We start from the raw sequence: 56,665 nt of genomic DNA on the forward strand, positions 1-56,665 counted from the left end.
GCCCTGGTTCCCGGACACCAACGACGGCATCGGTGAGCCGGTCGGCCCGCGCGTGATGACCGGGGCGAGCGGTGGCGGCCGCGACTACCTGTGGGTGGGCGGCGAGTTCACCACCGTCAACGGCAAGCCGCAGCAGGGACTGACCCGGTTCGCGGACGGTCCCGACACGGGCGCCCCCTGGGTGCCCAACGTCAGCCTGTCCACGCTGACTCCGGGGCGGATCGAGGTCAACTGGCAGACCAGCTTCGACACCGACGACGGTGAGCTGACCTACCGGATCTACAAGGACGGCTCCAACACCCCGGTCCACACGACGACCGGCTACTCGGTCTTCTGGGACCGGCCCCAGCTGACCTGGACGGACACCGACGTCGCGCCGGGCGAGACCCACTCGTACCGGATCACCGCGAGCGACGGCGTCAACACCAGCGCGAAGTCCCCGGCCCAGTCCGCCACCGTGGCCGGATCGACGGAGGCGTACCCGGCCCGGGTCAAGGCCGACGGGGCGAGCCTGTACTGGCGCTACGACGAGGGCGCGTCCACGTTCGCGCACGACAGCAGCGGCAACCTGAACAACGGCTTCCTGCGCAACGGCCCCGCCTACCGGCAGACCCCGGCGGCGATCGCCGGACCGTCCACGGCGATCGGCTTCAACGGCTCCAGCGAGTACGCGTACAGCAACCGGCTGCACGCCGCGCCGTCCCGGTTCTCGCTGGAGACCTGGATCAAGACGACGAGCGACCGGGGCGGGAAGATCATCGGCTTCTCCAACCTCACCCAGCAGAACAGCACCCGCTACGACAAGCACGTCTACATGCGCGACGACGGCCGGCTCGTCTTCGGCGTCCAGAGCGGTGGGTCGCGCACCGTCACCACCTCGGGCGCCTACAACGACGGCAAGTGGCACCACGTCGTCGCCACCCAGGGCCCGCTCGGCCAGGGCATGACGCTGTACGTCGACGGACAGGCGCGGGCGTCGAACATCCTGGTCTCCGGCAACGAGAACTACCCCGGCTACTGGCGGGTCGGCGGGGACAACCTCTCCGGCTGGCCGAACCGTCCGACCAGCAACTTCTTCGAGGGCCAGATCGACGAGACCGCCGTCTACCCGACCACGCTGAGCTCTTCCCAGGTCAGCGCGCACTACGCACTGAGGAACGGCTGATCTCATGAGGAATCCGTTCCTGGCCTGCGCCGCCGTCGTCCTGACGGCGGCGGCGCTGGCCGCCTGCGGCTCGTCCGCGGACGGGAACGACCCGGAGGCCGCGGGCGCCCAGCGCCCCGCGGCCTCCGGGCCCGCCGTCCCGGGCTCCACCGCCGGCGCACCGACCGCATCCACCCCGCCCGCCGCCGACGCCACCGAAGGCGACGGCGGTGACGGCGCGAAGCCGGGGGCCCAGGGGCCGATCGCCAGCGCCGAAGGGCCGAAGACCCCGTCCGACGCGATCACCCCGGCCACCGGGACCTTCACGAAACAGCAGAAGAAGTACCTGGAGGACCGGGTGCCCGAGGGCATGGACCCGGCCGCCGTGCTCCAGACCGGCCAGGAGACCTGCGACAGGCTCCGCTACCTGGTCAAGGCCGACCGCGACACCGCGGTCGGCGCCGTCGCCACCGAGGAGATCCCGGACGCGGCCGCCGCGGTCACCGGGCTCTGCCCCCAGCACCAGGACCTGGTGGACGAGGCGGCGTACGCCTACCCGGACGGCACGCACACCGGGAAGGCGCTCCGCCCGGGCGACTACCGCTCCGTCTCCCCCACCCAGAACTGCTCCTGGGAGATCACCGGGGCCGGGGGCAAGCAGGTGTCGGCCGACACCTCCACCACCGGGAAGTCCCGGACGATCACGATCCCGAAGTCCGCCCGCACGTTCACCTCCACAGGCTGCTACGCCTGGCTGCCCGAAGGAGACCGGGGATGACCGCAGGTACGCCGAAACTGCCCATAGCCGTCGCGATCCCCACGAAGAACGAGGGGCTGAACATCGCGGAGGCGGTGAAGTCGGTGCTCGGCCATTTCGAGGCGGTCGTCGTGGTGGACTCCCACAGCACCGACGACACCGTGAAGATCGCCGAGGAGTGCGGGGCCGAGGTGATCACGTACACCTGGGACGGGGGCCACCCGCGCAAGAAGCAGTGGTGCCTGGAGAACGTCCGCACCGATCTGGACTGGATCCTGCTCCTGGACGGCGACGAGCGGCTCAGCCCCGGGCTGCTGGCCGAGCTGCGGCAGGCGTTTTGCGATCCGGCGGCCCCGAAGCCGGCCGCGTACGACATCCCGCTCGGCTACTGGTTCTCCGGGAAGCGGCTGCGGCACGGATACACCATCCGCAAACGGTCGTTGACCGACCGGACCCGCTGCCACTACCCGGAGGTCGGGGACCTGGAAGCGCCGGGCATCGGGGAGGTGGAGGGCCACTACCAGCCGGTCGCGGCGAGCGTGGGCACGTTCACCCACCCCATCGAGCACCAGGATCTCGACCCGGTGACCGCCTGGTTCGAGCGGCACAACCGCTACTCGGACTGGGAGGCGTGGCTGGAGCACCACCCCCGGGTGAAGGAGCAGGTGCGCCAGGTCAAGTCCCGCCAGGGGCAGTTGTTCCACAAGGCGCCGTTCAAGCCGGTGGTGTCCTTCGCCTACATGTACCTCTACAAGCGGGGCTTCCTGGACGGCCGGGCGGGCTTCGACTTCGCGCTGGCGATGAGCTTCTACCGCTGGCAGATCGCCCTCAAGTCGCGGGAGAAGCCCGCCCGCTGAGCTGGAGAGGCCCGGCCGCCGCGGTCACCCTCGCCTCCGGCGGACCACGTCCTCGTAGGTCTGCCGGAGGGTGGCGGTGACGGCCTCGATGGTGAACTGCTCGTTCACCAGCTCCCAGGCGGCCTTGCCCGCCTGCTCGGCGGCCTCCGGCTCCAGCAGCTCCAGGATCGCGTCGGCGACCTTGCGGGCGTTGGCCGCGTCCTCGCCGACCCGGCTGTCGATGACCCGGCCCGCCCCGGCCCCGGCGACGTCGGGGGCCTGTCCGCAGGTGCGGGTGATGACGACCGGGGTCCCGACCGACATCGCCTCCAGCACCGAGACCGGGAAGGGTTCCTCGATGGCGGGCAGCACGTACACGTCGGCCTCGCGCCCGGCGGCGAGCACCTCCTCGTGCTCCAGCGGCCCCACGTGGTCCAGTGAGCCGGTGACGCCCAGCTTCCGGGCGAGCGCGAGGGTCTCGTCCAGTGCGCCGGTGTCGGGCCCGGCCAGGACGAAGCGGGCCTCGGGGTGACGGGCGAGGACGTGCGGCATCGCGGCGATGAAGTCCTCGGGCCGCTTGCGCGCCTGGACCCGGGCGAGGTAGAGCACCGTGGGCGGGCGGCCGGGGTCGCGGGCCGGCTTGCGCTCCTGCGGGCGGACGCCGTTGACCAGGCGTACGGTGCGGGTGAGCTGGACGGGGGCGGCGACGGCGTTCACGTCGACGCGCTCCATCTCGGTGAGGTGCAGGACCGCGTCGGCCTCACGCAGCACCTTGCGGACCCCGAGCACGTCGGTGAGCTGGGCGGCCTTCTTCTCGGTCGGGTCGATCATGCCGTGGGTCTGTACGACCAGCGGCGTACGGGTCGCGAGCGCGAGGAGCGCGGCGGGGAGGGTCACCAGATCGCGCATCAGGTGGACGTGGACGAGGTCGGCGCCGCGCATCATGCGGTACGCGGTGCGCAGCAGGGAAGCGGAGGTGATGCCGCTGACCTCGAACATCGGGAGCAGGTGGCGCGCCTGGAAGAGGTGGACCGGAACTCCCTCCACGCTGCTGGGCAGTTCGCCGTCGGGGAAGTCGTCGCCGAGCGCCATGACGCGGGCGTCGTCACCGTTGGCACGCTGGACCTTGGAGAGGTTGAACGCCACCCGGGTCGGACCGCCGAAGGCGTGGTCCGGGGTGTGGAGCGTGACAACGTGCAGGATTTTCACCAGAGTTCCCCTCGACTATGGCCGTGTGTTCACAGCGTAGCCATCGGCCCTCCCCAAGTGGGCTGATTCGTTAGAGTGTTCAGCGGTTCACTGATCCCCGGGGGGACGCATGACGTCGGTGCACACGTCGGCGCCCGCGCCGGCACGCGGGAGGGCGGCGGGGCGCGCGCCCGGGACGGTCGACGGGCCGGCGGAGCGGCCGATCGTCTGGTCGATGCTGTCGCGCGCGGTGGCGGTGCCGCTCATCCTCGGGCTGGTCTGCTTCCTGCCCGCCGTGATCGCCGCGCAGCCCGGCACCGGGGTGCGGGACACCGCGTACTGGCTCCAGTTGGTGCTGACGTGCTACGCGGGGGCCCGTCTCGCGACGATGATCCTCTCGACCCGGCGGCGGCTGCTCCAGGGCGTCTTCTGGATGTTCGTCTACATCGCGATGGGCGTGGCTCCGTTCGCCCAGGTGGTGATCGGGCAGACGCCGACGCCCGTCGTGGGACCGCGCCAGGACCTGATCACGGCCATCTCGATGGTCCTGGTGGGGTGCGCCGCCTACGACCTGGGGGCGCTGCTGGCCTCCCGGCGCCCGCTGCGGCGCCGCAAGCCGTCGTCCCGGAGCTGGGGCCCGGCCCTGGCGCATCCCGTGCGGCTGCGGCTGCTGGTGCTGCTGGCGTTCACGGCGAGCGCGTTCTACGTCATGAAGGTGGGCGGCCCCGCGGTCTTCTTCACCAGCCGGCAGGAGATCAACGAGACCGTCGCGGCGAGCGGGGTCGCGGCGGAGGGGTCCAACGTCGGCTCGGCGTTCCTCAAGGGGTTCGGCCAGGTCCCGGCGCTGCTGGCGCTGCTCTTCTACACCCGCCGCCTGGCGACCTCCCGCCGGGCCCGGCGCTCCCCGTCCACGGTGCTCGTGTGGGTGGCGCTGGGAGCGCTGAACCTGGTGGTGAACAACCCGATCTCCAACGCCCGTTACTGGTTCCTGACGGTGCTGCTGGCCTTCGTGTTCACCGCCCTGCCGAGCAGCGCGGCGGTCTACCGCACGGTGCTGACGACGGGGGTGGTGGGGGCGCTGGTGATCTTCCCGTACGCGGACAGGTTCCGGTACGACGACGGGGCGCAGCGGCCCGCGGAGGCGGCCTCGGTCTTCGAACCGCTGGTGACCAAGGACTACGACCAGATGGTGATGTTCGCGAACACCATCTCGTGGGTCGACACCCGGGGCCACACGTACGGCCGCCAGCTCACGGGTTCGGCGCTCTTCTTCGTACCGCGTGCGCTCTGGAGCGGGAAGCCGGAGGACACCGGGGTCCGGGTCGGGCAGTGGATGGGGCTGCGGATGACCAACCTCTCGGCCCCGCTCTGGACCGAGTTCTGGGTCGACGCGGGCGCGAGCGGGATGATCGGCGGCATGGCGCTGATCGGCTACGCGGCGGCCCGCACGGACCGCCGCTACGCCCTCGCCGTCACCCGCGCGGGCCCCGGACCGGCGAGCGTGCTGGCCATCGCGGCGCCGCTGATCGCCGGGTACACCTTCATCCTGCTGCGCGGCCCCCTGCTCCAGGCGGCGGGGAAGCTGGCCATCGCCGCGCTGTGTCTGCTGCTGCTCAGTACGTTCCGGGAGCAGCGGAGGGTGCGGCGTCGGCGGTGACGCCGTCCGCCGCGCCGGTACGCCGACGCAGCCGGGCCACTCGGATCCAGGTGGCGGTGGCCTTGCAGAGCGAGCCCAGGAAGAGGCCCCAGGCGGCGCCCGGCACGCCCCCGACGGCGTAGCCGCCCGCGAGGAACGCCACGGAGGTGAGCGAGAAGACGACCTGGATGGCGAGCGTGGTGCGCGGGTCGAGCATGCGCAGGGCGAGCAGGCCGCAGGTTCCGGCGGCCATCGCGGCGTACTGGCTGCCGGTGGCGGGGAGCAGGGCGGCGGCCGTGGGCCAGGTGTCGCCGAGGAGGTGGCGGCCGGCGCCGGCGGGCAGCAGGGCGAGTGCGGTGGCCCAGAGTGCGGCGGTCGCCGCGAGGACGGCGGCGAGGGCGGCGGTGGCGCGGACCCGGCGGCGTTCGTCGGCGATGCGGCCGAGCAGCGGGGGCCCGAAGGACGTGGCCGAGGTGTAGAGGACGTTGAGCGGCCCGAACAGGGTGGTCGCTCCGCGCAGTGCGCCGACCAGGAGCGGGTTGCCGACCGCGCCGAGGCCGAGGACGGAGAGTTGGCCCGTCGCGTTGCCCACGCCGAACTCGACGGTGAAGCGCTGCCCGAGGTGGCCGCGGCGCAGCAACGGGCGCAGCCGTACCGGGGCTCTGGCGGTGGCCCGGTGGAGCAGGACCGCGGACAGCAGGAGGGCGGGCAGGGCGGACAGCCCCCAGACGGTGACGAGGCGCGCCGGGGAGGACCCGTAGGTCTGCGCGGAGAGCGCGGTGAGGACTCCGGCGAGCCGCAACAGGTCCGAGGCCAGCGCGAGATGGGGTTTGTGGAGGGTGGAGAAGGCGTAGCGCACGGCGTCCTGTCCCAGCACCACGGGGAGGACGAGGCCGAGCATCGCCAGGGCGCCGGCCGTGTCGCCGGGAAGGAGGGCGCAGACCGCGGCGAGGGGCGCGCCGACGGCGGCCGAGACGAGGACGGTGAACACGACGGCGGACCGGCACGCGCCCCGGGTCTCCTCCCCCGCCCCGCGCAGCAGCACCAGCGGCTGCCCGGTGTACGCGCCCGAGACGCCGAGGAGCACCGTGAAGACCAGGTAGACGGCGGAGAACCGGGCGAAGTCGGAGACGGTGGTGAGGCGGGCGGCGGCCACCAGCACCAGGATGTTGGTGAGCGCCGCCACCCCCTGGTCGGCGACCGAGCAGAGGACGGCGGTGCGGGCTCTCACCGGCGTGCGGCCGGCTGGGTGAAGGTGCGCAGGCCGAGGGTTTCGGTGGGGTCGCCGGTCAGTTCGGGCCCGTCCGCCTCGGCCGGGGTTCCGCCGCCCTTCCCGCCGGAGCGGCGGGTGGCGGTGGCGCGGCGCTCGGCCCGGCGCAGGCGGCCCCGGCTGGGGTGGAGGAGGGCGCCGAGGACGGACCCGCCGGAGGCGCCGATGATCTCGCGGATGCGTTCCAGGTCGCTGCGGTGCACCTCGCGCGGGTCGCAGACGATCATGACGCCCTCCACCCGGTCGACCAGGGCGACCGCGTCCGCGTAGGAGAGGACGGGCGGGGCGAGGACGATGACGACGTTGCCGGGCCGGTCCGCCTCGGCGACGATGCGGCCGACCGGCGGGGAGGTCAGGGCACGCGGGACGTTGTCGGCGGTGGTGCCGGGGATCAGGGCGAAGGCGCCGGAGCCGGGGACGTCCACGTTGGTGCGGCCGGCGGCGGGCCAGGTGCCCTCGCCCTCCTCGGCGGCCCAGCGCGGTGGACGCACCTCGTGGGCGGCCCGGCCGAGGTCGCGGGCGAGCGAGGGGGTGCGCAGGTCGGCCTCGACGAGCAGGACGTCGCGGCCCATCTCGGCGAAGGCGGCGGCCAGGTTGGCGGCTGCGGCGGCGGCCGCCGCGTTGTCGCCGCGCGGTGCGGTGACCAGGAGCCGCCGGCTCGCGGCGAAGTCGGGGTCGTAGGCGAGCCGGAAGGCGACGGCGCGGTACTCCTCGGCCAGCCGGGAACCGCTGCGGCCGATGGCCAGCAGGGCCCCGTTGGCCGTGCGTTCGCGCGGCAGGGTGCCGAGCAGGGGCGCCCCGAGGGAGTGGACGAGCTCGCGGGGGGAGCGTACGGCGGGGTCGAAGACGAGCCGCACCCAGGACAGCAGCAGGCCCAGCGCGAGGCCGACGACCCCGCCGAGGCCGAGGAGCAGGAGCAGCCCGGGGCCGGTGGGCGACGTGGGGGCGACGGGCTTCTTGTTGAGATAACCGGGGGTGGTGTCCAGGGCCTTGAGCTCGGAGATCTTCCGGCTCAGCTCGGAGATGGCGACGATGATGTTGGCGCGGGCGCTGGTGACGTCCTCGGCGGAGCCTGCCCCGGCCTGCTCCTCCAGCAGGTCGCGTTTCTCCTCCAGCGGCTTGAGCTGGGCCCGGTAGCCGTCGGACATGTTCTGGATGCTCTCCTCGGTGCGCGCCCTGCGGTGGGTCAGGTAGGCGCCCGCGAGGGCTTCGGCGCGGGCGCGGGCCTGCTCCGGGTCGGTGGCGGTGTAGGAGAAGCGGAGGGTGAGGGTGTTCGGCGGGTTGGTGACCTGGAGGCCGGTGAGGAGCTTCTGGGCGGTGACGTCGTCGCCCGCCTTGAGGAGGGTGCCGGCGGCGAGGGTGCCGACGGTGTCGCTGACGGCGGTCTGCCGCTCGGAGCCGATGTTGATGCCCTTGTCGGCGGTGGCCCCCGCGGCGAACGGGTCGGAGATCGCGGAGCGTACGAGCACCTCGCCGGTGGCCGTGTAGGTGTCCTCGCCGCCGAGGGCGAGGTAGCCGCCGCCGAGCAGCCCGATGACGACGCCGGTGGCCAGCAGGGAGCGGTAGCGCAGGAGTTGGCGGAACTGGTCGCGCAGGAGCGCCGGTTCGTCCTGATCGTCGGGGGCACGGTGCTGCGGTGTCATCGGCGGTGGCTCCCTCGGGTGTCCGGCAGGACCTCGGCGAGCAGGGCGTCGAAGCGGGCGAGGCCCGCCTCCCTGCTCAGGTGGCGGGCGACGTAGCGGGGGCCTTCGGCCCCGAGCGCGTCGGCGGCCGCCGGGTCGGCGGCCAGCTTGCGTACGGCTTCGAGCAGGGCGGCCGGGTCCTCGGGGGCGACGAGCACGCCCGCGCCCGAGCGGCGGACCTCGTCGGCGGTGCCGCCCTCGTCGGCGACGGAGGCGATCACGGGGCGTGCGGAGGTGAAGTAGGAGGTGAGCTTGGAGGGGACGCTCATGTCGAGGACCGAGGCCCGCTGGGTGACGGCGAGGACGTCGGCGGCGGCGAGGACGTCGGTGAACTCCTCAGCCCCCGCGGGCTGGAGGAAGTCCACGTTGGGCAGTCCTTCGGCACGGGCGCGCAGGGCGTCGCGCTGGTTGCCGCCGCCCATGAGGACGACGCGGACGTCGGGGGCGAGGCGGGCGGTGTCGACCAGCACCTCCAGGCCCTGCTTGAGGCCCATGTTGCCGGAGTGCAGGATCACCGGGGTGTCCGCGGGCCAGCCGAGCCGGGCCCGGGTCGCGGCCCGGTCGGCGGTGGGGCCCTGCACATGGGTCCAGTTGGGGACGATCCTGATGCGGCCGGGGTCGACGCCGAGCGCCCGGACGCCGGGGACGAAGCTCTCGTGGATGACGCCGACGAGGGCGGCCCCGCGCAGGGCGTACCGCTCGGCGGCGGCGGCGACGGCGGCGGCCCTGCCGCCGCCCCGGATGCCGCTCTGCGCCGCCGCCGCGCCCATGAGGTCCTGGACGACGGGTATGTGGGGGACGCGGTGCCTGCGGGCGATACGGGCCCCGAGGACGCCGCCGGCGAGGCTCGGCATCTGGGAGACCACGGCGTCGGGGCGGCCGGGCGGCGGGGCGAGGAGGCCGGTCGCGAGGACGCTGGCCTCGAACGCCGCGCGCTTCAGAGCGGTCTGACGGGGCGGCACGTAGTGCCGGCGTCGGTGCACGCCGACGCCGCCGCGTATCTCGACCGTCCGCCAGACGCCCCGGTACTCTTCCTCCACCTGCCAGGAGGGATAGTGGGGCAGACCGGTCAGCGCCCGGACGCGGGCGCCGGACGCGGCCCAGTGCTCGGCGAGTTGGGTCGCGTACGGACCTATGCCGGTCAGTTCCGGCGCGTAGTTGGTCGACACCACCAGAAGCCGGCGGCCTCCGAGCGGACTGGTCCCTGACGCTTCGGACATCGGACGATCGCCTTCCCCCACGGCAGCCGCCGTCCCCGGGCGGGGAGCGGCCCGTGCCGAGCTTAGCCGTTCACGGGTTGCACAAGTGTTCTTCACAGTAAGGTCGTTGGACATCGTCGGATCACGTTCACCATGGGGGGAGAGACGGATGGTGCAGCACAGGGTGGGTTACGCACCCGGGGTGTACGACCTGTTCCACGTCGGGCACCTCAACATCCTGCGGCATGCCCGCAGCCAGTGCGACTACCTCGTCGCGGGGGTCGTGTCGGACGAGATGGCCGCCCTCGCCAAGGGGCACACACCGGTCATCCCGCTCCGCGAACGACTGGAGATCGTCCGCAGCGTGCGCTTCGTGGACGCCGCGTTCGTGGAGACCGTGCCGGACAAGGTCGAGACCTGGCAGCAGGTCCGCTTCGACGTGATCTTCAAGGGTGACGACTGGCGGGGCACGGAGAAGGGTCTGAAGCTGGAGCGCGACTTCGCCGAAGTCGGCGTGGAGGTCGTCTACTTCCCGTACACCGTGCACACGTCCAGCACCCAGCTCCGCCGGGCGCTGGACGTCCTCGTCAGCCGGCCCGGAGCGCTTTCAGCTCCCTGAACCACTTGGCGAGGAAGGCCGCCAGGAACAGCGTGTGCACCGCCGCGAGCACGGCGTACCCGGTGCGGAAGGCCCCGGGTACGCCGAGCAGCAGGAACACCAGGCAGAAGACCCCGTAGTCGGCGGGCAGCAGCGCCACCGCCCGGACCGGGGAGGCCGGCGCCGCCGGGACCGCCCAGGAGGGCCCCCGGGCGCTCGCGGCGGCCTTGCCGAGCTGTTCCCGCAGCAGCCCCGCGCAGAAGGTGACCACGGCGGCCAGCTGGAAGCCCAGCGGGAGCAACAGCCAGGCGTCCGACGGAAGTTCACCGAAGCGGTAGAAGGAGATCAGGACGGCGGTGTGGACGAGCACCATCTTCCCGCAGTCCACCACGTGGTCCAGCCACTCCCCGTCGGGCCCGCCCCGCCCGGTGAGCCGGGCGAGCTGCCCGTCCGCCGAGTCGAAGGCGAAGCCGGTCACGAGGGCCGCGTAGACCAGAACGGCGAGCGTCCACGACGGTTCGACGAGTGCGACAGCCGCCAGCGCACCGAAGGTGAACAGCGCGCTGGTCAGCGTGACGTGGTTGGGCGTCATACCCGCCCGGTAGGCCCCGGCCGCGAGTACGCGCCCGGCGGGCCGGTTCACGTACCGCGAGTAGAGCGAGACGCCCTTGGCGCTCTTCTGTGCACCGCGCAGTTCGCGCAGCACCGTGCCCGTGCTTCCCATACGCCCCCCAGCGTCCGGCATGGTCCGACCGCATCATGGCACGTGGACACCGGTCCGGGGGCGTTTTGGCGCGACAGAGGGGACGCTCGGTTCGCGTGCCGGGCGGCCGGGCCGCCCGGCACGCGTTCCGGGGGCGTGAACTCCCCCGGCGGCGGGGTCACTTCTCGTCGGTGAGCTGCTCGTCGAGCTCGTCGAAGAGCAGGTCCTCGTGGTCGACCTGCCCCGTGCGGTACGCCGAGCGGGCCACCAGGTGCGAGGCCACCGGGCCGGTGAGCATCTGGAAGAACGCGATGAGGGCGAGCGTGGCGAGGTCCATGCCGCTGCGCAGCCGCAGCGCCACCCCGGCCAGCACCAGGATGATGCCGAGCGTCTGCGGCTTGGTCGCCGCGTGGCTGCGGGAGAGGACGTCGGGCAGCCGGAGCATGCCGATCACGCCGAGCAGGCAGATCGCCGCGCCGAGGAAGAGCAGCACGGCGCCGGCCGTGTCGACGACCTGGAGCCAGACGGTCATCGCGGGTCCTCCTCGGGCGCGCCGGGGCGCAGGGGGCGGGGCCGGTCGCGTACGGCGATGAAGCGGGCGATGCCCACCGAGCCGGTGAACCCGAGGAACGCCAGCACCAGCATGATCGGGAAGTAGAACGGGTCGCGGGCGAAGGCCGATTTGGCGGCGAGGCCCGCGATGATCAGGGCGGCGCAGACGTCCAGCGAGATCGCCCGGTCCAGCATGGAGGGCCCGCGCCAGATGCGGGCCAGCAGCAGGGCCCCGGCGACGAGGATCAGGACCACGGCGGCGGTCAGCAGGATCCGGTCGACCTGTTCGGGTGCGGTCATGGTGCGGGCCTCCCGGCGGCGAGCTGGGGCGGTGGAGGGGGTTCGGCGACGCGGGCGATCTCGTCGGGGGTGCCGAAGGCCCGTACGGTGAGCTCCTCCATCCGCCACACCTGGCGGCGGGCTGCTTCCAGTTCCTCGGGCCGGTCGGCGTCCAGGACGTGCAGGAAGAGGGTGGCGGTGGCCCGGCGGACCTCGATGATGGAGCCGCCGGGGACGTTGGAGACGGCGACGGCGGTGGCGGCGAGCATCAGGTCGCTGCGGCACCGCAGGGGGACGCCGATGACGGCGGCCCGGTGGGGCAGGCCGAAGAAGATCTGCCGGGTGACCTTCACCCCCGAGGTGTACATGTCGTGGAGGAGGTAGCAGGCCAGCCGGAGGATGCCCCAGAAGTGCAGCCGCAGCCCGAGGTCCACCCGGGGCAGCGGGAAGGCCAGGCAGACCGCGACCGCCACGACCAGGCCGGTGATCACGTTCGCCCAGGTCAGCGTGGACCAGAGCAGAAGCCAGATGACGGTGAGCCAGGCGATCAGCGGAAGGTCCAGCACCCGACGGCGGCGGGTGCCGAACTCGCAGCTGAGCGGCGGCAGATCGGCGTTACGGAACGAGAAGCGCAGCCCGCGTTTCACCGGCCCAGCACCTCCAGGATGTAGGGGGTCCGCTGGATGAGTTCGGCGGCCGCGCGGTCGGTGTAGGCGGTGAGCGGGTCGGCGAACACGGTGAAGGCGAGGGCGAAGAGGATGGTGGCGGCGGTGGCCGCGACCATCGGGTGGGGCAGCCGGCTGGTGGTGGTGACGGCGCGTTCGTGCAGGGTCGCGGCGACCGCCCGGCCTTCCGGGCGGCGGGCGGGCGCGATGCCCTCGTCGCCGGTGCCGGGGATGTCGTCGGGACCGGCGTCGCTGTCGTCGTCGCTGTCGTCGCCGGACTCCAGGACGGTGCCGGTGGCGGCCTGGCCGGGCGGGGCGGCGCGCCAGAAGGCCAGGTTCCAGACCTTGGCGACGACGTACAGGGTGAGCAGGCTGGTGGCGGCCGAGCCGGCTACCAGGACCCAGGCCCAGGCGCTGCCGTCCGCGACGCCGGCCCGCATCAGGCCGAGTTTGCCGATGAAGCCGGAGAGCGGCGGGATCCCGGCGAGGTTCATGGCGGGGACGAAGAAGAGCAGGGCGAGCATCGGGGCGGCCCTGGCGAGGCCGCCGAGCCGGGTCAACTCGGTGGTACCGCCGCGGCGTTCGATGAGCCCGGCGACGAGGAACAGGGTCGTCTGCACGGTGATGTGGTGGGCGACGTAGACGATGGCCCCGCCGTACGCCTCCCGGGTGGCGAGGCCGATCCCGAAGACCATGTAGCCGATGTGGCTGATCAGGGTGAAGGAGAGCAGCCGTTTGAGGTCGGTCTGGGCGACCGCGCCGAGGATGCCGATGACCATCGAGGCGAGCGCGACGGCCATGAGGAGGTCGCCGAGGCGGTTGCCGGGGAAGAGCAGGGTCTCGGTGCGCAGCATGCAGTAGACGCCGACCTTGGTGAGCAGTCCGGCGAAGACGGCGGTGACCGGGGCGGGGGCGGTCGGATAGGAGTCGGGGAGCCAGGCGGCGAGCGGGAAGACGGCGGCCTTGATCGCGAAGACGGTGAGCAGCATCGCCTGGATCAGGGTCTGCACGCCGAGGGGGAGGTCGGCGATGCGGGTGGCCAGCTGGGCGAAGTTGGCGGTGCCGGTGGCCGCGTACGTCATGGCGATGGCGGTGAGGAAGAGCATCGAGGAGAACAGCGAGATGATCACGTACGTGGAGCCCGCCCGCATCCGGGGCCCGGTGCCGCCGAGGGTGAGCAGGACGAAGCTGGCGACGAGCATGATCTCGAAGCCGACGTAGAGGTTGACCAGGTCGCCGGCGAGGAAGGTGCAGGAGACCCCGGAGACGAGGATGAGGTAGGCGGGGTGGAAGACGGCGAGCGGGGTCTCCTTGTCCCGGTCGGTCATGCCCTGGCCGAGGGAGTAGACCAGCACGCAGAGCGTGACCGCCGAGGAGACGGTGAGCATCAGCCCGGACAGCCGGTCGGCGACCAGGGTGATGCCGAGGGGCGGGGCGAAGTCGCCGAGGTGGACGGAGAGCGGGCCCTGCCGGTCGGCGGCGACCATGAGGATCACCGAGAGGGCGAGTACGGCGGTCAGCACGGCGACGCTGATGAAGCGCTGGAAGCGGGCCAGCCGGATGCCGAAGGCGAGGCTGAGGCCGGTGGCGCACAGCGGCAGCAGTACCGGCAGCGGAACGAGCGCGTTCATCCGTCGGCTCCTCGGTCTCGGGGGTAGCGGTCGTCCGCCTTGGCGTCGCCCTCGCGGGCGTAGTCCTCCGGGTCGGCGCCGAGCACGTCGTTCCAGAGGTTTCCGGAGGCGTCGCGGCCGCGGGCCTGGCGGGCCCGGTCGGCGCGGAGCCGGTCGCGGAGCCGGCGGCGCTCCTCGCGGTAGCGTTCGCGCTCGTCCGCGGTGGGCTCGGCGCCCGAGCGGAACTCGTCGCGCAACTGGGCACGTTCGGAGAGGACTTCGGCGCGCAGCACGATGCGCCGGTCCTCCAGGTCGTCGTGGACCTCGTCGGTGCCGGTGATCTGGTGGCTGCGGTAGGCCATGGCCAGCAGGAAGGCGGTGGTGGCGAGGGTGATGACGATCGCGGTCAGCGCGATGGCCTGCGGGAGCGGGTCGGTGACCCGGCTCAGGGAGACCCCGTAGAGCAGGGGGGCGGCGCCGGCGCGGCCGGTGGAGGCGAGGACCAGCAGGTTGATGCCGTTGCCGAGGATGACGGCGCCGAGCAGGATGCGGGTCAGCGGGCGGGTGAGCAGGAGGATGCCGCCGACCGCGCAGAGCACGACGGCCGTGGCGATGAGCGAGGCGCTGACGATCATCGGGGGGACCCTCCCGCTTCGGGGCCGCCTTCGGGGGCGAGGACGCCCGCCGCCCGCTCGATCTGCCGGTCGACCTTGGCGCCGAGGGCCCGCACGATGTCGAGGACGACGCCGAGGACCAGCAGGTAGACGCCGAAGTCGAAGAGGACCGAGGTGCTCAGGTGGTAGTCGCCGAAGACCGGCAGGTGCCCGTGGTAGGTGAAGGCGTGCAGGACGGTGCCGTCCACGAGGCCGAGGAGGCCGACGCCGGTGGAGATGAACAGGCCGAGGCCGGTGAAGAGTCCGGGCTGGAGGGGGGCTGCCTCGGCGAGTTCGAAGCGGCCGCCCGCCAGATAGCGGGTGATCATCGCGAGTCCGGCGACGAGCCCGGCGACGAACCCTCCGCCGGGCAGGCTCTCGGCGCAGAACAGCAGGTAGACCGAGAGCACCAGGATCGGGTGGAACAGCAGCCGGGCCACCACTTCGAAGACGATCGACCGGTGTTCGGGGGCGAGGGTGGATCCGGCGGCCAGCCAGCTGCGTTCGGGGGCCACGTCGTCGCCCTGCGGCAGCCGGGCGGAGTGCTGCGCGGACAGCGACCAGGCGGTACGGCCCTGCAACTCCTCCTGGGCCATGGTGCCTTCGCTGCGGCGGTGCAGGTAGATGAGGCTGGTGACGCCGATCGCGGCGGCGGCGAGCACGGCCGACTCCCCCATCGTGTCCCAGGCCCGCAGGTCGACGAGGATGGTGGCCACGACGTCCTTGAGCCCGTGGTCGGCGACCTCCTCGACCATGGCGGCGCCGGCCGGCTGGGCGGTGCGCGCGGCGGCGGCGACCCAGAGGCCGACGCCGACGGTGGCCGCCGAGGCGAGCGCCACGGGGATGCGGGCGGCCCGCCGCCAGGTGGAGACGGTCTCCTGGAAGTGGACGGGCATGCGGCGCAGCACCAGCACGAAGACGATCATCGATACGGTCTCGACGCAGAACTGGGTGAGCGCCAGGTCGGGAGCGCCCTGGACGACGAAGAGCAGGGCGGCGCCGTAGCCGGTCAGCCCGGCCAGGACGACGGCCTTCATGCGGCGCCGCACGGTGAGGCAGAGCAGGGCGGCCGCGCAGGTCAGGGCGGCGACCGCGCCCTGCAGCGGGTTGTCCCAGAGCCGGGGGCGCACGGCTCCGTCCCAGGGGGTGTCGACCACCAGGACGGCGAGCTGCCCGGCGAGCATCACGAGCAGGGTGGTGGCCAGGTAGACGGACAGGGAGCCGCGCTGGATGAAGCCGGTGACCTGGAGGGCGAGACGTTCCTGCCCGAGCAGCAGATGGCCGAAGACGCTGTCGGCGGTGGGCCAGGCGATCCGCCGGGAGATCCGCGTGACGTGCGTGCGTCCGAGGAAGAGCACGGCGCCCGCCGCCCAGGCGAGGGCGGAGAGCAGCAGGGCGGTCCCGAGCCCGTGCCAGAGGGCGAGGTGGTACGGGTGGGGGTCGGCCGGGAACGTGTCGGCGTACGCGCCGAGCAGCCGGTCCGTCCATCCGACGCCGGGCCCGAGGACCAGGCCGAGGACGGCGAGCAGGGCGGGCGGCGCGAGGAAGGCCCACCCGACGCCGTGCACGGGGGTGTCGGGAAGGCCGGGCTTGCGTGCGAAGGCGCCCCAGACGAACCGCAGGGTGTACGCGGTGGTCAGCGCGGACCCGGCCACGACGACGGCCAGCGCCCACCGTTCGGCGGTGGTGCCGTGCAGCAGCGCCTCGAACGCCGCCTCCTTCGCGGCGAAGCCGAGCAGCGGTGGCAGGGCGGCCATGGAGGCGGCGGCGAGCACGGCGACGGCGGCGACGTACGGCAGGGAGCGGCCGACGCCGGAGAGCCTGCGCAGGTCGCGGGTGCCGGTCGCGTGGTCGACGATGCCGGTGACGAGGAAGAGCGGGGCCTTGAAGAGGGCGTGGCCGAGGATCATCGCGACGGCGGCGAGGGCGGCGTTCCGGTTGCCGGTCCCGGCGAGCAGGGTGAGGAAGCCGAGCTGGCTGACGGTCCCGTAGGCGAGGACGAGCTTGAGGTCGTTCAGGCGCAGCGCCCGCCAGCCGCCGAGCAGCATGGTCGCGCCGCCGAGGACGAGGACGACGGGTTTCCAGACGGGGACGTCGGCGAAGGCGGGGGCGAGCCGGGCGACCAGGTAGACGCCGGCCTTGACCATCGCGGCGGCGTGCAGGTAGGCGCTGACGGGGGTCGGAGCGGCCATGGCGTTCGGCAGCCACATGGAGAACGGCCAGATCGCGGACTTCGACAGGGCCCCGCAGAGCACGAGGACGACGGCGACGGAGACGGCGAGCGTCGCCTCGGGCGGGTCGGCGACGATGGCGGAGATCCGGTACGTCCCGGCGGCGTGGCCGAGGATCAGGAAGCCGACGAGCATGGCGAGCCCGCCGAGGGTGGTGACGACGAGGGCCTGGAGGGCGGAGCGGCGGCTGTGCCGGTGTTCGCTGCCGTGGCCGATCAGCAGGTAGGAGAAGACCGTGGTCAGCTCCCAGAAGACGTAGAGCGTGATCAGGTCGTCGGCGAGGACGAGGGCGAGCATCGCGCCGGCGAAGGCGAGGAGGTTGCCCGCGAAGCGGCCGAGCTGCGGGGTGTCGTCGGTGAAGTAGGAGGCGCAGTAGAGCAGGACGAGCGCGCCGACCCCGGCGGCGAGCAGCACCATCAGCTCGGACAGGGCGTCGAGCCGCAGGTCCACGGCGACGCCGTAGTCCGGGATCCACTGCCAGGACCAGGTGTCCGCGCCGCCGGACGCGGCGGTGTTCCAGCGGGTGAGGGCCCAGACGGTGGCGGCCGCCGGGGGCGTCGCGAGCACGACGAACGCCCGCCGGCCCAGCCGGTGGACCAGCGGGCCCGCGCAGGCCGCCAGGGCGAAGTGGGCGACGATGAGCGCGATCACGGCGAGCGGTCCGGTCGGAACAGTGGGACATCCGGGATAAATTGCACTTAATACAGATATATCTCCCGAGCCGCTTCACCCGTCCGGCGCGCCGCGCGAACCCCGTTCCCTGTCTCCGGTCGCGGGAGTCACGGGGTGGGCGGGCGGGGTTCACCTCACGGCAGCACCGCGATCCCGTCGATCTCGACCATCGCCTGTTCGTCCCAGAGCCGGGCCACCCCGATGACCGCCATCGCCGGGTAGTCGCGTCCGGCGAGCCGGCGCCAGATCCGGCCCAGCTCGGGGGCGTGGGAGCGGTAGTCGTCCACGTCGGTGGCGTACACGGTGACCCGGGTGAGGTCGGCGGGAGCGCCGCCTGCCGCGTGCAGGGCGGTGAGCAGATTGCCCAGCGCGACGGCGAACTGGTCGGGCAGGGTGTCCCCGACGACCTTGCCCTGCGGGTCGAGCGCGGTCTGTCCGGCGAGGAAGACCAGGTGCCCGCCGGTGGCGACGACCGCGTGGCTGAATCCGGTGGGCGGGGAGAGTTCGGCGGGGTTGATCCGGTGCGACGGGCTCATGCGGGCGGCTCCTGGGTCGTCGGGGTGGCCGCGCCCGGCGGTGCGGGGACGGCGGGCCCGGTCGGCGTGGCGGCCGGCTGCGGGGTGCGCGACGCGCGGGCGGTGGGCCGGTCACGTTCGGGCGGGGACGGCTCTGCGGCGGCGTGCGCGTACAGCTCCTTGGCGATGATGGCGCGCTGCACCTCGCTCGCGCCCTCGTAGATGCGCGGCGCGCGGACCTCGCGGTAGAGGTGTTCCAGCAGGTGGCCCCGGCGCAGGGCGCGGGCGCCGTGCAGTTGGACGGCGGTGTCGACCACGTACTGCGCGGTCTCGGTGGCGTACAGCTTGGCCATGGCCGCGCGGCGCGGTACGCCGCCCTCCCCCGCGTCGTACGCCGCTGCCGCCGCGTACACCAGGAGGCGGGCGGCCTCGGTGCGGGTGGCCATCTCGGCGACCTGGTGCGAGACGGCCTGGAGGTCGCTCAGCGGGCCGCCGAACGCGGTCCGGCGGGCGGTGTGGTCCACGGTCGCGTCCAGTGCGGCGCGCGCCATGCCCACGGCGAAGGCGCCGACGCTGGGCCGGAGGAGGTTGAGGGTGTTCATCGCGACGTGGAAGCCCCGGTCGGGCTCGCCCAGGACGTCGTCGGCGGTGACCGGTACGCCGTCGAACTCCAGGGTGCCGATGGGGTGCGGGGAGAGCATGTCGAGGGCGGAGCCGGTGAGTCCGGGCCGGTCGGCGGGGACCAGGAAGGCGGTGATGCCCCGGGAGCCCGCGCCGGGGGTCGTCCGGGCGAAGACCACGGCGAAGTCGGCCTCGGGGGCGTTGGAGATCCAGCACTTCTCGCCGGTGAGCGCCCAGCCGGCCGGGGTGGGCTCGGCGGCCAGGGCCAGGGCCGCCGCGTCGGAGCCCGCGCCCGGCTCGCTCAGCGCGAACGCGGCGACGGCCCGCCCGGCCCGGACCTCGGGCAGCCACCGTTCGCGGTGGGCGGGGGTGCCGGCCTGGACGATCGGAGTGGCGCCGAGCCCCTGGAGGGCGAGGGCGGTCTCGGCCTCGGTGCAGCCCCGGGCCAGGGATTCGCGCAGCAGGCACAGGTCCAGCGCCCCGGAGCCGAGCATCCGGCCGAGGAGGCCGAGGTCCCCGAGGGCGCTCAGCAGCGGGCGGTTGACGCGGCCCGGCCGCCCCTTCTCCGCCAGGGGCCGCAGCTCCCGCTCGGCGAGGGTACGCAGCTCCTCGCACCAGGCGGTTTGTTCCGGTTCGAGGGAGAATGCCGTCATGGCGGCGCCTCTCTGGTCGCGTCCTGTCGCATGTCCGCCCTGTCGCGCCACTGTCCTATCGCGGACCGTTGACTACCGTCACCCAAACGATACGCTCCAGAGGCGACAAGGGGGCGATCCTTCATGGAGCCGAATTCCTCGCAGTCCACGCCCGCACCCGCCGATGCCGCGTCCGCACGCGGCCCCGGTGGACGTCCCGGGGCGCCCGGGCCCGTTCCCGGCGCCCATGTCGACACGTTCGCGCGCGACCACCTCCCGCCGCCGGAGCTGTGGCCCGAGCTGATCCTGGACGACCCCGTGCCGCGCTACCCCGACCGGCTGAACTGCGGCCGGGAGCTGCTGGACCGGACCGTCGAGGAGTACGGCCCCGACCGGCCGGCGCTGCGCTCGGACGACGGGAGCGTGTGGAGCTACGGCGAGCTGCGGGAGACGGTGGACCGGATCGCCCGGGTGCTGACGGAGGACCTGGGCGTGGTGCCGGGCAACCGGGTGCTGCTGCGCGGGCCGACCACCCCCTGGCTGGCCGCCTGCTGGCTCGCCGTCATGAAGGCGGGCGCGGTCGCCGTCACCGTACTGGCGCAGGCGCGCGCCGCCGAGCTGGCCACCGTCTGCTCGCTGGCGCGGATCGGCCACGCCCTGTGCGACGCCCGCTCGGTACGGGATCTGGCGCAGGCGGACGCCGAGGGGCTGCGGATCACGCTGTTCGGCGGGGACGGGCCCGATGACCTGACGCGCCTGGCGGAGCGGCGGAGCGGGCCGTTCCGGGCGGTGGACACGGCCGCCGACGAGGTCGCGCTCATCGCCTTCACCTCGGGGACCACCGGGCGGCCCAAGGGCTGCATGCATCTGCACCGGGACCTTCTGGCGATCGCGGACACCTTCTCCCGCCGGGTGCTGCGCCCCACGCCCGAGGACGTGTTCGCGGGGAGCCCGCCGCTCGGCTTCACCTTCGGGCTCGGCGGGCTGCTGGTCTTCCCCCTGCGGGCGGGGGCGTCGGCGCTGCTGCTGGAGCAGGCGGGACCGGGCCGGCTCCTGCCCGCGCTGGAGCGGCACCGCGTCTCGGTGCTGTTCACCGCGCCGACCGCCTACCGCGCGATGCTCGGCGAGCTCGACGGCCACGACCTGTCGGCGCTGCGGCGGTGCGTGTCGGCCGGGGAGAACCTGCCGGCGGCGACCTGGCACGCCTGGCACGAGGCGACCGGACTGCGCATCATCAACGGCATCGGGGCCACCGAGCTGCTGCACATCTTCATCTCGGCCGCCGACGACGCGATCCGCCCCGGTCTGACAGGGGTGCCGGTGCCGGGCTGGCAGGCCCGGGTGGTGGACGAGCAGGGGGAGGAACTGCCCGACGGCGAACCGGGACTGCTCGCCGTGCGCGGCCCGGTCGGCTGCCGCTATCTGGCCGACCCCCGGCAGACGGAGTACGTGCGGCACGGCTGGAACATGACCGGCGACACCTTCGTCCGCGAACCGGACGGCTACTTCCGCTACGTGGCCCGCGCCGACGACATGATCATCTCCTCCGGCTACAACATCGCGGGTCCCGAGGTGGAGGACGCCCTGCTGCGCCACCCGGAGGTCGCGGAGGCGGCCGTGGTGGGGCGGGCGGACGAGCTGCGCGGCGAGATCGTGGTGGCGCACGTGGTGCTGCGGGAGGGCTCGGAGCTGACGGCGGACTCGCTGCGCGCCCACATGAAGGCCGCCCTCGCCCCGCACAAGTGCCCCCGCGTCTTCGTGTTCGACCGGTCCCTGCCCCGTACCGCGACGGGGAAGCTCCAGCGGTTCCTGCTCCGGGACCAGCCGCTCCAGGTGTACGGACCAGGACCGACTCGATCCCGCCCATGGCCCCCGCACGCGTAGGGAGTCACGGCTAGGGTCGCCCGCATGGTGAAGAGGCTTCCGTTCGACGATGCGCTGCGCTCCTCCGTGGGCGTTCCGAAGCGGAGCAGGCTTCTGGACAGCAGTCCGCGTTCCCGGGTGTGGCGGGTCCGGCTGGCCGACCGGAGTCTGGTGATCGTCAAGCAGATCACCGACGGCGGGGACACGGGCGCCGACGCCGACACGCGCTTCGCGCGGGAGGTCGCCGGGCTGCGTCTGGCGGGGCGGGCGACCGGGCCCGCCGTGGCGCCGGCGGTGATCGCCACGGACGCGCCCGCACGGGTGATGGTCCTCGATCACCTGCACGACCTGGGCAGGACGGACGACTGGATGCCCGGGTACGCCGCGTCGCTCGCCCGGCTGCACGCCCTGACCGGGCCCGGCGACGCGGGCGCGCTCCCGGCCTGGTCGGGGCCGACGGCCGCCGACGTGGACTCCTTCCTCGCCCTCGCCCGGGCGCTCGACGTACCCGTTCCGCCCCGGGCGGTCGAGGAACTCACCGCGCTCCTGGACCGGTTGGACCCCGCCCCTCATCATGCGCTGCTGCACGGCGACCCGTGCCCCGGCAACGACCTGCGCACCGCCGAGGGGGTCCGTTTCGTCGACTTCGAACGGGCCTCGCTCGGCAACGGACTGGTCGAACTCGCGTACTTCCGGATCGGCTTCCCCACCTGTTGGTGCGCGATGTCGGTCACCGCGGCCCCGCTCGCGGAGGTCGAGGACGTCTACCGGACCACCTGGCGCGGCCTCACGGGCAGGGAGGTGCCGGGCGACCTCGCCGACGCGTGCGCCGGCTGGCTGATCCAGGGAGACGCGCTCGTCGAGCGGGCCCACCGCGGGACGGTCGACCAGCTCGCCCGGGTACCCGCCGAGGACTTCGCGTGGGGCCGCGTCTCCGCCCGTGAGCGGCTCGTCCACCGCCTCGGCGTGGTCGCCGGCATGACCCGCGACCACGATCGTCTCCACGCCGTGGGCCGCCTCAGCTCCGCCCTGGCCGTACGGCTGCTGGAACGCTGGCCGAAGCTGCGGCCCCTGCCCACCCACGAGGCCCGCCCATGGTTCTAGGCGTCTTCGAGCTGTCGGCCGGCCCGGACGTCGAGGGTGACCGACATGTCGATCCCCCCGTGCTGCGTTGATCGACGTCTCACCTTCGTCCTAGGGTGATCACGTGGCCGAGTCGCGCACCCCCCGCTCCCTCATCGTCTCGCTCTACGGTGCGTACGGCCGTCCGGCGGACGGCTCGCCGTTCGCGGTGTCGGAGCTGATCCGCCTGCTGCACGCGGTGGGCGTGGACGCCCCGTCCGTACGTTCCTGCGTCTCGCGGCTCAAGCGGCGCGGTCTGCTGGTCGCGGCCCGCGCGGCGGACGGGTCGGCGGGGTACGCGCTGTCGCCGGAGGCCCGGCAGGTGCTGGACGACGGGGACCGGCGGATCTACGGGCGGCCGGTGCCCCTGCTGTCCGACGGCTGGGTCCTCGCGGTGTTCTCCGTGCCCGAGGCGGAGCGCAGCAAGCGCCATCTGCTCCGCTCCCGGCTGGCCAGGCTGGGCTTCGGCACCGCCGCGCCCGGGGTGTGGATCGCGCCGGCCGGACTGTACGAGGAGACCCGGCACACCCTGGAACGCCTCGGACTCGCCCCGTACGTCGACCTGTTCCGCGGCGACCACCTCGGCTTCGCCGCCACCCGCGAGACGGCGGCCCGCTGGTGGGACCTGGACACGGTGGCGCGCCTGCACCGCGACTTCCTGGAGCTGCACGAGCCGGTGCTGTGGGAGTGGGAGGAGTCCGGGGCCGACGGCCCGCCCCGCCCGCAGGCCGCCTACCGGGACTATCTGCTGGCGCTGGACTCCTGGCGGCAACTCCCGTACGCGGACCCGGGCCTGCCCGTCGAGCTGCTGCCGGACGACTGGCCCGGCGGACGGTCGGCGGAGGTCTTCGGCCGCCTGCACGAGCTGCTCCGGGACGCCGGGGAGCGGTACGTACGGGAGTGACCTCCGCGCGACGGAAATCCAGGTGCCCCGACCGCCCGCCCCCGGGCACGATGAGGCATGACCTGGACCCTCAGCGTCGGCATCGACGTGCTCCCCGGCCCGTCGCCCGCCGCGCAGCCCGTCGAGCACGCGGCGGGGCCGCTGTGACGGCGCGGGAGCGGCCGGCCTCGGACGAGCCGGTCCCCGAGCCGATGTGGCTCCCGGCCGCGGACGGTGGGCGGGGGGGGGGGGGCGGGGGGGGGTCGTGAGCACCTACGGGGGCATGGCCCACGAGGATGTGTCCACCATCGGGCGGGGGCGCGGCTCCGGCAGATGGATCACCATCGACACGGGATCACGCCATCTCCACACCTTCCGGGCGCAGTTGGTGTACACGCCCGCGGTGCTGCGGCGGGCGAGAGGGTTCTGCACTCCGCCGCCCGCCCGGGAGGAGGCGGAGGAGCTGGCCGCCCTGCTGGAGCGGCTCGCCCCCGCCTACCGCGACTCCCACTACCGCACGTCCCACCCCACGCCGTGCCTCTGCCACACCTGCCTGGTCACCCCAGAGTGAGCCGGGGCCCCGGGCCGTCGGTGCGGCCGGTGGGCGGGGGCCGACTGCCCGCCGCGTACGGGAGGGGCCAGGGCGCGCCGGGGCCGGTGTACCCCTGTTCGGCCGCCGCGTGCAGGGTCCAGTGCGGGTCGTACAAGTGCGGGCGGGCCAGCGCGCACAGGTCCGCCCGGCCCGCCAGGAGCAGGGAGTTGACGTCGTCCCAGGACGAGATCGCGCCGACCGCGACGACGGGGACGCCGACGGCGTTGCGGATCCGGTCGGCGTACGGGGTCTGGTAGGAGCGGCCGAACTCGGGGCGCTCCTCGGGCACGACCTGGCCGGTGGAGACGTCGATGGCGTCGGCCCCGTGCTCGGCGAAGGCGCGGGCGATCGTGACAGCTTCCTCGGCGTCGGTGCCGCCCTCGGCCCAGTCGGTGGCGGAGATCCGGACGGTCATCGGCCTTTCCCCCGGCCAGACTTCGCGTACGGCGTCGAAGACGTCGAGAGGGAAGCGGAGGCGGTTTCGCAGGGATCCGCCGTGCGCGTCGGTGCGGTGGTTGGTGAGCGGGGAGAGGAAGCCGGAGAGCAGGTAGCCGTGCGCGCAGTGGAGTTCGAGGAGATCGAAGCCGGCGGCGGCGGCACGGCGGGCGGCGGAGACGAACTGCTCGCGTACGGCGTCCAGTCCGGCCCGGTCCAGCTCGGCCGGGACCTGGCTGACGCCCGGCGCGTACGGGAGCGGGGAAGCGGCTGCCAGCGGCCAGTTGCCCCTCTCCAGGGGCTGGTCGATGCCCTCCCACATGAGCTTGGTGGAGCCCTTGCGGCCGGAGTGTCCGAGCTGGACGCCGATGGCGGCGCCGGGGGCGGAGGTGTGGACGAAGTCGGTGATCCGCCGCCAGCCCAGGGCCTGTTCGTCGTTCCACAGGCCCGTGCAACCGGGGGTGATGCGGCCCTCCGGGCTGACGCAGACCATCTCGGTCATGGTCAGTGCGGCGCCGCCGAGCGCGCGCGCCCCGAGGTGGACGAGGTGGAAGTCGCCGGGGAGCCCGTCGACGGCGGAGTACATGTCCATGGGTGAGACGACGACCCGGTTGCGCAGTTCGAGGCCGCGCAGCCGCAGCGGGGTGAACATCGGCGGGGTGCCAGGCCGACAGCCGAACTCCTCCTCGACGGCGGCGGTGAACGAGGCGTCGCGCAGCCGGAGGTTGGCGTGGGTGACCCGGCGGCTGCGGGTGAGCAGGTTGAACGCGAAGCGGCGGGGCGGCTGGTCCACGTAGCCCGCCAGCTCCTCGAACCATCGCAGGCTGGCGGCGGCCGCCCGCTGGGTGGAGGCGACGACCGGGCGCCGCTCCGCCTCGTACGCGGCCAACGCGGCGGGCAGGTCGGGCTGTTCCTCCACGCAGGCGGCCAGCGCGAGGGCGTCCTCGACGGCGAGCTTGGTCCCGGAGCCGATGGAGAAGTGGGCGGTGTGGGCGGCGTCCCCGATGAGCACCGTCCTCCCGTGGGACCAGCGGGAGTTGGTGACCGTACGGAAGACGAGCCAGGAGGACCGGTTGCCGCGCAGGGGGCGTCCGCCGAGCGCTTCGGAGAAGAACGCGGCGCAGCGGGCGGCGGATTCGGCGGGGTCGCAGGTGTCGAGCCCGGCTGCGCGCCACACCTCCTCGCGCATCTCGACGATGACGGTGGAGGCGTCGGCGGCGTACGGGTAGCCGTGCGCCTGCATGACGCCGTGGGGGGTTTCGGCGATCTCGAACCGGAAGGCGTCGAGCGCGAAGTCGGCGGCGAGCCAGATGTAGCGGTTGCGGTGCTCGGTGACGGCGGGGCCGAAGGATTCGGGGTGGGCCTGCCGGGTGGCGCTGTGCACCCCGTCGGCGGCGACGACGAGGTCGTGGTCGGCGGCCAGGGCGTCGGCGGGCGGGGCCGGCGCACGGAAACGCAGGTCGACGCCGAGGCCGGCGCAGCGCTCGTGCAGGATCTCCAGGAGCCGGCGCCGACCGAGGGCGGCGAAACCGTGACCACCGGAGGTGTGGGTGCGGCCGCGGTGGACGATGTCGATGGTGTCCCAGCGGACGAACTCGCGGCACAGCGCCCGGTACACCTCGGGGTCGGCGTGCTCGATGCCGCCGAGGGTCTCGTCGGAGAGGACGACACCGAAGCCGAAGGTGTCGTCGGGAGCGTTGCGCTCGAAGACGGTGACCTCGCGGTCCGGGTCGAGCCGCTTGAGGAGGGCCGCGGCGTAGAGCCCGCCGGGGCCGCCGCCGATGACCGCGATCCGCCGCACGGAGCCGTTCCGGGCGGGGGCGGGCGCCGTGTCCGAAGGGCGGTGGCCGGGTCCCGCCGCCGTCTCCGGGGGCCGGGAGGGCGCGCCGGGGCCGGACGGGGCGCCGGGAGGCCGGGAGGGGCCGGGGGCCGGCACGGCTACCGCCCCTGCCACGTCGGGGGCCGCTTCTCGGTGAAGGCGGCGTGGAACTCCGCGTAGTCCTCGCCGTGCATCAGGAGCGCCTGGGTGTTGGCGTCCAGTTCGACGGCGGCGGCGAGGGGCATGTCGAGTTCGGCGGTGAGCAGGGCCTTGGTCTGGGCGAGCGCGAGGGCGGGGCCGTCGGCGAGGCGGCGGGCCAGCTCGGCGGCGCGCTCGTCGGCCTTCCCCTCCTCGGCCAGCTCGCTGATCAGCCCGATCCGCTCGGCCTCGGGCGCCCGGACGGCGTCCCCGAGCATCAGGAGGCGGGTGGCGTGGCCGAGGCCGACGACCCGGGGCAGCAGATAGGCGGCGCCCATGTCGCCGCCGGAGAGGCCGACCCGGGTGAAGAGGAAGGCGAAGCGGGCCGAGGGGTCGGCGACGCGGAAGTCCGCCGCCAGGGCCAGCACGGCCCCGGCCCCGGCGGCCACCCCGTGGATCGCGGCGACGACGGGGAAGGGGCACTCCCGCAGGGCGCGGACGACCTGTCCGGTCATCCGGTTGAAGTCGAGGAGCCGCGCGGTGTCCATGGACAGGGTGGCGCCGATGATCTCGTCGACGTCCCCGCCGGAGCAGAAGCCGCGCCCCTCCCCCGCGAGGACGAGAGCGCGGACCGAGCGTTCCCGGGAGAGCTCGGCGAGGAGGTCGCGCAGATCGGCGTAGGCGCCGAAGGTGAGCGCGTTGAGTTTCTCGGGGCGATCGAATGTGACGGTGGCCACACCGTCGTCCCGGGTCAGCCGCAGATGGCGCCAGCGTTCGGTGGTGCGGGCCGAGCTGGGAAACGGGCTCATGGAGGGGTCCCCTTCAGCGATCGGGCTGGTGCCGGCCGTGCGCGGGTCGCGTTCCGCCTCCGAAGCTATCACTCATATGTGACCGCCGTCACGAGGTCGCAATACGGCGTCCATGAGACCGTTGTGGCGAAAGTCCCCTTTGCTCCGGCCGACCGCCCCTATGGCGGGACCGGAGCGGTTCGTAAGGTTGAAACCAGGAAGTCTCGACTCGAGCATCAGGTGAACCCGAGCAGTCGTGAGAAACCGTGAACCGTGAAGCCGTGATCGGAGCAGCCGAGACCTCCCGCTCCGAGGAAGACCCGCATCCGAACGGAACCGCCGTGCCGCCCGACGTCCCCGTCCCCGCTTCCTGGCGCATCGCGCTGCCGCACTCCACCGCGGCCGTGCCGATCGCCCGTGCTCTCATCCGTACGGCGCTGTCCGACATCGACGCACCGGCCGACAGCGACACCGCCGAACTGCTCACCGCCGAACTGGTGGCGAACGCGGTCGAGCACACCCTGGGCGGCGAGCCCATCGAACTCGTCGTGGAGCTGCTGCCGACCGGCTGCCAGGTCGAGGTGCACGACCGCGACCCCGCCCCGCCGGGCGACCTGTCCCGGCCGGAGCCCGGGTGCGAGGTCGACCCCTGGCAGGAGCACGGCCGCGGCCTGCTGCTGATCCGGACCCTCAGCTCCGCCTGCGGTCACCGCACCACGGAGCACGGCAAGGCCGTCTGGTTCACGCTTCCGGCGATACCGGCGCAGCCGGGCCCGTCCCCGGGGAGCTGACCAGCCGGGAGCGCTTGCGGCCGTATCCGGCGTACAGGAGCGCGCCGGCGGCCAGGAAGACCGCGAACTGGATCCAGGTCCGCCAGCCGGTCCCGTACATCAGGTACAGGCAGCACACCACGCCCAGCAGCGGACTCACCGGGTAGAGCGGCACCCGGAAGGACCGCTTCAGGCCGGGGTGGCCGCGCCGGAGCACCACCACCGCGATGTTGACGGCGACCATCGTGGCGAGCGTGCCGATGGTCGTCAGGTTCACGACGACGTCGAGCGGCACGAGGGCGGCGGGGACCGCGAAGACGCAGGCCACGATCCAGGTGTTGGCGACCGGCGTGTGGGTCGTGGGCGAGACCCGTTCGAAGACGCGCGGCACCAGTCCGTCCCGGGACATCGACATCAGGATGCGGGTCTGCCCGTACATCACGGCGAGCACCACCGAGGCGATGGCGACGACCGCGCCGAAGGCGACGATGCCGCCGCCGATCGACGAGTCGGTGACCTCGTTGACGGCGATGGAGAGGGCCGCGCTCTTGTCGGCGACCGCGTCCGAGCCGATCGCGCCGATGGCGGACAGCGCCACGGCGCAGTAGAGCAGGGTGACGACGCCGATGCAGATCAGGATGGCGAGGGGGATGTTCCGGCGCGGGTTCTTGACCTCCTCGCCGGCGGTCGTGATGGCGTCGAAGCCGATGTAGGAGAAGAACGCCAGTGAGGCGCCCGCGGTGATCCCGCCGAGCCCGTGGGTGGCGAACGGCATCAGGTTGTCGTCCTGGAAGGCGCTGAACGCCACGGCGCAGAACGCGACCAGGATGCCGATCTTGAGGACGGCCATGGCGGCGGTGGCGGTGGCGCTCTCCCGGACGCCGCGCACCAGCAGCGTGGCCGCCATCGCGATCACGACGACGGCGGGCAGGTTGACCACACCGCCCTCGCCCGGCCCGGAGGAGAGGGCGGCGGGCAGCTGCCAGCCGGTCAGGCTGTTCAGCAGCTCGTTGACGTACTGGCTCCAGCCCACCGCGACGGCGGAGACCGAGACGCCGTACTCCAGCAGCAGGCACCAGCCGACGAGGAAGGCGGTGCGCTCGCCGAGGGCCGCGTACGCGAAGGAGTAGGAGCTGCCGGAGACCGGGATGGCGCTGCCCAGCTCCGCGAAGGACAGGGCGGTGAAGATGCAGGTGATCGCCGCGAGGACGAACGAGACCACCACGGCGGGGCCGGCTTCCGCGACGCTGTCGGACAGCCCGACGAAGATGCCGGTGCCGACGATCGCGCCGACCCCGAAGCAGACGAGCTGGAAGAGGCCCATCGTGCGCTTGAGGCCGTGCCCCTCCAGGTCGCCGCCGGACTCGGCGATCAGCTGTTCGGGGCTCTTGCGGCGCAGGCCCGGCCGGGGGGAACCGGGGCTCTTCGGGGTGCCGGAACGCGGCATACCGGTGCTCATGGGGGACGTTCTCATCTCTGGTGGTGCAGTGGGGGGACGTGCGCCGGCAACCGCGGCGGCACAGGCAAGGGGTCCGGGCACCGGGCCCGAACCCCACCAGAGCCGACATCGTAGCCAACATGCCGCATGTTCACCCCATCGGGTGCATGTGCATGCGCACCCCTGCCCTCTTCCCGCCCTCCGCGCCCGCACGCGTACACGTGCGCCGCCACCCCCCGTACCGACACGTGTACACGCGCCGGTACGAGGTCGGGCCGGCCGCCGCGGTGGCGAGGAGCTACGCCCCGGCCAGGGTCGCCACCAGAACGGCCTTGATCGTGTGCATCCGGTTCTCGGCCTGGTCGAAGACGACCGAGTGGGACGACTCGAAGACCTCGTCGGTGACCTCCAGCTCGCTCAGGCCGTACCGGGCGTGGACGTCCCGGCCGACCTGGGTGCCGAGGTCGTGGAAGGCCGGCAGGCAGTGCAGGAACTTCACGTCGGGCCTGCCGGTGGCCCGCAGGACGTCCATCGTCACGGCGTACGGCGCGAGGGCGGCGATCCGCTCGGCCCACACCTCCTTGGGCTCCCCCATGGAGACCCACACGTCGGTGGCGACGAAGTCGGCGCCCCGCACCCCCTCGGCGACGTCGGCGGTGAGGGTGATCGTCGCCCCGCTCGCGGCAGCCAGCTCCTTGGCCCGCGCCACGACGGCCTCGCCCGGCCAGTACGCCTCGGGGGCCACGATCCGGACGTCCAGGCCGAGCAGGGCGCCGGTGATCAGGTAGGAGTTGCCCATGTTGAAGCGGGCGTCACCGAGGTAGGCGAAGGCCGTCCCGGCGAGGCCCCCCGTCCCGTGCTCGGTCATGGTGAGCACGTCGGCCAGCATCTGGGTCGGGTGCCAGTCGTCGGTGAGACCGTTGAACACCGGCACCCCCCCGTACTCCGCCAGCTCCTCGACGGCCTGCTGGCTGTCGCCCCGGTACTCGATCCCGTCGAACATCCGGCCGAGCACCCGGGCGGTGTCCTTCACGGACTCCTTGTGGCCCATCTGCGAACCCGAGGGGTCGAGGTAGGTGGTGGACGCGCCCTGGTCGGCGGCGGCCACCTCGAACGCGCAGCGGGTGCGCGTCGAGGTCTTCTCGAAGATCAGCGCGATGTTCTTCCCACGCAGGCGCTGAACCTCGGCCCCGGCCTTCTTGGCCGCCTTGAGCTCGGCGGCCAGTGAGACCAGGCCGAGAAACTCCTCGGAGGTGAAGTCCAGCTCCTTGAGGAAGTGACGGCCGGTGAGGTCTATGGCCATGATGGCTGCTCCTGGATGGGACGGGATCGGCGCTCTGCGCGCGGCAGAACTGGAAGTCTATACGATTACCCGTATCCCTATACAGGCCCGCCCCCTCACTCCACCGGGTCGCGCTCCACCGGGCAGCTCATGCAGCGCGGGCCGCCGCGGCCCCGGCCCAGCTCGCTGCCCCGGATCTCGATCACCTCGATGCCCTGCCGGCGCAGATGCGTGTTGGTCGTCGCGTTGCGCTCGTACGCCACGACGACCCCGGGCTCGACCGCGAGCACGTTGCAGCCGTCGTCCCACTGCTCGCGCTCGGCCGCGTGCACATCCTGGGTGGCGGTGAGGACCCGGATGGAGTCCAGGCCGAGCGCGGCGGCGATGGCGCGGTGCATGTGCTCGGGCGGGTGGTCGGTGACCTTGAGCTCACGGGGGCCGCTGCCGGGTTCGATGGTGTACGAGCGGAGCATGCCGAGCCCCGCGTACTGGGTGAACGTGTCGCCGTCCACCATCGTCATCACCGTGTCCAGGTGCATGAACGCGCGGGCCTTCGGCATGTCGAGCGCCACGATCGTGCGCGCCGATCCGGCGTCGAAGAGCCCGCGGGCCAGCATCTCCACGGCCTGCGGGGTGGTGCGCTCGCTCATCCCGATCAGGACGGCCCCCTGGCCGATGACCAGGACGTCGCCGCCCTCGATGGTGGAGGGGTAGTCGTCCTGCCCCTCCGACCAGTGGTGGAAGGCGCCCGCCTGCTGTCCGGTGAAGAGCGGATGGTGCCGGTAGATCGCCTCGAAGTGGACGGTCTCGCGCTGCCGGGCGGGCCAGCGCATCGCGTTGATGGAGACCCCGTCGTAGATCCACGCCGAGGTGTCCCGGGTGAAGAGGTGGTTGGGCAGCGGGCCGAGGAGGAAGTCGTCCAGCTCCATCACGTGGAAGCGGACGGAGGTCGGCTCACTGTGCCGCTCCAGGAACTCCCGCTTGGTCATGCCGCCGACCAGCACCTCGGCCAGCTCCGCCGCGCTGAACTCCTCGAAGACGGCCCGCAGGTGCTCGGTGGCGAGCGGGCCGTACTCCTTCTCGTCGAAGACCCGGTCCAGCACGAGCCGCCGCGCGACCGGGATGTCGAGGGACTCACGCAGGAGGTCGCCGAAGAGGTGCACGGCGACCCCCCGGTCGCGCAGGACCTCGGCGAACCCGTCGTGCTCCTCCTGGGCGCGGCGCACCCACAGGACGTCGTCGAACAGGAGCGCGTCCTTGTTCGTGGGGGTGAGGCGCTTCAGCTCCATCCCCGGCCGGTGCAGTATGACGCGGCGCAGCCGCCCGGTCTCGGAGTCGACGTGGAATCCCATGTCCCCATCCTCACCGCGCGGAGCGCCGTTCACCCGGCGAATCGCCCACGGGTTCCGCGGGGCGCGCCACCGGCGGGCGCGCCCCGGGGCGAACCGGTCAGAGCCGGGGGTCCACCGGCTCCGATTCGAGGGCCAGGACGGCGAACACAGCCTCGTGGACCCGCCACAGCGGCTCGCCGTCGGCCAGCCGGTCCAGGGCCTCCAGGCCGAGCGCGTACTCCCGCAGCGCCAGCGAGCGCTTGTGGCCGAGGAACCGGGAGCGCAGGCGCTCCAGATTCTCCGGGCGGGTGTACTCGGGGCCGTAGATGATGCGGAGGTACTCCCGGCCGCGCACCTTGACGCCGGGCTGGACGAGCCGGCCCTTGGCGTCCCGGACGAGGGCGCCGAGCGGCTTGACGACCATGCCCTCGCCGCCGCGCCCGGTCATCTCCAGCCACCAGTCGACACCCGCCCGGACCGACGCCCCGTCACCGGTCTCCACGACGAGGCGCCGGGTGACCTGGAGCAGCCCGGTCGGGTCGTGCTCCACGAGCCGGTCGAGCCAGGCGAGCTGCTCGTCGTGCGGGACTGCGGCCAGGGAGCGGCCCTGGACGGCGAGGATCTGGAAGGGGGCGAGCCGCACCCCGTCCAGCCCCTCCGTGGGCCAGCAGTAGTGCCGGTACGCCTCGGTGAAAGCGGCGGCGTCCTTCGCCCGCTCCCGCTGCTGCCCGGCGAGGCCCGCCACCTCGACGCCCCGGGCGGCCGCCCGCTCCAGCGCGGCCACGGCCGGCGGGAGGGCGGCGCCGGACGCGGCGCCGACGGCGGCGTACTGCGAGCGCAGCAGGCCGCCCGCCTTGAGCGACCACGGCATCAGCTCGGCGTCCAGGAGCACCCAGTCGGTGCCCCACTCCTCCCAGAGCCCGGCGGCGGTGACGGCGCTACGGAGGCGGTCCAGGATCTCCTCGGTCAGGGCCGGGTCGTCCAGGAAGGGACGTGCGGTGCGGGTGTACAGCGCGCCGGTGGGGCCGGCCGTGCCGAAGCGGGCGGTCGCGGCCGCCGCGTCCGCGCAGACCAGGGCGACGGCGCGGGAGCCCATGTGCTTCTCCTCGCACACGACCCGCTCGACGCCGTCCGCCGCGTACTGCGCGAACGCCTCGGCCGGGTGCTCCAGGAAGCCGTCCTCGCGCGAGGTGGCGGTGGGAGCCATGGTGGGCGGGAGGTAGGCGAGGAGCCGGGGGTCGACGGCGAACCGGCTCATGACTTCGAGCGCGGCGGCGGCGTTCTCCTCACGCACGGCGACGCGGCCCAGCTGCCGGGTCTCCACCACGCGGCGCCCCCGCACGTCGGCGAGGTCCAGCGGCCGGCCCTCCCGGCCCCCGGGCGCCTCGGTGACGAGGGGCCTGAGCGGCTCATACCAGACCTTCTCGGCGGGTACGTCGACGAGTTCGCGCTCCGGCCAGCGCAGCGCGGTCATCCTCCCGCCGAAGACGGCCCCGGTGTCGAGGCAGATGGTGTTGTTGATCCAGGACGTGGTGGGCACCGGGGTGTGGCCGTAGACCACGGTGGCGCGGCCCCGGTACTCCTCGGCCCACGGGTAGCGCACGGGCAGGCCGAACTCGTCGGTCTCCCCCGTGGTGTCCCCGTACAGCGCGTGCGAGCGGACCCGGCCCGAGGTGCGGCCGTGGTACTTCTCGGGCAGCCCCGCGTGGCAGACCACCAGCTTGCCCTCGTCCAGGACGTAGTGGCTGACGAGGGAGTCGATGAACGCCCGTACCTCGCCCCGGAACTCGGGGTGCTCGGCGTCCTCGCGCTCCAGCTGCTCGACGGTCTCGGCGAGCCCGTGGGTGAGCTGGACCTTGCGGCCCGCGAGATAGCGGCCGAGCTTGTTCTCGTGGTTGCCGGGGACGCACAGGGCGTTGCCCGCCGCCACCATCGACATGACGCGGCGCAGCACCCCGGGGCTGTCGGGCCCGCGGTCGACGAGGTCGCCGACGAACACGGCCGTCCGCCCTTCGGGGTGGGCGCCGTCCACGTAGCCGAGCCTGGCGAGCAGGGTCTCCAGTTCGGAGCTGCAGCCGTGGACGTCCCCGACGATGTCGAACGGGCCGGTGAGGTGGCGCAGGTCGTTGTAGCGGCGCTCCAGGACCACCCGGGCGTGCTCGGCCTCTTCCTCGGTGCGCAGCACGTGCACTTTGCGGAAGCCCTCGCGTTCCAGTCCGCGCAGGGAGCGCCGCAGCTCGCGGCGGTGCCTCGGGATGACGTGGCGCGGCATGGAGGCGCGGTCGGGGCGGGCCGCGTTGCGTGCGGCGCAGACCTCCTCGGGGAGGTCGAGGACGATGGCGATGGGCAGGACGTCGTACTTCCTGGCGAGCTGGACGAGCTGCTTGCGGCTCTCGGACTGGACGTTGGTGGCGTCGACGACGGTGAGCCGTCCGGCCTCCAGGCGCTTGCCCGCGATGTAGTGCAGCACGTCGAAGGCGTCGCGGCTGGCGCTCTGGTCGTTCTCGTCGTCGGCGACCAGGCCCCGGCAGACGTCCGAGGAGACGATCTCGGTCGGCTTGAAGTGCCGGCGGGCGAAGGTGGACTTGCCCGAGCCGCTGGCCCCGATGAGCACGACGAGGGAGAGGTCGGTCACCGGCAGGACGCGCCCGGCGGCGGTGGTGGCTTCGAGCGCGCCTGCGGCGGGGGCGGCGCCGGGCGTGTCCTCGGCGGGGGCGGCGGTTGTCGCTTCCGCGCCGGTCCCGCTGTGTTCGTCGGTCATGCGGCTTCCGCCTCCTTCTTCCCGGTCTTCTCCGTGGTGCTGTTCTCTGCGTCATGCGTCTTCCGGCCCGCGCTCCCGGCCCCGGGCGCGGTGTCCGCGCTCCGGGAGAACACGGCCATCTGGGTCGGCGGCCCCACCTCGGGGTCGTCCTCCCCGACCGGCACGTACCGGACGGTGTAGCCGTGCCGTGCGGCGACCTGCTCCGCCCATTCCCGGAATTCGCCCCGGGTCCATTCGAAGCGGTGGTCCCCGTGCCGGACGTGTCCGGCCGGGAGGGTCTCCCAGCGGACGTTGTACTCGACGTTCGGCGTGGTCACGACCACCGTTCCCGGTCGGGCCGCACCGAACACCGCGTACTCCAGGGCCGGCAGCCGGGGCAGGTCCAGGTGCTCGATCACCTCGCTGAGCACGGCCGCGTCGTACCCCGTCAGCGCCTTGTCGGTGTAGGTCAGCGAACCCTGCCGCAGGGTGACCCGGCCGGCCTGGCGCTCTCCCATCCGGTCCAGCTTGAGCCGTCGCGAGGCGATGGTCAGGGCGCGCATCGAGACGTCGACGCCCACGATGTCGGTGAAACGCACGTCCTTGAGCAGCGCCTGCACCAACTGGCCCTGGCCGCAGCCGAGGTCGAGCACCCGGCTCGCACCGGCGGCCCGCAGCGCGTCGAGGATCGCCGTGCACCGGTGCTCGGCCAGCGGGACCGGCTTCTCCTCGGTGTCGGTGCTCTCGTCCACCGCGTTGTCGACGGAGCCCACGTCCAGGTCGTCCGACTCGGCGAGCCGCACCAGCTCCAGCGCCTGATCGGCCTGGCGGGTGAGCCCCCAGCGGTGGGAGAGATAGCGGCGCGTGATCAGCGGCCGCTCGGGGTGCTCGGCCAGCCAGCCCTCCCCGGCCCGCAGCAGCTTGTCCACCTCGTCGGGCGCGACCCAGTAGTGCTTGGCGTCGTCGAGCACGGGGAGCAGGATGTAGACCTGCCGCAGCGCGTCGGCGAGCCGCATCTCCCCCTCCAGCACCAGCTGTACGTAGCGCGAGTCGCCCCAGGCGGGGAACTGCTCGTCCAGCGGTACGGCCGTGGCCTCGACCCGCTCCCAGCCCAGGGGTGTGAACAGCTTGCGCACCAGCTCGGCCCCGCCCCGCGCGGGGAGGGCGGGCACCTCGATCCGCAGCGGCAACGGGTTCTCGGCCCGCTCGGGCATGGCCCGGCAGACACCGCCGAGCGCGGACTTGAAGACGGCGGCGATGGCGACCGACAGCAGCGAGGAAGCGGCGTAGGGGCGGTCGTTGACATACTGCGCGAGGGCCGCGTCGGGGGCTCCGCCCCGGCCCTTGCCCTTGCCGCGCCGCACCAGCGCCACCGGATCCACCTCCAGCAGGAGCGCGGCCGTGCAGCGCTCGGCGGACGCTTCGGGGTAGAAGACGTGCGCGGAGCCGTGCGAGGTGGAGAACGCCTGCGCCTTGTCGGGATGCTTGTGCAGCAGAAAGCCCAGATCGGTGGCGGGACGTTCAGGGGTGCCGGTGGTACCGATGGTCAGGAACACCTGTCCGAGTATGGCCATCACCCCCTGCCCCCACCAGGTATTTTCGCCGCACCCGCCTCAGCCGAACGCCCCGGGCTCCCCGCCCGCCTACGCCTCCAGTCGCCCGGCCAGCTCGGCCACCTGCTCCGGCCCCACCCGGCAGCAGCCCCCGACGAGCCGCGCCCCGGCACGGGCCCAGGCCCGCACCCGGCCCGGGTCGAACGTGCCGTGCCCGGTCCATCGCCGCGCCCCGGCGTCCCATCCCTCCCCGCTGTTCGGGTAGACCACGGCGGGCCGACCGGTCACCGCGACCGCCACCTCCACCGCTTCCTGCGCCTCCTCCGGGTCGCAGCAGTTGACCCCGACCGCGAGGACGCCGTCGCGGCCGGCCGCCACCGCGAACGCCTCCTCCAGCGGCTGCCCGGCCCGGGTCCGGCCACCCGCCACGCTGTACGAGAGCCAGTACGGCACCCCGGTCTCCTCGGCCACCCGGACCAGGGCCTCCGCCTCGTCCACGTCCGGCACCGTCTCCAACGCCAGGGCGTCGGGCCCGGCAGCGGCCAGGGCCGCGACCCGGGGGCGGTGGAACCGCTCCAACTCCCGGACGCCGAGCCCGTAGCGCCCCCGGTACTCGCTGCCGTCCGCGAGCATCGCCCCGTACGGACCGACCGACGCGGCGACCCAGCTCTCCCGCCCGGGACCGGTCCGGCGCGCCGTGTCGGCGGCGCGCCGGGCCAGCCGCACGCTGCGGGCGAGCAGGGCCTCGGCTCCGGCCCGGTCGATCCCGTACCGCGCGAACCCTTCGAAGGTGGCCTGATAACTGGCCGTGATGAGCACCCGCGCGCCCGCCCGGAGGTAGGCGAGATGGGCCGCCTCGATCTGCTCCGGCGCGTCGGCCAGCAGCCGGGCCGACCAGAGCGCGTCCGACAGATCACAGCCCTGCGCCTCCAGTTGGTTGGAGAGCCCGCCGTCCAGCGGGACAGGCCCGGCGTCCAGCGCGTCGGCGAGCGTGCCTCCGGTACTCACAGCCACCTCCACCTCCTCAGGTCGGGTCGGGTCAGGTCAGGTCAGGTCAGGTCAGGTCAGGTCAGGTCAGGTCAGGTCAGCTGGGACTGGATCTGCGAGGAGATCAGTTCCAGGTGGTCCAGGTCGTCCAGGTCGAGGATCTGGAGGTAGATCCTCTGCGAGCCGATCGCCGCGTAGCGGCCGATCTTGTCGACCACTTCGGCGGGCGATCCCGCGAGGCCGTTCGCCTTGAGCTCCTCCACGTCCCGGCCGATGGCCGCCGCCCGCCGGGCGACCTCGGCGTCGTCCTTGCCCGTGCAGACGATGAGCGCGTTGGAGTACACGAGGTCGTCGGGCGAGCGCCCGTGCGCCTGCGCGGCGGCCCGGACCCGGCCGAACTGGGTCTCGCTGTCCTCCAGCGAGGCGAACGGGATGTTGAACTCGTCCGCGTACTGCGCGGCGAGCCTCGGGGTGCGGGTCGCCCCGTGGCCGCCGATCAGGACGGGCACCTTGGCCTGGGCGGGCTTGGGCAGCGCGGGCGAGTCGGTGAGCTGGTAGTAGGTGCCGTCGTAGCTGAAGGTCTTGCCGACCTCCGTCGCCCACAGACCGGTGACGATCGCGAGCTGCTCCTCCAGGCGGCCGAACTTCTCCTTCGGGAACGGGATGCCGTAGGCCCGGTGCTCCTCCTCGAACCAGCCCGCTCCCAGGCCCAGTTCGACGCGGCCGCCGGACATCTGGTCGACCTGGGCCACCTGGATGGCCAGGACGCCCGGCAGTCGGAAGGTGCCTGCGGTCATCAACGTGCCGAGCCGGATGCGCCGGGTCTCGCGCGCCAGCCCCGCCAGGGTGATCCAGGCGTCGGTCGGGCCCGGAAGGCCGTCGCCGGAGCCCATCCGGAGGTAGTGGTCGGAACGGTAGAAGGCGTCGAAGCCGAGGTCCTCGGTGGCCTTGGCGACGGTGAGCAAGGTGTCGTAGTCGGCCCCCTGCTGGGGCTCGGTGAAGATGCGAAGATCCATGCCTCCATCCTGCCCCTCCGGCACGGGGTCCTCCGCATCAGCCCGGCCGGACCGTCTCGGCCTCTCCCCGCACCGGCTCCCCCGGGCGCCTCCGCACGACCGCCCTCAGGGGCCGGCCGCCGAGGCCGCGGGGCCGCGTATGCCGTCGTAGGGGCCGTCGCGATCCCGCTCGCGCTCCGGCTCCCGCTCGGACAGCCGTCTCAGCATTCCGTGGACGCGGTCGAGCGATTCGTCCGCGGCGTCCATGGCCTCGATGCACTGCCAGTACAGATTGTCCTCACCCGTGTCGCAGGCCACCCCGACCAACGCGATCCCGGCCTCCGAAAGCAGCAGTGCGAGCGCCGACAGGGTCGGCCGCACCTCGGCCATCCCGGACAACTGCGCCGCCCGAGCACCACCGGAGAGCACCGACGGATGGTCCAGCGCCGAGCAGCCGGCCCCGATCTCCCCCAGTGCCCGTGCCTCACTCCGTAACTCCAGCGGTCCGCACGCCGCCAGCCGGCTGCCGATGGCCCGGGCCACCGCCTGCGCCTGCCACGCCTCCGCCATGACGTCCAGCGCGCCCCGGCTGCCCGCCAGCGCCCGGCGCCCGACCTCGATGAGTCGCTCCGCTTCCATCGGTCTCCCCCGTCCATACGAAAACCCGCTCACCTCATTCATTACCCACAGTGAGGGCAACGCCACCGTAAAGCCAGAGGAAATCGGAAATCTGTGGACACGAAGTCGAATGTGGATAACTTGATCACTCCGAAGAGTGACGATCCTCGGGTTCCGGGGCCTCCGGGAGGGGGAACCGTTTCTCGTTCCGTTCCACCTTGGCCGCCAGCGCGGCCGTCGGATCGATGCCCAACACCTGGCAGAACTGCAGGAGGTAAGCGAACACGTCCGCGACCTCGTCGGCGACCCGGTGGACCGTCTCCGGGTCCTCCATGACGGCGGCGGACTGCTCGGGCGTCAGCCACTGGAAGATCTCCAGGAGTTCGGACGCCTCGACGCTGAGCGCGGCCGCCAGGTTCTTCGGGGTGTGGTACTGCCCCCAGTCCCGCGCCGCGGCGAACGCGGCCAGGCGGCGCTGGAGTTCTGCCACATCGATGTCGTTCACGGCACCAGGTCTATCACCGGCCACCGACAACGCCCTCGGGCCCACCTCCGGACCCGGGCGTCGCGCGCGGTGCGGCCGGGGGCGGCGGCCCGGTCCGGCCATCACCCCGACTGCCGCTCCCCTTGCCGCCGGCCACGACCACAGCCACCTCGGCCGCCGCGGCGCCGGCTGCCACAGCCACAGCCACAGCCACAGCCACAGCCACAGCCACAGCTACGAATGAGCGATGCCCGCGGGGGTGACCCCCTCGACCTCCATGCCCTCCGGCGAGAGCAGGAAGACATTGCGGTCGACGCGGTGCATACCGCTGCCGAGGCCGAACACCACACCACTGGTGAAGTCGAGAATCCGCTTCGCCACGTCCGTCTCCGCCGCCGTCAGGTCGAGCAGCACCGGCACCTTGGCGACCAGGTACTCGGCGACCTCGCGCGCGTCCGCGAAGACCTGCACCCGCATCACGACGAGGCGTCGCTGTTCGGCCGCTCGGTCACGCGGCACGGTGCGGTGGTCGACGCGCGACGGCCATTCGTCCCGGCCGCGCAGCGGTACGACCTGGGCGAGCCCCTCCCACTGTTCATCGGTGGCGTCGTATCTGTCATACCTGTCGTACCTGCTCACAGGTCCACCCCGTCGTCGAGCCGGGCGGGTTCGCACCGGCTGCACTCACTGTTCATCAGGCAATCCTCTCGCCCCTCACCCGTTCGGCGTACCAGCGACACGGCGAACTCGGTCTCCTTGTCGTTTCCGGTACCCGACCGACACCGCTTCATGACGTTCCGCACGCCCCGGCGCTCAGACCGCGATGACCTGCACCCCCGCCTCTGCGAACCGGCCCCTCGCCTCCGCGCCGATCCGGGCGTCGGTGACCAGGACGTCGACCGGCCCCAGATCGCAGACCCGGGCGAACGCGCGCTTGCCGATCTTCGACGAGTCGGCCGCCACCACCACCCGCTGCGCCCGTTCCGCGAGCAGCCGGTTGACGCTGGCCTCGCCCTCGTGATGGACGTACGCACCGCGGTCGATGTCGATGGCGTTCACTCCGAGCACGGCGACGTCCAGGGTGATCTCGTTCATCACGCCGACCGCGAGCGGCCCCGTCAACTCGTACGACTGGGGCCGCGCGACCCCGCCCGTCACCACCATCTTGATCTGCGGCCGGATCGCCAGTTCGCTCGCGATGTTGAGGGCGTTGGTCACCACGGTCAGCGTCGGCTGCCCGCCCGCCACCGCCGTCTCGCCCACGATGTCCGGGCGCACCGCCAGCGCTCTGGCCACCTCGGTCACCGTCGTCCCCCCGGTCAGGCCGACCACCTCGCCGACGGCGACCAGCCCCGACACCGCACGCCCGATGGCCTGCTTCTCGGGGGCGTGGCGCCCCGTCTTGTAACGGAGCGCCAGTTCGTAGGAGACACCGTGCGCCACCGCGCCGCCCCGCGTGCGGGTCAGCAGGTGCTGCTCGGCCAGTTGGTCCAGGTCGCGGCGGATGGTGGCGGCCGAGACGTCGAGCGCCGCCGCCGCCTCCTCGACGTCCACCCTGCCGTGCTTGCCGACCAGTTCCAGCAGCGCGTCCCACCGGGCGTCCCTGGACAAGAGCGTCTCCTCACCGTCCGGCGCGGGCACCGCGTTTCGCGGGAACGCGGTCGCCGGGGACCGGACCGCCGCAAGCGTCGCACAGCGGTCGCCGGTCGCCCGCCCCCCACCTGCACCTTGCTTGTTTTTGCTCGATAACTGCATGTAACGTGCATAATTCTACATCCGGGCGGGAGGAGTCAGGGCCGGTCCCGCTCAGCCCGTCGCCGTGACCCACCTCGTTCCCGTGGAGTGCAGACGTGTCGTATGCCGAGACCGAGACAGCCAGTCAGCCCGATTGCTGGCGGCGCGCCGCCGCTCTGGCCGGTGGCCCCGAGGCCGCCGCCCTGCCCGCCGCCGGCGAGCGGATCGCGGTCGTCGGCTGCGGCACGTCGTACTACATGGCACTGGCCTACGCCGGGCTCCGCGAGGGTTCGGGGCAGGGCGAGTCCGACGCCTTCGCCGCCTCCGAGTTCCCCTTCGGCCGCTCCTACGACCGGGTCATCGCGCTGACCCGCTCGGGCACCACCACCGAGGTCCTGGAACTGCTGAACCGGCTGCGCGGCACCACGCGCACGGTGGCGGTCACCGCCGATCCGGAGACCCCCGTCAAGGCCGCGGCCGACGATCTCGTCGTCCTGGACTTCGCCGACGAGCGGTCCGTGGTCCAGACCCGCTTCGCCACGACGGCCCTCACCCTCCTGCGCGCCCACCTCGGCCTGCACACCGGACAGGCCGTCGCGGACGCGGAGACCGCCCTCGCCGAGCCGCTGCCCGACGGGCTGCTGGACGCCGCGCAGTTCTCCTTCCTCGGCCGGGGGTGGACGGTCGGCCTGGCCCACGAGGCGGCGCTGAAGATGAAGGAGGCATCGCTCTCCTGGACCGAGTCGTACCCCGCGATGGAGTACCGCCACGGCCCCATCAGCATCTCCACGGAGGGGACCGCCACCTGGATGCTCGGCGAGGCCCCCGAGGGCCTGGCGGAGCAGGTGGGCGCGACGGGCGCCACCTGGGTGGACAGTCCACTCGACCCGCTGGCCGATCTCGTACGCGTCCAGCGCCTCGCGCTGGCGCGGGCGGCCGCGCGGGGTCTCGATCCCGACCTGCCGCGCCACCTGAGCCGTTCGGTGGTGCTCGACGGGTCCTGAGCCCGGGCCTGCGACCATGGGGGCATGGACCTGACCCCGTCCTCGGCGGTGGCCGGGCGGCTGCTCGCCGCCTCGGAGCCGCAGGGGGGCATCGCCGGCTGGGCCGCCGGGCTCGTCGAGACGTTCGGCGGTCCCGGCGCGGGCGCGGCGATCGCGCTGGAGAACCTGTTCCCGCCGCTGCCCAGCGAGGTCATCCTCCCGCTGACCGGGTTCGCGGCCTCGCAGGGCGTGCTCAGCATCGCCTCCGCCCTGTTCTGGACCACGCTCGGCTCGGTCGTCGGCGCGGTGGTGCTGTACGGGATCGGCGCCGTCTTCGGCCGGGAGCGGATGCACGCCTGGTGGGCGAAGCTGCCGCTGGTCAAGGCGTCCGACCTGACGCGTACGGAGGCGTGGTTCGCCCGGCACGGCACCAAGGCGGTGCTGCTGGGGCGGATGGTGCCGGTGTTCCGGAGCCTGATCTCGGTGCCCGCGGGTGTGGAGCGCATGCCGCTGCCGGTGTTCGTCGCGCTGACGGCGGCGGGCAGCCTGGTGTGGAACACCGTGCTGGTGATGACCGGCTACTGGCTCGGCGACCAGTGGGACGTGGTCGGCAGGTACGTGGGGCTCGTGTCCAAGGTGGTGCTGGCGCTGGCCGCCGTCGCCCTGATCGGGTACGTCGTCGTACGCGTCCGAGGGCGCGGGCGGGAGAAGCCCTGACGGCGGCGGGCGGTTCGGGCGGGGGCCGGGGCGACCGCGGGGACGGCCCGCGCCGGACCGGCGATGCGATCAGCGCCGAACGCCCGTACCGCGTCGGCGGTCCGAACCGCGCCGGACGACGGGGCCGACCCAGCGGTTCGACCCGCGCCGGGCGTCAGGGCCGTCGAAGCGGCCCCGGCGGCACCGGTGGCCGCGTTCCCCTGCCGTGCCCGCGGACAGGACGCCCGCGTCGGAGCGTCCCGTGCGCGGGCGGCTCAGGACTCCTCGAAGTAGGCGTCCAGGGCCTTGTCCAGTTCGGCCGGCCACGCCTTCAGCTCGCTGCGGCTGCCCGCCTCGACCTCCGCGTTGAACCAGCGGCGGGTCGAGAGGTGGACGGTCACCGTGAACCGGCGGCCGAAGCGGGCCGGAGTGGTCTCCACCGCACCGATCTCGTCCCAGCCGAACTCGGCCTCCTGGTCGTCCAGCCGGAAGCGGACGCCTTCCCGCGCCACCCGGATCGAACCGCGCCGGTCGCTCACCTCGAAGACCGGGCCGTCCTCGGCGCCGGCCTCGTCGCCCTCCGCTTCGGCCGTCTCCGCCGCCTCGGCCTCCCGGTCCGACTCGCCCTCCGGCGCGGCCGTTCCGGGCTCGTCGTCGCGTTCGACCCCGGCCTCCGGGGCCGCGCCGGAATCGGCCTCCGGTTCCGGTTCGGGCTTCCGGGGCGCGGCGGGCGCCGCCAGCCCGGGCAGGGGGATGAACGCCGGGTCGGTGCCTGCGGCGAACTCGGGCTTCTTGTTCGAATCTATGCTCTGCTCCACGGCGGGCAGTATGGTCCACGAACCTGTACGTGACCAGTCGCCACCGGTCCGACGCGCCGCCGGACTCCGCCCCGCGGGCGAACTCCCCTCGGCGCAACGGCCGGAGCCCGCCCGTCGGCTCCGGTCCCGGGCGGCCTCAGAGCACTCCCCTGCGCCACTCCCGTACCAGCAGATAACCGAGGTACGCGCCGCCGATCGCCATCGTGTAGATCCCGACGGGCAGGTCGTCGAAGAGCGCCAGCTGCTGGGAGCAGAGGTCCGCGAGCACCAGCAGCAGGCCGCCGGTGAGCGCGGAGAGGAGCAGGTGGGGGCCCGAACCCCGGCTGAGGCGGCGGGCGATCTGGGGCGCGGTCAGGGCGATGAAGGCGATGGGCCCGGAGACGCTGACGGCGGCGGCCGAGAGGGCGATCGCGAGGACGACGGCGAGGGTCTTGGCCTTCTTCGGTTCGGAGCCCAGCGCCTCGGCGATGTCGTCGCCCATCTCGCCGATGTCGAGCCGCCGCGAGATCAGCGCGGCCAGCGGGGCGGCGGCGGCCAGGACCAGCCAGACGGTCGTGGCGTCGGTCCAGGAGCGTGCGGTCAGGCTGCCGTTGACGTACGCGGTGAGGACGGACGCCTTGTCGCGTTCCAGGGCGTAGACGACGTACTGGGTGACGGCGGCGCCCATCGCGGCGACCCCGATGCCCGCGATGACGAGCCGGGCGGGGTTACGGAAGCCGGTGCCGGTGGAGACGTACACGAGGGCCATCGCGAGGATCGCGCCGATCAGCGCGCCCACGGGGACGGGGACCGTGTCGGGGAACATCAGGGCGCAGAACGCGGCGCCCGCGCCCGCCCCGGCGGAGAGGCCGATGACGTCCGGGCTGCCCAGCGGGTTGCGGGTGACGGACTGGAACAGCGCGCCGGAGAGGCCGAGTGCGGCGCCGACGCCGATGGCGACGGTGAGGCGGGGGCCCCGCAGCCGGTTGAAGACGAACCGGTCCTTGCCCTCCGCGTCGCCGACGAGGGCGGCGGGCAGATCGGCGAGCTCGATGCCGAGGCGCCCCCAGGCCAGGGTCGCCACGGCTGCGGCGAGAAGGAGGACGAACAGGCCGAGCCCGGCGAGCACGGAGGCCCGGCGCACGGGGACCGCCACGGTGCTGCCGACGGTCAGATAGCCGCGGGGGGCCTTGCGGGTGGGAGCGGTCCGGGTGGTGACGGTCATGAGGTGCCCCGCATCCTGCGTACGGCGATGAGCAGCGCGGGTGCGCCGATGAAGGCGGTGACGACGCCGACCATGAGTTCGGTGGGCCGCATGACGACCCGGCCCACCACGTCCGCGAGGAGCAGCAGGGTCGGGCCGAGCAGGGCGGAGAAGAGGATCTGGGCGCGGAAGTCGACGCCGACCACGGCCCGGACGACGTGCGGAACGGCGAGGCCGACGAAGGCGATCGGGCCGACGGCGGCGGTCGCGGCGGCGCTGAGCAGGGTGGCGGCGAGCAGGCCGCCGCCCCGGGTGCGCCCGGGGTGCGAGCCGAGGGCGACGGCGGTCGCGTCGCCGAGGGCCAGGGCGTTGAGGCCGGGGCCGAGGGCGAGGGCCAGCAGGAAGCCGGCGGCGGCGAACGGCAGGACGGACCAGAAGACGTCGAAGTCCCGGCCGCCGAGCGCTCCGACGACCCAGTAGCGGTAGCTGTCGAAGACCTGGGGCTTGCTGAGGGTCACGGCCTGGATGAACGCCATGAGGACGGCGGTGAGCACGGCCCCGGCGAGGACCAGGCGCACCACGCTCGTCCCCGTGCCGGCGGAGCCGATGACGTGGACGAGGACGCCGGCGAGAAGGGCTCCGGGCAGCGCCCACCACATGGTGTCGGTGGCTCCGGAGGCCCCGAGCCAGGCCGTCGCGGCGACGATGCTCGCGGAGGCGCCGGCGTTGATGCCGAGGAGGCCCGGTTCGGCCAGCGGGTTGCGGGAGACGCCCTGCATGAGGGTGCCGGCGACCGCCAGGCAGAGACCGGCGAGGACGCCGAGGGCGGTGCGCGGGTAGCGGCTCTCGACGATGGTGGTGATGTTGGGGTCGGCGGTGGAGCGCAGGACGTCGAGGACGTCGCCGAACGACGTGGAGCGGCTGCCGAACATGACGCTGGCGCACAGCGCGAGTGCCAGCGCGGCCAGGCCGAGGAGCAGGAGGAACGCCACCCGGGCGGCGCCGGTACGGGAGGTACCGGCGCCGCTCGGGGGTGCGGCCGTGGTGGTTGCCATGGAAGGGGAGTGTGCCTTGCGGGCTCGGCGGTCCGGATACCCGGCCGGGGTTACTTGGCGGCGGTCTTGACGGCCTTGTCGATGAGCGGCAGGTAGCGCTCGATCGTCCACGGCACGGTCAGCGGGTTGATGATCGAGGAGGCGGTGACGAAGGAGTTGTCGTTGCTCGCGACGACGGCGCCCTTCTTGATGGCGGGGATCGCGGCGTACAGCTTCTGGCCCTCGATCTCCTTGCGGTTCTTCTCGTCCGTGTAGAACGTGAAGACGACGTCGCTGTCCTTGAGCTTCTCGGCGTTCTCCAGGCCGATGAGGGCCGAGTCGGTGCCGGGCGTCTCCTTGAAGCCGTTGACGACCGGGTCGACCTTCAGGCCGAGCGAGGAGACCATCTTGACGCGCTGCTCCTCGGGCTTGAAGACGCCGAGGGTGCCGGGGCCGGAGTTGTAGATGTAGGAGAAGGTGACGTCCTTGTAGTTCGGCCGGGTGGCCGCGGCGTCGGCGAGCTGCTTCTCGATCTTCGTCTTGAGGCCGTCGGTGTCCTCGGTGCGGCCGAGCGCCTTGCCGATGATGTCGATCTGCTGGTCCCAGTCGGTGCTCCACGCCTGGTCGGGGTAGGCGACCGTGGGAGCGATGTCCTTGAGGACGTCGTACTGCTTCTGCGTGATGCCCGACCAGGGGGCGAGGATGACGTCGGGCTCCAGCTCGGTGATCGCCTCGAAGTCGATCTCCTCGCCGCCGGTGAACTGCTTCGGGAGCTTGTCGCCGGACTTCTTCACGGCCTCGTCGATCCACGGCAGGTAGCCGGACTTGTCGCTGCCCCACGGGTAGCTCTCGATGCCGACCGGGGTCTCACCGAGGGCTATCGCGGTCTCGGCGGAACCCTGGCCGAGGGTGACGATGCGTTCGGGCTTCTCCTCGATCTTCGCGGTGCCGAGCGAGCTCTTGATCGAGACGGGGAACGCGCCGCCGCTCTTGGCCGAGTCCTTCGCCCCGTCCTTCTCGTCGCCGTCCGAGGAGCAGCCGACCAGGGCGACGGCGAGGGCGACGGTGGTGGCCGTGGCGGCGATGGTGTGGCGGCGCACGCGGGTGAAGCCGAGCATGGAGGGTCCTCAGGTTGGCCGAGCAGTGAAGGTTAGGCAAGCCTAAGCCAGAGCTGCGGGTGCTGCCGACCGGGCCCCCTTCCCGCCTTCTCGACCCGCCCGCAGGGACTCATCACCCTCCGGCGGGCGGACGGCGCTCAGTGTCCGTGGCCGGGGGTCTCTCCGCTCCCGGGCACGGACGCCTCGGGGGACGCTCCCCCGGCGTGCACGGTGAACGCGGCGGTGCGGACCTTGCCCTCGTGCCGGAAGTCGAGGAAGAGGCGGTAGGCGCCCTTGGTCGGGGCCGTCGCGGTGAAGGAGATCCCGGGGCCCGGCTTCGTCCGGCCGTCGCCGGGCTCGCCGTTCGGATGGACGTGGAGGTACCCGAGGTCGCCGGCGCGGAGTGCGACGAGGTGGCCGTACGCGCCGAGGTGCGGCTGGAGGTCGGTGACCGGCTTGCCGTCCTTCTCGACCTCCATCGTGATCTCAGTGCCCGCGCCGGGACGCAGGGCCCCGTCGAGCGTCACCTCGTACCCGTCGACGGTCACGGTCCGCCCGGTGTCCGGCAGCGGTTCGGGGCGCGCGTCGCCCGCCGCCGCGAGGTCCGCGCCGAGGGTGACTCCTTCGGCGTTCTTCACGTCCGGGGTGAAGTCGGCGAAGACGCGGTAGCCGCCGGCCTCGGGCAGTTCGACGGGGGCGGACCAGGTGCCGTCGGCGGCCCGTACGGGATGCAGGTGCCGGTAGGTGGCGAGGTCGCCCGAGGCGACGATCAGGTGCAGTTCCCTGCCGTGCTCGCGGCGGAACGCGGTCACCTTGCGGGAGGTGTCCTCGTCCACGACGGAGAAGCGCAGTTCGGCGGGTTCGCCCGCTTCGACGCGCGGGGTGTCGAGGTCGAGCGTGAAGCCGTCCCGGGAGACCGCCAGCCCGCCGGGGAGGTCTTCCGCCTCCCCCTTCCCGGCCGCCGGCCGCTCCTTCTCGCCGTGGGCGTCCTGGTGGGCCGGCTTCTTCGGTGCGTCGGCGGGCTCCAGCGCCCCGCCCACCGCGTACGCCGAACCGAAGGCCGCCGCGAGGCCCGCCGCGAAGGCCGTGATCCTGAGACCGGTCTGCATGACCCACTCCCTCATCAGGGCCGCCGGAGCGCGACCACTCACCTCACCATACCCCCTGGGGGTATCAAGTCAACCGGGATCCGCCCTTGCGACGCGCGGAGACGGGCGGGGAGGATGGCGTACGCGACTGTGTTCGGCGTTCAGGGATCGGGAGATACATGGGGGCGTTCGTCGCACTGGTGGCGGGAATCGGCGCGGCGTCCGCGTGGTGTGCGGTGGTGCTGATCCGGCGTGGGCGGAGGGGCCCGACCGAGAACGCGGACGGGCTGCTGATCGAGCAGGCGGCCCGGATACGGGCCCGGCAACTACGCAGCGAGGGAAGGGGGTTCGGGTCCCACCCGTACCCCAAGCCGCGCTCCGGCTCCGACCGGCGTCCCTACTGACCTCTGACCTCCGCCCGCGTCCACGAAGGGCACGCGAACGGACCGCGCCGAGGAAGTACGGTCACCCGCCGGCGCGCCCCGTGGGCGTACGGCCGTGCACCGCGCCGCATCCCGTGGGCGTGCGGCCGCGCAACGCGCCGTACCCCGCTTGCGTACGGCCGTGCCTCATCGGCGTACGGTCCGCTACCCCTGCGCGCCCATCGACGCCAGAGTGCGCAGCAGGGCGTCGGTCCGCTCGTCCATCGGGAAGAACGACTCCACCGCCAGCTCCGACAGGGTCACGTCGGCCGGCGCCCCGAAGGTGGCGATCGTGCTGAAGAACGCCATGTCGCCGAGGGGCGTGCGGATGCGCAGCGGGACGACGATGCCGGCCGGGTCCACCGGGCCGGGGTCGGTGTCGAGGCCCGGCGGGACCGGATAGGCGGACACCTCCTCGTACAGCGCGCGGAGGTCGTCGTGGCCGGTGGTGTCGGCCTGGTGCCGCAGCCGGCCGAGGGCGTGCGCGCGGACCTGGGCGAAGTTGAGGCACTGCGGGGCGAGCCCCTCCGGGTGGAGGATCAGCCGCATCACGTTGCCGCCCGACTCCGCCAGACGCGGTGGCACGGTGCCCATGAGCAGGGACATGGCGTCGTTGCGGTCGACGATGTTCCAGGCCCGGTCGATCGCGGCGGCCGGGTACGGCTCGTGGCCGGCGAGCATCGCCCTGATCGCCGAGCGGACCATGGCCATCGGCTCGCTGTCGAGCGGCGACTCCCGGTAGGCCGGGGCGTAACCGGCCGCGAGCAGCAGGCCGTTGCGGTCGCGCAGCGGGATGTCGAGGTGCTCGGCGAGCCGGAGCAGCAGCTCGCGGCTCGGCCGGGCGCGGCCGGTCTCCACGCAGGAGAGATGGCGGGTCGAGGAGTCCGCGCGCAGGGCCAGTTCGAGCTGGCTGAGCTTGCGACGGCGACGCCACTCCCGCAGCAACGGGCCCACGCGGGACGGCTCCTGGATCTCCATGCCCTCACCGTACAGAGGACGTCGCGCCGCCGCGGACTTGACCTGGGAGGTCATGGAGTCCCGGCGCCCCCGCGTGACACGGTGTCACCGACCCGCCGCACGAAGGAGATACGTCATGACTTACGCCCTCGCCCCGGCCGCCCCGCCCGCCTCCGCGGCGGACCCCGCCCGCTTCCTCCGTCTGGTGCTGCGCGTGGACAGTGTGAGCACCGCCGTGATGGGGCTCGTGCTGGTCGCGGCCGCCGCACCGCTGGGTTCCCTGACCGGGATGCCGGTGGCCTTCGCGGTGGGGTTCGGGATCTTCCAACTGGGCGGAGCGGCCTGCCTCGCCCTGATCGCGGGCTACCCGGTGATTCCGCTCGCCCTGGCGCGGACCGTGGTCGCGGTCAACGCCGTCTGCGCGGTCGGCTGCCTGGTGACGGCCTTCGCCGACGTCGTACCGCTGAACGGCACGGGGGTGGTGTTCCTGCTGATCGGCGCGGTGATCGTGGCGGTCTACACCGCGCTCCAGTACACGGGCCTGCGGCGCATGACGGCGGGGACGGCCTGAGCGGCCCGAACGGCCGGGGTGCGACCGGTGCGACCGGGCCGCCCGGCGTGGCGTCGCCGGGGCCGGCCCGGCGCCTCCCTAGCGTGGGTGACGGGGGTACCCGACGGCAGGACAGGCGCTCGCGATGGCACCACGCACCCACTGGCTCTTCGGGGATCAGCTCGGTCCCCACTTCCTCGACGCACGCGACGGCGGTCCGGACGCCCGCGCTCCGGTCCTGATGATCGAGGCCCGCTCCGTACTGCGCCGCCGCCGCTTCCACCGGGCCAAGGCCCACGTCGTCCTCTCCGCGATGCGGCACCGGGCCGCCGAACTGGGCGACCGGGTCCGCTACGTGCGGGCCCGGACCTATGCGGAGGGGCTGGCGGAGGCCGGGTTCGACGGCGGCGGCGGCCGGCTGACGGTCTGCCACCCGACCTCCCGGGCCGCCCTGGAGTTCGTGACCGCCCGGGACGACGTCGACGTCCTGCCGGCCCGGGGCTTCCTGGTGCCCCGGGAGGAGTTCGGCGCGTGGGCCGAGGAGCACGGCGGCGACCGGCTGCGGATGGAGGGCTTCTACCGGTGGGTGCGGCGGGAGCACGAGCTGCTCATGGACGGCGACCGGCCGGCCGGGGGGACGTGGAACCTTGACCACGACAACCGCGAGCCGCCGCCCCGGGGCCGCGAGGAGCTGGACGTCCCCGCTCCCTACCGGCCGCGCGAGGACGAGATCGACGACGAGGTGCGCCGCGACCTCGACCGCTGGGAGCGTGACGGGGAGGTCGCGTTCGTCGGCCGGGACGGTCCGCGCCGCTTCCCCGTCACCCGGCGGGAGGCCCTGGCCGCGCTGCGGCGCTTCGTCGCCCACCGCCTCGGCGACTTTGGCCGGTACGAGGACGCGATGCTCACCGCCGACCCCGTGATGAGCCACAGCCTGCTGTCCGTCCCCCTCAACCTCGGCCTCCTCGACCCCGCCGAATGCGTGGAGCGGGCGGAGAAGGCGTGGCGGTCGGGCGACGCGCCGCTCAACAGCGTCGAGGGGTTCGTCCGGCAGATCGCCGGCTGGCGGGAGTACGTCTGGCAGCTGTACTGGCACTTCGGCGAGGAGTACCGGTCCCGCAACGCGCTGCGCCACCGGGCTTCGCTGCCCGACTGGTTCCTCGACCTGGACGCCGACGCGGTCACCGCCCACTGCCTGTCCACCGTGCTGCGGCAGGTGCGCGACACCGGGTGGACCCACCACATCCCGCGCCTGATGGTGCTCGGCAGCCGGGCGCTCCAGGACGGCTGGGACCCGGCGGCGGTGACGGACTGGTTCCACCGGTGCTTCGTGGACGGCTACGACTGGGTGATGCTGCCCAACGTCGTCGGCATGTCCCAGTACGCGGACGGCGGCCGGATGACGACCAAGCCGTACACCTCCGGCGGGTCCTACATCCACAAGATGAGCGATCTCTGCGGGCCCTGCGCCTACCGCCCCACCGAGCGCACCGGCGAGCACGCCTGCCCGTACACGGCGGGCTACTGGGCCTTTCTCCACCGACACCGCGAGTCGCTGGGCCATAACCACCGCATGGCCAGGGCGGTGAAGGGCCTGGACCGGCTGAAGGACCTCGACGGCCTCCTGGAGGAGACCGCACGCCGGGGCGACCGGGCGCCCTGAGGAGGGGCCGGGCCGGAAGCCGTTCAGGCGTCCGTGAGTTCGTGCGGTGCGGTTCGGGCGAGGTCGGCGAGGGTGGTGAGGGCGTGGGAGAGGGCGTGGCGGGTGGGTGAGGCGAGGCCGAGGCGGATCGCGTGCGGGACGCTCCGGCGGCCGACGCGGAAGGCGGCGGCCGGGGTCACCGCGATGCCGTGCCGCGCGGCGGCGGCGACGAAGGTGTCGGCGCGCCACGGGGCGGGCAGCTCCCACCAGCGGTAGTACGAACCGGGGTCGCCGCTCGTCCGAAAGTCGCCGAGATGGCGTCGCGCGATCTCCTGCCGCGCCCGTGCCTCCCGCCGCTTGGCCCGCGCGAGGGTCTCGGCGGTTCCGTCCGCGTGCCAGCGTGCCATCGCCTCCAGGGGGAACCGCGACGGCGCCCATCCGCCGGAGCGCAGGGCCGCCGTGACCCGGCCGGCGAGCGGGGCCCGGGCCACCGCGAACCCGACGGTCAGGCCCGGGGCGAGCCGCTTGGAGAGGCTGTCCACGAGCACGGTCCGCTCCGGGGCGCGGGAGGCGAGGGACGGCAGGTCGTCCCGGAGGAAGGCCCAGACGGCGTCCTCGACCGCGTGGATTCCCGAGGTCAGCAGCACATCGGCCAGGTGGTCGAGGCGGCGCGGGGACATGGTGCGGCCCAGCGGGTTGTGCAGGACGGGCTGGACGTAGACGGCGTGCAGCGGTTCGGTGCGGTGCGCCTCGGCCACCGCCTCGGGGATCAGCCCCTCCTCGTCCATGGCCAGGGGCACGAGGGTGACGCCGAGCCGGGCGGCGACGGCCTTCAGCACCGGGTAGGTGAACTCCTCGACGCCCAGGCGCGCCCCCGGCCTGGTCAGCGCGGCGACGGCGGCGGAGATCGCCTGCCGGCCGTTCCCGGCGAACAGGACGTCCCCCGGGGCGGGCCGGGACCCTCCCCGCGCGAGCAGCGCGGCGGCCGCCTCCCTGGCGCCGGGCGTGCCGGCGGGCCCGGTCGGGCGGAGCGCCGACTCCAGGCGGTCGGGGTCGATCACGTGCTCCAGGCCGGCGGCGAGCAGCGCGGCCTGCTCGGGGACGACGGGGTGGTTGAGCTCCAGGTCGATCCGGCCCGCGGAGGGCTCGGAGAGGGCGGGCGCCGGGCCGGGCGCGCCCGGCCGCTCCGTGACGAACGTGCCGCGGCCGACGTGGCCGGCGGTGAGCCCCCGGCGGGCGAGCTCCTGGTAGACGCGGGCGGCGGTGGAGTCGGCGATGGCGTGCCGCCGGGCGAACTCCCGCTGCGGCGGCAGCCGTTCCCCGGGCCTGAGCCGCCCGCTCGCGATCTCCTCCGCCGCAGTGTCCGCGACAGTGCGGAAATCCATCCCGTCGTCCCCTTTCCCTGGCCCCGGCCGACGAAGCGGAGCACCGGACGCCCACATTGCACCGAGTGCAATGTCCACTATTGCACCGAGCCGAGAGCGAAATCTAGGCTTCGATCGCACCGAGCCGTACGGCCGGCGCGGAGGGGTCCGGGCTGTCCGGCGCCCCGTGTGGACAGGGCGGTGGGCGTACGTGGTCGAGCTGAGCGGGGTGGTGGGGGTCGCGCTCGTCGCCCTCGGCATGGTCCTGACCCCGGGACCGAACATGATCTACCTCGTCTCCCGGAGCATCACCCAGGGGCGACGGGCGGGCGTGGTCTCCCTCGGCGGGGTGGCCGTGGGGTTCCTGGTCTATCTGCTGGCCACGAACCTGGGGCTGTCGGTGGTCTTCCTCGCGGTGCCCGAGCTGTACGTGGCGGTGAAGCTGGCCGGGGCCGCCTACCTCGCCTATCTGGCGTGGTGCGCCCTGAGACCCGGAGGCGTCTCCGTCTTCGCGCCCGCCGATCTGCCGCACGACTCGGCGCGCAGACTGTTCACGATGGGGCTGATGACGAATCTGCTCAACCCGAAGATCGCCATCATGTACCTCTCCCTCATCCCGCAGTTCATCGCCCTGGAGCGGGGGAACGTGCTGCTCCAGGGGCTGGTGCTGGGCTCCGTCCAGATCGTGGTGGCCCTCACCGTCAACCTGGGCATCGTGCTGGCCGCCGGGGCCATCGCCGTCTTCCTCGCCCGCCGCCCCTCCTGGCTCCGCGCCCAGCGCTACCTGATGGGCACGGCGCTCGGGATGCTCGCGGTGACCGTGGCAACGGACACCTCCGCCCCGGCGTCCTCGGGCTGAACGGCCGCCCGGCGCGCGAGCGTTCACATCGCCCGGAGCGCTCAGAGCATGATGAGCAGGCGGGTGTCGGCCTTGAGCTTCCTGTTCACCGAGCGGCTCTGGACGTACACCTCCAGCTTGGGGTTGTTGCCGGCCTTCACCGAGACGGTCCCGCGCACACCCGCGCCGAACAGGAGGTTGCGCGCCGCCTCGCCCGTGTAGGCGCGGTCGGTGTCCTTCTCGACGACGATGACCTCCTTGTCGGGCTGCACCTGGACCCGGGCGCCCAACTGGTAGTAGCAGGAGCCGCGTTCGTAGGTGACGCCCGGGTGCGAGTCGACGAAGGCGCGGATCTCCGTCTCCTTGTCGACCTTGAGCAGGCGGTACTTGTCGGCCGGGACCGGTTCGAGAGTGGCCCGCACGTCGTCGACCGATATGTCCTGGCCCACCGCGAACAGGTTCTTCGTGCCGCGCACGCCCTGTTCGCGGCCGCGCAGGAAGCTGGTGGCGGCGGCGCGCACGGTGCCGATCGCGTCCTCGACGCCCTTCTGGGAGTCCGCGTCCCAGATGGCGATGTTGCCGGCGGGGAAGCCGTAGTTCTGGGCGGTGCGCTTCGCCAGGGAGTTGGGGACGAGGATCGCGGAGGTCCAGTGCCCCGGCAGCCCGCCCATCTTCGCCGTGATCCGCTCCAGCCAGGGCCCGAGGATGGTCATGTCGCCGTCGTGCCGCCGGTCGCCGCCGGAGGCGTTCTCCTCGCCGTCCGTGACGACGATCTGGAGGAAGCTGTGCTCGCCGTACTCCTCCCAGATGTGCCCCAGGTCGTCCAGCGACTTGAGGGATGCCTCGATGAGGGCGGTCGCGCCGTTGTTGACCTTGTAGAGCCCGCGCATGGACGGGAGGTGCTTCACGTCCATGTCCCAGACCAGGTTCTCCACGCGGTGGTCGAAGGAGTAGAGGCTGATCCGGGTCTCGTGGCCGAGGCTGTCCGACTCCGCCTTCAGCCCCGCGACGAACTCGTCCACGACGCGGACGAGCTGCCCCTGGTGCTGGTACATGGAACCGGAGGCGTCCACGACCAGAGCGACGTGGTTGACCTTGTGCTGGATCCTGTTGGCGGACATGACTGGGCTCCTTCTCCGGTGCTCCCCGAGTGATGTTCCGAATGTAGGGGGAGGCACTGACAGTGGAGCCCGGCCGCTCTTCCGCCGCCCGGCGGACGGCCGGCCGGGGCCCGCGCCGATGGCGCGGCCCCCGGCCGAGGGGGCGAATCCTCCGGTCAGTAGGCGGTGGTGAGGGTGGCTCCGCCGAACGCGGAGGCCGCGTACAGGCTGATGTAGTGCGCGCCGGCGCGCGGGTTGTTCACCGTCAGCGTGTGGGAGTTGCCCGTGCCGGTGGCCCGCTGGGTCGCGGAGGCGGTGGTGGCCCATCCGGAGGCGCTGTAGTAGAGGTCGGCGTCGCCGGTGCCGCCGCTGACGGTGATCTTCAACTGACGGGTCCCGGCCGGTATGTACAGGTAGTGGTAGGCGTAGTTGCCCTTGGTCGCGGAGAGGTTGCTGCGGCGGCAGTTCTCGCCCAGCACGCGGGTGTCGGGGTCGGTGCACTCGGCGACGGCGCCGTCGCCGCCGCTCCCGCAGTCACCGGCCGCGCAGCCGGCCAGCCAGCTCCGGAAGTCGCTGTCGTACCGGGTGCCGATCGTGCTGGTGAGGTAGGTCCGCGCGGCGGCCCACTGCCCGGTGCGGTAGTGGCCGAGCACCTTGTCCATGTCGGCGGGGTGTTTCTCCAGCATGTAGCGCACGGCGAGGTAGCCCCAGCGGTACACCCGCGTGGTGTCGTGGCTGTAGTCCGTGCCGAACAGCGTGCTGAGGGCGTACGTCCCCTTGCCGGCCTCGGTCATCGCCGCCGTGTAGGGCTCGCCCCGGTAGTGGTAGGAGATGTACTCCGCGAAGCCCTCGACCCACCAGACGGTGGGGGTGGACATGTTCTCGGTGAAGTCGCCGTGCATGGTGAAGCGGCCGTCGAGGTAGTGCGTGTACTCGTGGTTGAGGTTCCAGATGTGGAACTCCGGCCGCAGCCACTCGGCCTCGTAGGCGATGAAGCGGGGCTGGTTGCCGGCGGCGGCCGGGTCGCCCTCCAGGTACATGCCGCCGTTGTTGGTGTCGATCCCGTACATCGCGCCGGCGTACGTCTGGTAGTCGGCGCTGGAGTCGTAGGCGATGACCTCGATGGTGGTGTTGTTGTCATCGGCCACCGGGCCGTTGTCCTTGGCGATCCGGTGGAAGTAGGCGTCCTGCTGGATGAGGCTGGTGCAGGAGGCGTTCAGCTCGGCGGACGTCATCTGCTGGGCGAGGATGCGGATGCTGGGGCTGCAGGTGTGACGGACCGGCAGGACCTCTCGCTTGAGGCGTTCCTGGAGGTCGCAGACGCCGTAGTCGGAACAGTTCGCCTTGTCGTAGTAGTCGGCCATCTCCGCGACGCCCACCCAGAGCGGGGCGGTGGGGCCGGTGAGGGAGGTCTTGCGGAGCAGGTCGGCGGCGAGCGGGCGCGCCTTGGCCCGCAGGCTCGGGTGCTGGAGGAAGCGGCCCAGTTCGCGTCCGGCGTTGGAGGCCAGGTACGCGTGGTCGCCGTCGAGCAGGGAGAGGTGGTCGGCGGCGAAGCGGTGCAGGGAGTCGAGGAGGCTCGGGTCCGCCTCGACGGCGCTGACGAACGCGGGCACCTGGTGGCCCCGGAAGGTCACCGTGTACACGTTGTTGACCGCGGCGAGCATCCGGTTGAAGCCGTTCCAGGCGGAGGTGTAGTCCGCCAGCAGCCGCTTCACGACGGCGAGGTAGCGGGCGTTCTCCTGGGCGCTGTCGATCAGGATGACCGCCTCGGAGAGCGTGTCGCCGTTCTCGTCGGTGACGTCGCGGGAGCGCGGGCTCGCGAAGAAGCTGTCGAGGCCCGAGCGGATCGCGGTCCGCAGGGTGGCGCCGTACGGGCCG

At 73.0% G+C, this 56,665-nt stretch carries 51 protein-coding genes (2 of these 51 cut by a window edge); 16 read left to right on the forward strand and 35 right to left on the reverse strand.

Annotated features, from left to right (window positions below; genetic code table 11):
• The 3 genes in view from IF19_RS0101895 to IF19_RS0101905 are tightly spaced (at most 4 nt apart) and all read left to right on the forward strand, a layout consistent with a single transcriptional unit that may run on beyond the window.
• Positions 1-1,165: the 3' portion of a LamG domain-containing protein gene (locus IF19_RS0101895; RefSeq protein WP_030114758.1), read on the forward strand. It extends 1,094 nt beyond the left edge of the window; only the last 1,165 of its 2,259 coding nucleotides appear in the window; the start codon falls outside the window, past its left edge; its stop codon occupies positions 1,163-1,165.
• 4 nt (positions 1,166-1,169) lie between these two features.
• Entirely contained in the window at positions 1,170-1,922 is a 753-nt protein-coding gene (locus IF19_RS0101900) for an Rv1352/Rv1906c domain-containing protein (RefSeq protein WP_030276118.1), read from the forward strand.
• Positions 1,919-2,758 carry a glycosyltransferase family 2 protein gene (locus IF19_RS0101905; protein ID WP_030114757.1) on the forward strand — a complete coding sequence of 280 codons (840 nt, stop codon included), beginning with the start codon at positions 1,919-1,921 and terminating at the stop codon, positions 2,756-2,758. The genes IF19_RS0101900 and IF19_RS0101905 overlap by 4 nt, the downstream gene beginning before the upstream one ends.
• A 24-nt stretch (positions 2,759-2,782) precedes the next feature.
• Here the strand turns inward: IF19_RS0101905 and IF19_RS0101910 are convergent, their stop codons facing one another.
• Positions 2,783-3,946 carry a glycosyltransferase gene (locus IF19_RS0101910; RefSeq protein WP_030114756.1) on the reverse strand — a complete coding sequence of 388 codons (1,164 nt, stop codon included), beginning with the start codon at positions 3,944-3,946 and terminating at the stop codon, positions 2,783-2,785.
• Positions 3,947-4,055: 109 nt separating this feature from the next.
• Here IF19_RS0101910 and IF19_RS0101915 point away from each other — a divergent pair, with 109 nt between their 5' ends.
• Positions 4,056-5,582 carry a hypothetical protein gene (locus tag IF19_RS0101915; RefSeq protein WP_030276116.1) on the forward strand — a complete coding sequence of 509 codons (1,527 nt, stop codon included), beginning with the start codon at positions 4,056-4,058 and terminating at the stop codon, positions 5,580-5,582.
• Here IF19_RS0101915 and IF19_RS0101920 read toward each other — a convergent pair.
• Genes IF19_RS0101920 through IF19_RS0101930 form a run of 3 tightly spaced genes read right to left on the reverse strand, consistent with a single transcriptional unit; the run spans position 5,539 to position 9,733 of the window.
• Positions 5,539-6,792, reverse strand: a complete 1,254-nt coding sequence (locus tag IF19_RS0101920) for an MATE family efflux transporter (protein ID WP_030114754.1) — start codon at positions 6,790-6,792, stop codon at positions 5,539-5,541. The genes IF19_RS0101915 and IF19_RS0101920 overlap by 44 nt on opposite strands.
• Positions 6,789-8,474 carry an LPS biosynthesis protein gene (locus tag IF19_RS0101925; protein ID WP_030114753.1) on the reverse strand — a complete coding sequence of 562 codons (1,686 nt, stop codon included), beginning with the start codon at positions 8,472-8,474 and terminating at the stop codon, positions 6,789-6,791. The genes IF19_RS0101920 and IF19_RS0101925 overlap by 4 nt, the downstream gene beginning before the upstream one ends.
• Complete coding sequence (locus tag IF19_RS0101930; RefSeq protein WP_030276115.1) at positions 8,471-9,733, reverse strand: glycosyltransferase; 1,263 nt, start codon at positions 9,731-9,733, stop codon at positions 8,471-8,473. Before IF19_RS0101930 ends, IF19_RS0101925 begins: the two co-directional genes overlap by 4 nt.
• A gap of 148 nt (positions 9,734-9,881) precedes the next feature.
• On the opposite strand from IF19_RS0101930, the gene IF19_RS0101935 reads away from it, so the two are divergent.
• A complete protein-coding gene (locus tag IF19_RS0101935) occupies positions 9,882-10,331 on the forward strand; it encodes an FAD synthase family protein (RefSeq protein WP_030114750.1) in 450 nt (149 codons plus the stop codon).
• Here IF19_RS0101935 and IF19_RS0101940 read toward each other — a convergent pair.
• The 9 genes from IF19_RS0101940 to IF19_RS0101980 all read right to left on the reverse strand — a co-directional run bounded on the left by IF19_RS0101940 (position 10,300) and on the right by IF19_RS0101980 (position 19,464).
• Positions 10,300-11,034: a CDP-alcohol phosphatidyltransferase family protein gene (locus IF19_RS0101940; RefSeq protein ID WP_030114749.1), complete on the reverse strand. Its 735-nt coding sequence runs from the start codon at positions 11,032-11,034 to the stop codon at positions 10,300-10,302. The two genes, IF19_RS0101935 and IF19_RS0101940, sit on opposite strands and share 32 nt — an antisense overlap.
• Before the next feature lie 157 nt (positions 11,035-11,191).
• Entirely contained in the window at positions 11,192-11,545 is a 354-nt protein-coding gene (gene mnhG / locus IF19_RS0101945) for a monovalent cation/H(+) antiporter subunit G (protein WP_030114748.1), read from the reverse strand.
• Positions 11,542-11,865 carry an MrpF/PhaF family protein gene (locus IF19_RS0101950; RefSeq protein WP_030114747.1) on the reverse strand — a complete coding sequence of 108 codons (324 nt, stop codon included), beginning with the start codon at positions 11,863-11,865 and terminating at the stop codon, positions 11,542-11,544. Before IF19_RS0101950 ends, mnhG begins: the two co-directional genes overlap by 4 nt.
• Positions 11,862-12,491, reverse strand: a complete 630-nt coding sequence (locus IF19_RS0101955; RefSeq protein ID WP_030114746.1) for a Na+/H+ antiporter subunit E — start codon at positions 12,489-12,491, stop codon at positions 11,862-11,864. The genes IF19_RS0101950 and IF19_RS0101955 overlap by 4 nt, the downstream gene beginning before the upstream one ends.
• Positions 12,488-14,140, reverse strand: coding sequence for a Na+/H+ antiporter subunit D (locus tag IF19_RS0101960; RefSeq protein WP_030114745.1), 1,653 nt, complete (start codon positions 14,138-14,140; stop codon positions 12,488-12,490). Before IF19_RS0101960 ends, IF19_RS0101955 begins: the two co-directional genes overlap by 4 nt.
• Complete coding sequence (locus IF19_RS0101965) at positions 14,137-14,754, reverse strand: Na(+)/H(+) antiporter subunit C (RefSeq protein WP_030114744.1); 618 nt, start codon at positions 14,752-14,754, stop codon at positions 14,137-14,139. The genes IF19_RS0101960 and IF19_RS0101965 overlap by 4 nt, the downstream gene beginning before the upstream one ends.
• On the reverse strand, positions 14,751-17,654 hold the full coding sequence (locus IF19_RS0101970; protein ID WP_030114743.1) for a Na+/H+ antiporter subunit A: 2,904 nt from the start codon (positions 17,652-17,654) through the stop codon (positions 14,751-14,753). Before IF19_RS0101970 ends, IF19_RS0101965 begins: the two co-directional genes overlap by 4 nt.
• A 155-nt stretch (positions 17,655-17,809) precedes the next feature.
• A complete protein-coding gene (locus IF19_RS0101975; protein ID WP_030114742.1) occupies positions 17,810-18,211 on the reverse strand; it encodes a RidA family protein in 402 nt (133 codons plus the stop codon).
• Positions 18,208-19,464 carry an acyl-CoA dehydrogenase family protein gene (locus IF19_RS0101980; RefSeq protein WP_030114741.1) on the reverse strand — a complete coding sequence of 419 codons (1,257 nt, stop codon included), beginning with the start codon at positions 19,462-19,464 and terminating at the stop codon, positions 18,208-18,210. Before IF19_RS0101980 ends, IF19_RS0101975 begins: the two co-directional genes overlap by 4 nt.
• A 123-nt stretch (positions 19,465-19,587) precedes the next feature.
• Here IF19_RS0101980 and IF19_RS0101985 point away from each other — a divergent pair, with 123 nt between their 5' ends.
• The 4 genes from IF19_RS0101985 (at position 19,588) to IF19_RS01000000134485 (ending at position 23,882) form a co-directional block, all read left to right on the forward strand.
• Positions 19,588-21,327, forward strand: a complete 1,740-nt coding sequence (locus IF19_RS0101985; protein WP_050493741.1) for an AMP-binding protein — start codon at positions 19,588-19,590, stop codon at positions 21,325-21,327.
• 24 nt (positions 21,328-21,351) lie between these two features.
• Positions 21,352-22,410, forward strand: a complete 1,059-nt coding sequence (locus IF19_RS0101990; protein ID WP_030276113.1) for a phosphotransferase — start codon at positions 21,352-21,354, stop codon at positions 22,408-22,410.
• Between the two features lie 103 nt (positions 22,411-22,513).
• Positions 22,514-23,332 carry a PaaX family transcriptional regulator gene (locus tag IF19_RS0101995; protein ID WP_030114736.1) on the forward strand — a complete coding sequence of 273 codons (819 nt, stop codon included), beginning with the start codon at positions 22,514-22,516 and terminating at the stop codon, positions 23,330-23,332.
• A gap of 244 nt (positions 23,333-23,576) precedes the next feature.
• Positions 23,577-23,882, forward strand: a complete 306-nt coding sequence (locus IF19_RS01000000134485) for a hypothetical protein (RefSeq protein WP_234313176.1) — start codon at positions 23,577-23,579, stop codon at positions 23,880-23,882.
• On the opposite strand, the gene IF19_RS0102010 is transcribed toward IF19_RS01000000134485, so the two are convergent.
• Together IF19_RS0102010 and IF19_RS0102015 are read right to left on the reverse strand one after the other, a co-directional pair.
• On the reverse strand, positions 23,869-26,139 hold the full coding sequence (locus IF19_RS0102010; RefSeq protein ID WP_030114734.1) for a bifunctional salicylyl-CoA 5-hydroxylase/oxidoreductase: 2,271 nt from the start codon (positions 26,137-26,139) through the stop codon (positions 23,869-23,871). The two genes, IF19_RS01000000134485 and IF19_RS0102010, sit on opposite strands and share 14 nt — an antisense overlap.
• 137 nt (positions 26,140-26,276) lie before the next feature.
• Positions 26,277-27,104: an enoyl-CoA hydratase family protein gene (locus tag IF19_RS0102015; protein WP_030276110.1), complete on the reverse strand. Its 828-nt coding sequence runs from the start codon at positions 27,102-27,104 to the stop codon at positions 26,277-26,279.
• Positions 27,105-27,424: 320 nt separating this feature from the next.
• Between IF19_RS0102015 and IF19_RS0102020 the strand changes: the two genes are divergently transcribed.
• Entirely contained in the window at positions 27,425-27,874 is a 450-nt protein-coding gene (locus IF19_RS0102020; RefSeq protein ID WP_030114732.1) for an ATP-binding protein, read from the forward strand.
• Here the strand turns inward: IF19_RS0102020 and IF19_RS0102025 are convergent.
• The 11 genes from IF19_RS0102025 to IF19_RS0102075 all read right to left on the reverse strand — a co-directional run bounded on the left by IF19_RS0102025 (position 27,825) and on the right by IF19_RS0102075 (position 40,892).
• A complete protein-coding gene (locus IF19_RS0102025; RefSeq protein ID WP_030276108.1) occupies positions 27,825-29,312 on the reverse strand; it encodes an amino acid permease in 1,488 nt (495 codons plus the stop codon). The two genes, IF19_RS0102020 and IF19_RS0102025, sit on opposite strands and share 50 nt — an antisense overlap.
• Positions 29,313-29,589: 277 nt before the next feature.
• Positions 29,590-30,594, reverse strand: a complete 1,005-nt coding sequence (gene argF / locus IF19_RS0102030) for an ornithine carbamoyltransferase (RefSeq protein WP_030114729.1) — start codon at positions 30,592-30,594, stop codon at positions 29,590-29,592.
• A 95-nt stretch (positions 30,595-30,689) separates the two neighbouring features.
• Positions 30,690-31,925: an arginine deiminase gene (locus IF19_RS0102035; protein WP_030114728.1), complete on the reverse strand. Its 1,236-nt coding sequence runs from the start codon at positions 31,923-31,925 to the stop codon at positions 30,690-30,692.
• A 97-nt stretch (positions 31,926-32,022) separates the two neighbouring features.
• Complete coding sequence (locus tag IF19_RS0102040) at positions 32,023-34,665, reverse strand: polynucleotide kinase-phosphatase (protein ID WP_030119821.1); 2,643 nt, start codon at positions 34,663-34,665, stop codon at positions 32,023-32,025.
• The gene (locus tag IF19_RS0102045) at positions 34,662-36,200 is read right to left on the reverse strand and encodes a 3' terminal RNA ribose 2'-O-methyltransferase Hen1 (RefSeq protein WP_030114726.1); all 1,539 of its coding nucleotides are present in this window, start codon (positions 36,198-36,200) and stop codon (positions 34,662-34,664) included. The genes IF19_RS0102040 and IF19_RS0102045 overlap by 4 nt, the downstream gene beginning before the upstream one ends.
• Before the next feature lie 87 nt (positions 36,201-36,287).
• Positions 36,288-37,205, reverse strand: coding sequence for a homocysteine S-methyltransferase (gene mmuM, locus IF19_RS0102050; protein WP_030276106.1), 918 nt, complete (start codon positions 37,203-37,205; stop codon positions 36,288-36,290).
• A gap of 71 nt (positions 37,206-37,276) precedes the next feature.
• Positions 37,277-38,200, reverse strand: a complete 924-nt coding sequence (locus IF19_RS0102055) for an LLM class F420-dependent oxidoreductase (RefSeq protein WP_030114723.1) — start codon at positions 38,198-38,200, stop codon at positions 37,277-37,279.
• 105 nt (positions 38,201-38,305) lie between these two features.
• Complete coding sequence (locus IF19_RS0102060) at positions 38,306-38,818, reverse strand: DUF6099 family protein (RefSeq protein WP_030114722.1); 513 nt, start codon at positions 38,816-38,818, stop codon at positions 38,306-38,308.
• A 124-nt stretch (positions 38,819-38,942) separates the two neighbouring features.
• Complete coding sequence (locus IF19_RS0102065) at positions 38,943-39,302, reverse strand: nucleotide pyrophosphohydrolase (RefSeq protein ID WP_030114721.1); 360 nt, start codon at positions 39,300-39,302, stop codon at positions 38,943-38,945.
• Positions 39,303-39,515: 213 nt separating this feature from the next.
• Positions 39,516-39,920 carry a cell division protein SepF gene (locus IF19_RS0102070; RefSeq protein ID WP_030114720.1) on the reverse strand — a complete coding sequence of 135 codons (405 nt, stop codon included), beginning with the start codon at positions 39,918-39,920 and terminating at the stop codon, positions 39,516-39,518.
• Positions 39,921-40,094: 174 nt separating this feature from the next.
• Complete coding sequence (locus IF19_RS0102075; protein ID WP_030114719.1) at positions 40,095-40,892, reverse strand: DeoR/GlpR family DNA-binding transcription regulator; 798 nt, start codon at positions 40,890-40,892, stop codon at positions 40,095-40,097.
• A 239-nt stretch (positions 40,893-41,131) separates the two neighbouring features.
• On the opposite strand from IF19_RS0102075, the gene IF19_RS0102080 reads away from it, so the two are divergent.
• Both IF19_RS0102080 and IF19_RS0102085 read left to right on the forward strand, forming a co-directional pair.
• Complete coding sequence (locus IF19_RS0102080) at positions 41,132-42,019, forward strand: SIS domain-containing protein (protein WP_030114718.1); 888 nt, start codon at positions 41,132-41,134, stop codon at positions 42,017-42,019.
• A gap of 24 nt (positions 42,020-42,043) precedes the next feature.
• Positions 42,044-42,715: a DedA family protein gene (locus IF19_RS0102085; protein ID WP_030114717.1), complete on the forward strand. Its 672-nt coding sequence runs from the start codon at positions 42,044-42,046 to the stop codon at positions 42,713-42,715.
• A 254-nt stretch (positions 42,716-42,969) separates the two neighbouring features.
• Here the strand turns inward: IF19_RS0102085 and IF19_RS0102090 are convergent, their stop codons facing one another.
• From IF19_RS0102090 to IF19_RS0102110, 5 genes are all read right to left on the reverse strand, one after another.
• Positions 42,970-43,512 (reverse strand): hypothetical protein, encoded by a 543-nt coding sequence (locus IF19_RS0102090; RefSeq protein ID WP_030114716.1) that lies wholly within the window; start codon positions 43,510-43,512, stop codon positions 42,970-42,972.
• Positions 43,513-43,648: 136 nt separating this feature from the next.
• Positions 43,649-44,716 (reverse strand): FecCD family ABC transporter permease, encoded by a 1,068-nt coding sequence (locus IF19_RS0102095; RefSeq protein ID WP_030114715.1) that lies wholly within the window; start codon positions 44,714-44,716, stop codon positions 43,649-43,651.
• Positions 44,713-45,750, reverse strand: a complete 1,038-nt coding sequence (locus IF19_RS0102100) for a FecCD family ABC transporter permease (protein WP_030114714.1) — start codon at positions 45,748-45,750, stop codon at positions 44,713-44,715. The genes IF19_RS0102095 and IF19_RS0102100 overlap by 4 nt, the downstream gene beginning before the upstream one ends.
• Positions 45,751-45,800: 50 nt before the next feature.
• Entirely contained in the window at positions 45,801-46,847 is a 1,047-nt protein-coding gene (locus IF19_RS0102105) for an iron-siderophore ABC transporter substrate-binding protein (RefSeq protein WP_030114713.1), read from the reverse strand.
• A 137-nt stretch (positions 46,848-46,984) separates the two neighbouring features.
• Complete coding sequence (locus IF19_RS0102110; protein ID WP_030114712.1) at positions 46,985-47,935, reverse strand: hypothetical protein; 951 nt, start codon at positions 47,933-47,935, stop codon at positions 46,985-46,987.
• Positions 47,936-48,093: 158 nt separating this feature from the next.
• On the opposite strand from IF19_RS0102110, the gene IF19_RS0102115 reads away from it, so the two are divergent.
• Positions 48,094-48,318 carry a hypothetical protein gene (locus IF19_RS0102115; RefSeq protein ID WP_030114711.1) on the forward strand — a complete coding sequence of 75 codons (225 nt, stop codon included), beginning with the start codon at positions 48,094-48,096 and terminating at the stop codon, positions 48,316-48,318.
• Between the two features lie 183 nt (positions 48,319-48,501).
• Here IF19_RS0102115 and IF19_RS0102120 read toward each other — a convergent pair whose 3' ends face one another.
• On the reverse strand, positions 48,502-49,314 hold the full coding sequence (locus IF19_RS0102120; protein WP_030114710.1) for a helix-turn-helix domain-containing protein: 813 nt from the start codon (positions 49,312-49,314) through the stop codon (positions 48,502-48,504).
• Between the two features lie 115 nt (positions 49,315-49,429).
• On the opposite strand from IF19_RS0102120, the gene IF19_RS0102125 reads away from it, so the two are divergent.
• The gene (locus IF19_RS0102125; protein ID WP_030119817.1) at positions 49,430-49,864 is read left to right on the forward strand and encodes a hypothetical protein; all 435 of its coding nucleotides are present in this window, start codon (positions 49,430-49,432) and stop codon (positions 49,862-49,864) included.
• A 124-nt stretch (positions 49,865-49,988) separates the two neighbouring features.
• Positions 49,989-51,506, forward strand: coding sequence for a cryptochrome/photolyase family protein (locus tag IF19_RS0102130; protein WP_030114708.1), 1,518 nt, complete (start codon positions 49,989-49,991; stop codon positions 51,504-51,506).
• 23 nt (positions 51,507-51,529) lie between these two features.
• Here IF19_RS0102130 and IF19_RS0102135 read toward each other — a convergent pair whose 3' ends face one another.
• Positions 51,530-52,870: an aminotransferase-like domain-containing protein gene (locus IF19_RS0102135; RefSeq protein WP_030276104.1), complete on the reverse strand. Its 1,341-nt coding sequence runs from the start codon at positions 52,868-52,870 to the stop codon at positions 51,530-51,532.
• A 190-nt stretch (positions 52,871-53,060) separates the two neighbouring features.
• Here IF19_RS0102135 and IF19_RS0102140 point away from each other — a divergent pair, with 190 nt between their 5' ends.
• Entirely contained in the window at positions 53,061-53,708 is a 648-nt protein-coding gene (locus tag IF19_RS0102140; protein ID WP_030114706.1) for a LysE family translocator, read from the forward strand.
• 41 nt (positions 53,709-53,749) lie between these two features.
• On the opposite strand, the gene IF19_RS0102145 is transcribed toward IF19_RS0102140, so the two are convergent.
• Both IF19_RS0102145 and IF19_RS0102150 read right to left on the reverse strand, forming a co-directional pair.
• A complete protein-coding gene (locus IF19_RS0102145) occupies positions 53,750-54,808 on the reverse strand; it encodes a vWA domain-containing protein (protein ID WP_030114705.1) in 1,059 nt (352 codons plus the stop codon).
• Between the two features lie 155 nt (positions 54,809-54,963).
• On the reverse strand, positions 54,964-56,665 hold the 3' portion of the coding sequence (locus tag IF19_RS0102150; RefSeq protein WP_234310341.1) for a collagenase. The gene runs 560 nt beyond the window's last position; 1,702 of the gene's 2,262 nt are visible here — the last part of the coding sequence; its start codon lies off the right edge, out of view — the gene reads right to left on this strand; the stop codon is at positions 54,964-54,966.

The organism is Streptomyces californicus, assembly GCF_000717645.1.
Lineage (GTDB): Bacteria > Actinomycetota > Actinomycetes > Streptomycetales > Streptomycetaceae > Streptomyces > Streptomyces californicus.

Coding starts and splice junctions, on each gene's coding strand:
- IF19_RS0101900 (WP_030276118.1), top strand. CDS start 1,170: ATGAGGAATCCGTTCCTGGCCTGCGCCGCCGTCGTCCTGACGGCGGCG.
- IF19_RS0101905 (WP_030114757.1), top strand. CDS start 1,919: ATGACCGCAGGTACGCCGAAACTGCCCATAGCCGTCGCGATCCCCACG.
- IF19_RS0101915 (WP_030276116.1), top strand. CDS start 4,056: ATGACGTCGGTGCACACGTCGGCGCCCGCGCCGGCACGCGGGAGGGCG.
- IF19_RS0101925 (WP_030114753.1), bottom strand. CDS start 8,474: ATGACACCGCAGCACCGTGCCCCCGACGATCAGGACGAACCGGCGCTC.
- IF19_RS0101930 (WP_030276115.1), bottom strand. CDS start 9,733: ATGTCCGAAGCGTCAGGGACCAGTCCGCTCGGAGGCCGCCGGCTTCTG.
- IF19_RS0101935 (WP_030114750.1), top strand. CDS start 9,882: ATGGTGCAGCACAGGGTGGGTTACGCACCCGGGGTGTACGACCTGTTC.
- IF19_RS0101940 (WP_030114749.1), bottom strand. CDS start 11,034: ATGGGAAGCACGGGCACGGTGCTGCGCGAACTGCGCGGTGCACAGAAG.
- mnhG (WP_030114748.1), bottom strand. CDS start 11,545: ATGACCGTCTGGCTCCAGGTCGTCGACACGGCCGGCGCCGTGCTGCTC.
- IF19_RS0101950 (WP_030114747.1), bottom strand. CDS start 11,865: ATGACCGCACCCGAACAGGTCGACCGGATCCTGCTGACCGCCGCCGTG.
- IF19_RS0101960 (WP_030114745.1), bottom strand. CDS start 14,140: ATGAACGCGCTCGTTCCGCTGCCGGTACTGCTGCCGCTGTGCGCCACC.
- IF19_RS0101965 (WP_030114744.1), bottom strand. CDS start 14,754: ATGATCGTCAGCGCCTCGCTCATCGCCACGGCCGTCGTGCTCTGCGCG.
- IF19_RS0101975 (WP_030114742.1), bottom strand. CDS start 18,211: ATGAGCCCGTCGCACCGGATCAACCCCGCCGAACTCTCCCCGCCCACC.
- IF19_RS0101980 (WP_030114741.1), bottom strand. CDS start 19,464: ATGACGGCATTCTCCCTCGAACCGGAACAAACCGCCTGGTGCGAGGAG.
- IF19_RS0101985 (WP_050493741.1), top strand. CDS start 19,588: ATGGAGCCGAATTCCTCGCAGTCCACGCCCGCACCCGCCGATGCCGCG.
- IF19_RS0101990 (WP_030276113.1), top strand. CDS start 21,352: ATGGTGAAGAGGCTTCCGTTCGACGATGCGCTGCGCTCCTCCGTGGGC.
- IF19_RS0102015 (WP_030276110.1), bottom strand. CDS start 27,104: ATGAGCCCGTTTCCCAGCTCGGCCCGCACCACCGAACGCTGGCGCCAT.
- IF19_RS0102025 (WP_030276108.1), bottom strand. CDS start 29,312: ATGAGCACCGGTATGCCGCGTTCCGGCACCCCGAAGAGCCCCGGTTCC.
- argF (WP_030114729.1), bottom strand. CDS start 30,594: ATGGCCATAGACCTCACCGGCCGTCACTTCCTCAAGGAGCTGGACTTC.
- IF19_RS0102035 (WP_030114728.1), bottom strand. CDS start 31,925: ATGGGATTCCACGTCGACTCCGAGACCGGGCGGCTGCGCCGCGTCATA.
- IF19_RS0102040 (WP_030119821.1), bottom strand. CDS start 34,665: ATGACCGACGAACACAGCGGGACCGGCGCGGAAGCGACAACCGCCGCC.
- IF19_RS0102055 (WP_030114723.1), bottom strand. CDS start 38,200: ATGGATCTTCGCATCTTCACCGAGCCCCAGCAGGGGGCCGACTACGAC.
- IF19_RS0102060 (WP_030114722.1), bottom strand. CDS start 38,818: ATGGAAGCGGAGCGACTCATCGAGGTCGGGCGCCGGGCGCTGGCGGGC.
- IF19_RS0102085 (WP_030114717.1), top strand. CDS start 42,044: ATGGACCTGACCCCGTCCTCGGCGGTGGCCGGGCGGCTGCTCGCCGCC.
- IF19_RS0102095 (WP_030114715.1), bottom strand. CDS start 44,716: ATGACCGTCACCACCCGGACCGCTCCCACCCGCAAGGCCCCCCGCGGC.
- IF19_RS0102100 (WP_030114714.1), bottom strand. CDS start 45,750: ATGGCAACCACCACGGCCGCACCCCCGAGCGGCGCCGGTACCTCCCGT.
- IF19_RS0102105 (WP_030114713.1), bottom strand. CDS start 46,847: ATGCTCGGCTTCACCCGCGTGCGCCGCCACACCATCGCCGCCACGGCC.
- IF19_RS0102110 (WP_030114712.1), bottom strand. CDS start 47,935: ATGCAGACCGGTCTCAGGATCACGGCCTTCGCGGCGGGCCTCGCGGCG.
- IF19_RS0102115 (WP_030114711.1), top strand. CDS start 48,094: ATGGGGGCGTTCGTCGCACTGGTGGCGGGAATCGGCGCGGCGTCCGCG.
- IF19_RS0102120 (WP_030114710.1), bottom strand. CDS start 49,314: ATGGAGATCCAGGAGCCGTCCCGCGTGGGCCCGTTGCTGCGGGAGTGG.
- IF19_RS0102125 (WP_030119817.1), top strand. CDS start 49,430: ATGACTTACGCCCTCGCCCCGGCCGCCCCGCCCGCCTCCGCGGCGGAC.
- IF19_RS0102130 (WP_030114708.1), top strand. CDS start 49,989: ATGGCACCACGCACCCACTGGCTCTTCGGGGATCAGCTCGGTCCCCAC.
- IF19_RS0102135 (WP_030276104.1), bottom strand. CDS start 52,870: ATGGATTTCCGCACTGTCGCGGACACTGCGGCGGAGGAGATCGCGAGC.
- IF19_RS0102145 (WP_030114705.1), bottom strand. CDS start 54,808: ATGTCCGCCAACAGGATCCAGCACAAGGTCAACCACGTCGCTCTGGTC.